Annotated in this window: 46 protein-coding genes and 1 tRNA gene (1 of these 47 running past the window's edge); 26 read left to right on the top strand and 21 right to left on the bottom strand. The window is 41.3% G+C overall.

Annotated elements, in window-relative coordinates; translation table 11 throughout:
• Together H6G18_RS16270 and rtcA are read left to right on the top strand one after the other, a co-directional pair.
• Nucleotides 1-545, top strand: partial view of an FAD-binding oxidoreductase gene (locus H6G18_RS16270; protein ID WP_190408142.1) — the 3' end only. The gene continues 802 nt to the left of window position 1, outside the view; only the last 545 of its 1,347 coding nucleotides appear in the window; its start codon lies beyond the left edge, outside the window; it ends in the stop codon at nt 543-545.
• 127 nt (nt 546-672) lie between these two features.
• Nucleotides 673-1,713: an RNA 3'-terminal phosphate cyclase gene (gene rtcA, locus H6G18_RS16265; protein ID WP_190408141.1), complete on the top strand. Its 1,041-nt coding sequence runs from the start codon at nt 673-675 to the stop codon at nt 1,711-1,713.
• Nucleotides 1,714-1,852: 139 nt separating this feature from the next.
• Here the strand turns inward: rtcA and H6G18_RS16260 are convergent, their stop codons facing one another.
• The 3 genes from H6G18_RS16260 to dnaK all read right to left on the bottom strand — a co-directional run bounded on the left by H6G18_RS16260 (nt 1,853) and on the right by dnaK (nt 6,196).
• On the bottom strand, nt 1,853-2,695 hold the full coding sequence (locus tag H6G18_RS16260) for a tetratricopeptide repeat protein (protein WP_190408140.1): 843 nt from the start codon (nt 2,693-2,695) through the stop codon (nt 1,853-1,855).
• Between the two features lie 390 nt (nt 2,696-3,085).
• The gene (locus tag H6G18_RS16255; protein WP_190408139.1) at nt 3,086-4,006 is read right to left on the bottom strand and encodes a ribonuclease D; all 921 of its coding nucleotides are present in this window, start codon (nt 4,004-4,006) and stop codon (nt 3,086-3,088) included.
• A gap of 288 nt (nt 4,007-4,294) precedes the next feature.
• Nucleotides 4,295-6,196 carry a molecular chaperone DnaK gene (dnaK, locus tag H6G18_RS16250; RefSeq protein WP_190408138.1) on the bottom strand — a complete coding sequence of 634 codons (1,902 nt, stop codon included), beginning with the start codon at nt 6,194-6,196 and terminating at the stop codon, nt 4,295-4,297.
• Nucleotides 6,197-6,712: 516 nt separating this feature from the next.
• On the opposite strand from dnaK, the gene H6G18_RS16245 reads away from it, so the two are divergent.
• The 3 genes from H6G18_RS16245 to H6G18_RS16235 all read left to right on the top strand — a co-directional run bounded on the left by H6G18_RS16245 (nt 6,713) and on the right by H6G18_RS16235 (nt 10,839).
• On the top strand, nt 6,713-9,337 hold the full coding sequence (locus tag H6G18_RS16245) for a U32 family peptidase (protein WP_190408137.1): 2,625 nt from the start codon (nt 6,713-6,715) through the stop codon (nt 9,335-9,337).
• A gap of 51 nt (nt 9,338-9,388) precedes the next feature.
• Nucleotides 9,389-10,168 carry a class I SAM-dependent methyltransferase gene (locus H6G18_RS16240; protein ID WP_190408136.1) on the top strand — a complete coding sequence of 260 codons (780 nt, stop codon included), beginning with the start codon at nt 9,389-9,391 and terminating at the stop codon, nt 10,166-10,168.
• A gap of 161 nt (nt 10,169-10,329) precedes the next feature.
• Entirely contained in the window at nt 10,330-10,839 is a 510-nt protein-coding gene (locus H6G18_RS16235; protein WP_190408135.1) for a hypothetical protein, read from the top strand.
• Between the two features lie 413 nt (nt 10,840-11,252).
• On the opposite strand, the gene gltX is transcribed toward H6G18_RS16235, so the two are convergent.
• The 6 genes from gltX to H6G18_RS16205 form a co-directional block, all read right to left on the bottom strand.
• On the bottom strand, nt 11,253-12,686 hold the full coding sequence (gltX, locus tag H6G18_RS16230; protein ID WP_190408134.1) for a glutamate--tRNA ligase: 1,434 nt from the start codon (nt 12,684-12,686) through the stop codon (nt 11,253-11,255).
• Between the two features lie 156 nt (nt 12,687-12,842).
• Nucleotides 12,843-12,916, bottom strand: a tRNA-Asp gene (locus tag H6G18_RS16225).
• A gap of 81 nt (nt 12,917-12,997) precedes the next feature.
• Nucleotides 12,998-14,530, bottom strand: coding sequence for a serine/threonine protein kinase (locus tag H6G18_RS16220; protein ID WP_190408133.1), 1,533 nt, complete (start codon nt 14,528-14,530; stop codon nt 12,998-13,000).
• 46 nt (nt 14,531-14,576) lie between these two features.
• Nucleotides 14,577-16,181, bottom strand: coding sequence for a serine/threonine protein kinase (locus H6G18_RS16215; RefSeq protein WP_190408132.1), 1,605 nt, complete (start codon nt 16,179-16,181; stop codon nt 14,577-14,579).
• A 473-nt stretch (nt 16,182-16,654) separates the two neighbouring features.
• Nucleotides 16,655-17,839, bottom strand: a complete 1,185-nt coding sequence (locus H6G18_RS16210; RefSeq protein ID WP_190408131.1) for an esterase-like activity of phytase family protein — start codon at nt 17,837-17,839, stop codon at nt 16,655-16,657.
• 93 nt (nt 17,840-17,932) lie between these two features.
• Nucleotides 17,933-19,417: a TM0106 family RecB-like putative nuclease gene (locus tag H6G18_RS16205; RefSeq protein ID WP_190408130.1), complete on the bottom strand. Its 1,485-nt coding sequence runs from the start codon at nt 19,415-19,417 to the stop codon at nt 17,933-17,935.
• A 181-nt stretch (nt 19,418-19,598) separates the two neighbouring features.
• Here H6G18_RS16205 and H6G18_RS16200 point away from each other — a divergent pair, with 181 nt between their 5' ends.
• The gene (locus H6G18_RS16200) at nt 19,599-20,777 is read left to right on the top strand and encodes an aminotransferase class V-fold PLP-dependent enzyme (protein ID WP_190408129.1); all 1,179 of its coding nucleotides are present in this window, start codon (nt 19,599-19,601) and stop codon (nt 20,775-20,777) included.
• Nucleotides 20,778-21,055: 278 nt separating this feature from the next.
• Here H6G18_RS16200 and H6G18_RS16195 read toward each other — a convergent pair whose 3' ends face one another.
• Nucleotides 21,056-21,640, bottom strand: coding sequence for a carboxymuconolactone decarboxylase family protein (locus H6G18_RS16195; RefSeq protein ID WP_190408128.1), 585 nt, complete (start codon nt 21,638-21,640; stop codon nt 21,056-21,058).
• A gap of 110 nt (nt 21,641-21,750) precedes the next feature.
• Here H6G18_RS16195 and H6G18_RS16190 point away from each other — a divergent pair, with 110 nt between their 5' ends.
• The 8 genes from H6G18_RS16190 to H6G18_RS16155 all read left to right on the top strand — a co-directional run bounded on the left by H6G18_RS16190 (nt 21,751) and on the right by H6G18_RS16155 (nt 27,125).
• Nucleotides 21,751-22,098 (top strand): winged helix-turn-helix transcriptional regulator, encoded by a 348-nt coding sequence (locus tag H6G18_RS16190; RefSeq protein WP_190408127.1) that lies wholly within the window; start codon nt 21,751-21,753, stop codon nt 22,096-22,098.
• 311 nt (nt 22,099-22,409) lie between these two features.
• On the top strand, nt 22,410-23,492 hold the full coding sequence (locus H6G18_RS16185; RefSeq protein WP_190408126.1) for a glycosyl transferase: 1,083 nt from the start codon (nt 22,410-22,412) through the stop codon (nt 23,490-23,492).
• 135 nt (nt 23,493-23,627) lie between these two features.
• Entirely contained in the window at nt 23,628-24,041 is a 414-nt protein-coding gene (locus H6G18_RS16180) for a secondary thiamine-phosphate synthase enzyme YjbQ (protein ID WP_190408125.1), read from the top strand.
• 176 nt (nt 24,042-24,217) lie between these two features.
• Nucleotides 24,218-24,967, top strand: coding sequence for a hypothetical protein (locus H6G18_RS16175; protein WP_190408124.1), 750 nt, complete (start codon nt 24,218-24,220; stop codon nt 24,965-24,967).
• Nucleotides 24,967-25,758, top strand: coding sequence for a Nif3-like dinuclear metal center hexameric protein (locus H6G18_RS16170; RefSeq protein ID WP_190408123.1), 792 nt, complete (start codon nt 24,967-24,969; stop codon nt 25,756-25,758). The genes H6G18_RS16175 and H6G18_RS16170 overlap by 1 nt, the downstream gene beginning before the upstream one ends.
• A gap of 303 nt (nt 25,759-26,061) precedes the next feature.
• Entirely contained in the window at nt 26,062-26,277 is a 216-nt protein-coding gene (locus H6G18_RS16165; RefSeq protein WP_190408122.1) for a hypothetical protein, read from the top strand.
• A 165-nt stretch (nt 26,278-26,442) separates the two neighbouring features.
• Nucleotides 26,443-26,601, top strand: a complete 159-nt coding sequence (locus tag H6G18_RS16160) for a hypothetical protein (RefSeq protein ID WP_190408121.1) — start codon at nt 26,443-26,445, stop codon at nt 26,599-26,601.
• Between the two features lie 212 nt (nt 26,602-26,813).
• Entirely contained in the window at nt 26,814-27,125 is a 312-nt protein-coding gene (locus tag H6G18_RS16155; protein WP_190408120.1) for a DUF6679 family protein, read from the top strand.
• Nucleotides 27,126-27,311: 186 nt separating this feature from the next.
• Here the strand turns inward: H6G18_RS16155 and H6G18_RS16150 are convergent, their stop codons facing one another.
• A complete protein-coding gene (locus H6G18_RS16150) occupies nt 27,312-28,979 on the bottom strand; it encodes an MBL fold metallo-hydrolase (RefSeq protein WP_190408119.1) in 1,668 nt (555 codons plus the stop codon).
• An 865-nt stretch (nt 28,980-29,844) separates the two neighbouring features.
• On the opposite strand from H6G18_RS16150, the gene H6G18_RS16145 reads away from it, so the two are divergent.
• Nucleotides 29,845-33,312, top strand: coding sequence for a PAS domain S-box protein (locus H6G18_RS16145; protein ID WP_190408118.1), 3,468 nt, complete (start codon nt 29,845-29,847; stop codon nt 33,310-33,312).
• On the opposite strand, the gene rsmG is transcribed toward H6G18_RS16145, so the two are convergent.
• Complete coding sequence (gene rsmG / locus H6G18_RS16140; protein WP_190408117.1) at nt 33,297-34,025, bottom strand: 16S rRNA (guanine(527)-N(7))-methyltransferase RsmG; 729 nt, start codon at nt 34,023-34,025, stop codon at nt 33,297-33,299. The genes H6G18_RS16145 and rsmG overlap by 16 nt on opposite strands.
• A 74-nt stretch (nt 34,026-34,099) precedes the next feature.
• On the bottom strand, nt 34,100-34,774 hold the full coding sequence (locus H6G18_RS16135) for an ABC transporter ATP-binding protein (RefSeq protein ID WP_190408116.1): 675 nt from the start codon (nt 34,772-34,774) through the stop codon (nt 34,100-34,102).
• Nucleotides 34,775-35,065: 291 nt separating this feature from the next.
• Here H6G18_RS16135 and H6G18_RS16130 point away from each other — a divergent pair, with 291 nt between their 5' ends.
• Nucleotides 35,066-36,004, top strand: coding sequence for a Sll0314/Alr1548 family TPR repeat-containing protein (locus H6G18_RS16130; RefSeq protein ID WP_190408115.1), 939 nt, complete (start codon nt 35,066-35,068; stop codon nt 36,002-36,004).
• 271 nt (nt 36,005-36,275) lie between these two features.
• Here the strand turns inward: H6G18_RS16130 and ald are convergent, their stop codons facing one another.
• Nucleotides 36,276-37,367: an alanine dehydrogenase gene (ald, locus tag H6G18_RS16125; protein ID WP_190408114.1), complete on the bottom strand. Its 1,092-nt coding sequence runs from the start codon at nt 37,365-37,367 to the stop codon at nt 36,276-36,278.
• Between the two features lie 310 nt (nt 37,368-37,677).
• Here ald and H6G18_RS16120 point away from each other — a divergent pair, with 310 nt between their 5' ends.
• The 3 genes from H6G18_RS16120 to H6G18_RS16110 all read left to right on the top strand — a co-directional run bounded on the left by H6G18_RS16120 (nt 37,678) and on the right by H6G18_RS16110 (nt 39,737).
• Nucleotides 37,678-37,848, top strand: a complete 171-nt coding sequence (locus tag H6G18_RS16120) for a chlorophyll a/b-binding protein (RefSeq protein WP_190408113.1) — start codon at nt 37,678-37,680, stop codon at nt 37,846-37,848.
• Nucleotides 37,849-38,258: 410 nt separating this feature from the next.
• Entirely contained in the window at nt 38,259-38,555 is a 297-nt protein-coding gene (locus H6G18_RS16115) for a hypothetical protein (RefSeq protein WP_190408150.1), read from the top strand.
• A 117-nt stretch (nt 38,556-38,672) separates the two neighbouring features.
• On the top strand, nt 38,673-39,737 hold the full coding sequence (locus tag H6G18_RS16110; protein ID WP_190408112.1) for a WD40 repeat domain-containing protein: 1,065 nt from the start codon (nt 38,673-38,675) through the stop codon (nt 39,735-39,737).
• A 19-nt stretch (nt 39,738-39,756) separates the two neighbouring features.
• Here H6G18_RS16110 and radC read toward each other — a convergent pair whose 3' ends face one another.
• Nucleotides 39,757-40,488, bottom strand: a complete 732-nt coding sequence (gene radC / locus H6G18_RS16105) for a RadC family protein (RefSeq protein WP_190408111.1) — start codon at nt 40,486-40,488, stop codon at nt 39,757-39,759.
• A gap of 105 nt (nt 40,489-40,593) precedes the next feature.
• Nucleotides 40,594-41,532 (bottom strand): phosphoribulokinase, encoded by a 939-nt coding sequence (locus H6G18_RS16100; protein WP_190408110.1) that lies wholly within the window; start codon nt 41,530-41,532, stop codon nt 40,594-40,596.
• Between the two features lie 649 nt (nt 41,533-42,181).
• Here H6G18_RS16100 and H6G18_RS16095 point away from each other — a divergent pair.
• The gene (locus H6G18_RS16095) at nt 42,182-43,783 is read left to right on the top strand and encodes a peptide ligase PGM1-related protein (RefSeq protein ID WP_190408109.1); all 1,602 of its coding nucleotides are present in this window, start codon (nt 42,182-42,184) and stop codon (nt 43,781-43,783) included.
• Nucleotides 43,784-43,833: 50 nt separating this feature from the next.
• Here the strand turns inward: H6G18_RS16095 and H6G18_RS16090 are convergent, their stop codons facing one another.
• Complete coding sequence (locus tag H6G18_RS16090; protein ID WP_190408108.1) at nt 43,834-44,706, bottom strand: Rpn family recombination-promoting nuclease/putative transposase; 873 nt, start codon at nt 44,704-44,706, stop codon at nt 43,834-43,836.
• Nucleotides 44,707-44,827: 121 nt separating this feature from the next.
• Here H6G18_RS16090 and menB point away from each other — a divergent pair, with 121 nt between their 5' ends.
• Entirely contained in the window at nt 44,828-45,661 is an 834-nt protein-coding gene (menB, locus tag H6G18_RS16085) for a 1,4-dihydroxy-2-naphthoyl-CoA synthase (RefSeq protein ID WP_190408107.1), read from the top strand.
• Between the two features lie 143 nt (nt 45,662-45,804).
• Here the strand turns inward: menB and H6G18_RS16080 are convergent, their stop codons facing one another.
• Together H6G18_RS16080 and H6G18_RS16075 are read right to left on the bottom strand one after the other, a co-directional pair.
• The gene (locus H6G18_RS16080; RefSeq protein WP_190408106.1) at nt 45,805-46,119 is read right to left on the bottom strand and encodes a hypothetical protein; all 315 of its coding nucleotides are present in this window, start codon (nt 46,117-46,119) and stop codon (nt 45,805-45,807) included.
• A gap of 371 nt (nt 46,120-46,490) precedes the next feature.
• On the bottom strand, nt 46,491-47,048 hold the full coding sequence (locus tag H6G18_RS16075) for a DUF721 domain-containing protein (RefSeq protein ID WP_190408105.1): 558 nt from the start codon (nt 47,046-47,048) through the stop codon (nt 46,491-46,493).
• A 123-nt stretch (nt 47,049-47,171) separates the two neighbouring features.
• Here H6G18_RS16075 and H6G18_RS16070 point away from each other — a divergent pair, with 123 nt between their 5' ends.
• The 5 genes from H6G18_RS16070 (at nt 47,172) to H6G18_RS16050 (ending at nt 52,106) form a co-directional block, all read left to right on the top strand.
• Nucleotides 47,172-48,494 (top strand): hypothetical protein, encoded by a 1,323-nt coding sequence (locus H6G18_RS16070; protein WP_190408104.1) that lies wholly within the window; start codon nt 47,172-47,174, stop codon nt 48,492-48,494.
• A gap of 134 nt (nt 48,495-48,628) precedes the next feature.
• Complete coding sequence (locus H6G18_RS16065) at nt 48,629-49,333, top strand: PspA/IM30 family protein (protein ID WP_190408103.1); 705 nt, start codon at nt 48,629-48,631, stop codon at nt 49,331-49,333.
• A gap of 163 nt (nt 49,334-49,496) precedes the next feature.
• Nucleotides 49,497-50,279, top strand: coding sequence for a PspA/IM30 family protein (locus tag H6G18_RS16060; protein ID WP_190408102.1), 783 nt, complete (start codon nt 49,497-49,499; stop codon nt 50,277-50,279).
• Nucleotides 50,280-50,488: 209 nt separating this feature from the next.
• The gene (locus tag H6G18_RS16055) at nt 50,489-50,824 is read left to right on the top strand and encodes a thioredoxin family protein (RefSeq protein WP_190408101.1); all 336 of its coding nucleotides are present in this window, start codon (nt 50,489-50,491) and stop codon (nt 50,822-50,824) included.
• An 82-nt stretch (nt 50,825-50,906) separates the two neighbouring features.
• Nucleotides 50,907-52,106, top strand: coding sequence for an LL-diaminopimelate aminotransferase (locus H6G18_RS16050; RefSeq protein WP_190408100.1), 1,200 nt, complete (start codon nt 50,907-50,909; stop codon nt 52,104-52,106).
• Nucleotides 52,107-52,630: 524 nt separating this feature from the next.
• On the opposite strand, the gene hetR is transcribed toward H6G18_RS16050, so the two are convergent.
• On the bottom strand, nt 52,631-53,530 hold the full coding sequence (gene hetR, locus H6G18_RS16045) for a heterocyst differentiation master regulator HetR (RefSeq protein WP_190408099.1): 900 nt from the start codon (nt 53,528-53,530) through the stop codon (nt 52,631-52,633).
• Between the two features lie 926 nt (nt 53,531-54,456).
• Nucleotides 54,457-56,814 (bottom strand): EamA family transporter, encoded by a 2,358-nt coding sequence (locus H6G18_RS16040; RefSeq protein WP_190408098.1) that lies wholly within the window; start codon nt 56,812-56,814, stop codon nt 54,457-54,459.
• Nucleotides 56,815-57,671: the final 857 nt, after the last annotated feature.

Raw genomic sequence — 57,671 nt, 5'->3', positions numbered from 1 at the left:
GAACTCACCCAGCATTTCTGATACTTGCTGAAACTAGTTTAGAGTCATTACCTGGGTTAGTACAGCAATATGGCGGAAAAATTACTTACCAAAAACCAGCCGAGGAAGTAGGTAAAGGCTTGAATCTGGCTGAATTTACTTGGAACCACACCACCTTACACGCCCGGAATGTAGATAATTCCATCACATACTTGCAAAGCATAATTCCTGCTAATCAAGACTTGCAGTTAGTAGCAGATTTATATCATTACTTTGGTGATGAAGTAATGATCCATTTAGAATTCATTCGAGTTAATGGTGCAGTAGTACCTGCGGCTTTGCAACTTGTGCGCTACTCCACGGAAGAACGCCTCAATGAAATTATCCGCTACCACGAGGCTAAAGGTGTACTCATTGCCAATCCGCATACTTACATTATCGAAGACGGTGGTAGGAAAGTTATTGACCCTGAACAGTTAAAATTTAAGGAAATGGTTGACCCTTATGGGTTAATGAATCCTGGCAAAAGTAAAGTGTTAGAATTTAAGGCTCAAAAAAGGAGCTAGAGGTTAGAGGAAACAAAAGATTTAATGATAAGAATTTTATACTAATTATAAGTAGAGGTTTATTTTTGATTAAAAATTGCTGCAACATTAGCAATTACGAATTACGAATTACGAATTACCAATTAGCATGATTGACATTGACGGTTCCTACGGCGAGGGAGGCGGACAAGTCCTCCGCACATCCCTAAGTTTAGCCGCTATCACTGGTGAACCCATACGCATTACAGGAATTCGCGCCGGACGACGAAAGCCTGGTTTAGCAGCACAACACTTAACAGCAGTGCGGGCGGCGGCGAGAATTTGTCATGGGCAATTGCAAGGTGATGCTTTGGGTTCTACGATGCTGGAATTTATCCCAGGTGGTGCGGTGCAAGCTGGAACCTATAGTTTTGATGTCAGTGAAGTACAGCAAGGTGGTTCTGCTGGGGCAATTACTCTGGTTTTACAAACAATTCTCTTACCTCTAGCCCTAGCAGAAGGTGATTCTCAAATAATCCTCCGGGGTGGAACTCATGTTATCTTTAGCCCGACAATGACCTACATTGAGCAAGTCTATCTGCCGATGTTACGCCGTATGGGAATCAAGGCACAAGTCAAATTAGGTGCTTGGGGATGGTATCCCAGGGGAGGGGGAGAGGTAAATTTACAGGTGAGAGGAGGTTGTCAACTATACGGAATCAACTTACTGGAAAGGGGAGAATTAAAGCGGGTACAGGGATTAGCAGTGGCGACAGAACTACCAGCACATATTCCCCAACGGATGGCAAATCGTGCCGAGAATTTGTTACGCACAGCAGGGTTAAGGGTATCTGTGCAAGCATTGCGCGAAAAGGGTGTTGCACCAGGTGCAGGGATTTTTTTAACGGCTGAGTATCGGAATAGTTTGACGGGGTTTGGTGGTTTTGGTCGTTTGCGGTTATCGTCTGAGAAAGTAGCAGAAATTGCTTGTGAACAACTATTGCAGTTTCATCAAACTGGCGCACCAGTGGATGAACACCTAGCAGATCAATTATTATTACCTGCGGCTTTAGCTTCAGGGGTAAGTCAGTATCAAGTAGCTGAGGTGAGTACACACCTGACAACTAATGCCGCAGTCATTGAAAGGTTTGGGCTAGGAAAGATTACTGTCAATGAAGCGAAAAAAGTTGTAGCGATCGCCTCTAAATGAGTAATGAGTAATGAGTAATGAGAGTTAGTAGGGTGCGTCAGTATGAATAATTTCTCGGTATAGCTAAGTTTTCTCCCACTGACGCACCCTTGTATATTTTTTTATTTGCGAATTGCGAATTGCGAATTGCGAATTGATATTACTGTCCTAGTTCTTTAATGTTGTTCATTGCTTGCTGGTATAAATCATTATTGTTTTGTCTTTGGAAAATCTCGGCTGCTCGTTGCAAGTCTTCTAGCGCTCCTTGTCTGTCACCTTGGGCTGCACGGGCATTGCCTCGGTTGTTGTAGGCGGGGCCGAAGTTTGAATTGAGGCGGATGGCTTGATTGTAGTCAGATATGGCTCCTTGTCTGTCACCTTGGGCTGCACGGGCATTACCACGGTTGTTGTAGGCGATCGCATATCTGGGGTTGAGGCGAATTGCTCGGTCAAAGTCTTGGATGGAGCCGCTTTTGTCTCCTTGTACAGAACGAGCGTTACCCCGATTATTGTAGGCTTCCGCGTAGTTGGGGGAAAGGCGAATCGCTTCGTTGTAATCGGTAATGGCTCCGGCGTTATCACCCAGAGAAGCGCGGGCATTTCCCCGGCTGTTAAAAGCTTCGGCATCGTTGGGGGAAAGGCGAATTGCTTCGTTGTAGTCGGCGATCGCTTTTTGCTTGTCTCCCAAATCAAAGTAAGCTAATCCTCGCCCCCTGTAGGCAGCACTATAGTCAGGATCTATATTAATAGCTTGATCATAGGAGGCGATCGCTGCTTGCGAGTCGCCCTGAGCGTGCTGTCTTTGCCCTTGAACGTACAATTGCCCAGCCTGGGAATTGTTGGTTGTACGACGACTAGGAGGAGTTACCCCGATTTCTGTCACCAACACATCTTTGTTATTACTACAGGAAACGCTGGTAATTGCGCTCAGTGCGGTAAGCACACCTATAGTTAATACTCTTTTTAACTTCACCCACCCTTGCTCCAATAACCACCGTTTCATAAGTTGCCCTAAACCGCCATGATAACTGGATGAAATTAGTACCAAATTTAGTTAATTATCCAACTAAATATTGATTGTTACTGTATACAGATATCCCCAGTCAATCGATTTTGGATTTTAGATTGCCGATTTTAGATTGAAAACATCTGTTAATCTAAAATCTTAAATCTTAAATTTGCACTGTCACTTGACGTGCTTATCTCTCTTACCCACGGTTTAATTAACAGTTAATTACTGTATCAATCGGGAAATTTAGCAAATAAATTATTTCAGTATAAAATTTACTACCTTATGGGTGTCAGTTGTTTTTGATGTGGTTTAATTCCCTGTTCCCCTTGGGTAAGCATACTGTAAGATTTCTCCGCAAAATTAGCTGTAAAATATTACGAATTACGAATTATCCGGATTACTTTCCTGATTTTTCAGAGTTAGCCGCAAATAAGTATTTTCATCGATATCTACAGATAATTGTTCGAGATTTTCCCCTAAATCTTTTTGCAGTTTCTGGGTTAATGTCACCGGAAAATCTAAACTAATACCTTGAGTTTGTACTAGGTTTGACAGTTCGTTAAATGGCACTTTTACAACTTTGCGTGCGTAACTCGTCAACTTATAAGCAGAAGTCTCTGAAATATTCTGAGCCTGCATAGCTTTTTTCAATCGCTCTTGCAGATGCTCATATTCAGAATTTAACAGCTTCCACTGTTCTTCAATTTGAGTGAACCGCGCGTTGAGAACTGTTAAATCTTCTGTTGCTGGTTCAGGGTTACTTTCTGCTTGTAATTCTAACAAACGCTGATGGATTTGAGCAAGGTAAATACAATCTAAATAAGCATATTCTATTTGTTCTTCAGTCAGGGGTCGCTGTCCCCAATTGCTACCTTGTTCTTGTTTATCAATATTATTAAAATTACGTAATACTGTAGCTAAAGTTTGCAGTTGATAATTGGGTATAGGTAAAAGATAATAGGGGATTTTTTTGGCGATTTCTAAAGTACAAGTAATATTTTTAGCTTGTTTATTACCGAGTAATTTCACATCAAAACTAGCGTTGTGAAAAACTTTTTCAATATGAGGATTGACCATGATTCGCTCAACAAAATCAGCAATGATATCCGGCTGATCTAGTACATCTAGAAGGTAAACGCGATCGCCACTCATATCTTCAGGATCATCTAATACCTGAATCAGCGATAATCTAGGATTACGGCTCTTATAATCAGCGACTTCGGTATCAATCCATAAAGTGGTAGCTTGAGTATATTCAGTGACTATGGCAAAAATTTCCCGAGCATCAGTTAAGTATGGCATTGATTGATATTTCCTGATATTTATAGTAAAAATCTCTCAAATTAACAACATAAAACCCAGATAGACCAAGCTGTTTTCCATCTAGAATCCAAAATGGTATAGCAGTAGCCAAATAGATGAGAACGCCCTCTAAGCATTAAAGACAGATACCAAGAAACTTTCAAGACTATCACCTCTAACCGATGTAAACCAAATGATGATTTTGCAAAAAAATTCCCACCCAAGCATTCGCCTGGGTGGGCAATATTGAGTAGGTACAAATTAATGTACCTTAAATTATTACTAAGATTACTTGGTTTCAGTGAAATCAGCATCAATCACATCATCACCGCCATCAGGAGAGGTAGAACCGCCATCTTGAGGAGCAGCACCAGGAGCAGCACCACCACCAGCTTGTTGATAGATGTTGCTACCAACGGCGAACAGTGCTTGTTGCAATTCTGGAGTTAGCTTTTTGATTTGCTCGTCGTCTTCTTTAGCAACGGCTTCCCGCAGTTCTTTCACCAAACCTTCAACTTTGGTTTTATCAGCTTCTGGGACTTTATCACCCAATTCTTGTAGCTGCTTCTCGGCTTGGTATGCCAAAGAGTCGGCTTGGTTTTTACGCTCAATTTTTTCCCGACGTTCTTTGTCAGATGAGGCGTTTTGTTCCGCTTCTCTCACCATGCGGTCAACGTCTGTTTTATCCAGAGTGGAAGCACCAGTAATACTGATGGACTGTTCCTTACCAGTACCTTTGTCCTTAGCGGTGACATTCAAGATACCGTTAGCATCAATGTCGAACACAACTTCGATTTGAGGAACACCTCGTGGTGCTGGGGGGATACCATCAAGACGGAAGGTTCCCAAGCTCTTGTTATCATTAGCAAATTCCCGTTCACCTTGGAGGACGTGGATTTCCACGTTGGTTTGACCATCCACGGCGGTAGAGAAGACTTCTGATTTCTTGGTGGGAATTGTGGTGTTACGAGGAATAATCTTTGTCATCACACCACCCAAGGTTTCCACACCCAAGGAAAGTGGTGTTACATCTAACAGCAAGATACCTGTAACATCACCAGCCAACACACCAGCTTGAATGGCTGCACCGACTGCTACAACTTCATCAGGGTTAACAGTTTGGTTGGGGTCTTTACCCAACAGATTTTTAACCAGTTGTTGTACGGCGGGGATACGGGTAGAACCACCAACTAAGACAACTTCATCAATATCATTCTTGGTTAACTTAGCATCACGTAGTGCCTGTTCCACAGGTACACGAGAACGGTCAATCAAGTCTGAGCAGAGTTCTTCAAACTTCGCACGAGTTAGGGTTGTATCCAGGTGCTTGGGGCCGTCCTGGGTAGCGGTAATAAATGGTAGGTTAATTTCCGCTTGAGTAACGCTGGAAAGCTCAATCTTGGCTTTTTCTGCCGCTTCTGTCAGACGTTGTAGTGCTTGTCTATCTTTGCGGAGGTCAATACCTTCGGCTTTTCTAAATTGTTCAGCTAAGTAATCAACGATTTTTTTATCGAAGTCGTCACCACCAAGGTGGGTATCACCAGAAGTAGCCAATACTTCAAATACGCCGTCGCCCACTTCTAGGACGGACACGTCGAATGTACCACCACCAAGGTCAAATACGAGGATGGTTTCATTACTTTTCTTATCAAAACCGTAAGCCAAAGAAGCGGCTGTAGGTTCGTTGATAATCCGCAATACTTCAATCCCGGCAATTTTACCAGCGTCTTTGGTAGCTTGACGTTGGGAGTCATTGAAGTATGCAGGAACAGTAATTACCGCTTGGGTGACAGTTTCACCAAGATATTTACTAGCATCTTCAACTAGTTTGCGGAGAACCTTAGCGGAAATTTCTTCGGGAGCAAATTGTTTACCGGCTCCGGGAGAGTCTACTTTAACGTTACCGCCACTGCTGAGAACTTTGTAAGAAACTTCTGTAGCTTCGTTTGTTACTTCGTCAAAACGGCGACCAATGAACCGCTTAACAGAGTAGAAAGTGTTTTCGGGGTTCATCACCGCTTGACGCTTGGCGATTTGTCCTACTAGGGTATCGCCATTTTTGGCAAATGCTACTACCGATGGGGTGGTACGAAAACCTTCTGCGTTAGCAATAACTGTGGGTTTACCACCTTCCATTACTGCGACGCAGGAATTAGTTGTACCTAAGTCAATTCCAACTACTTTTGCCATTTTAGGTGCTGGCTCCGTATAACTACAAATGAATGGGAATATAAGGGACTAAATTTTTGAACCAACTAGTTAAAAAAGTAGTCAGTTCAGTATCCATAACTTTTGTTTTGGTTTTCCTGGGTGGGAAAATCCAAGTTATGCTGATATATATACTGAAACTTAGCGATCGCCAGTCCATGAAGGGTGGTTTCCCGAACCTTTAATGGGACGGTTAATTTTAAAGGTTGTTTTTAGTTGGTTCATGGATTAAATTGCTTTCACTCTGTCTAATCTATGAGAATTAATACTTTGAGTAATTAGGGTCAACCGTAATGCTAATGTGGTGTTTGCCGTCTTTAGGGGTAAATAACCTTAGTTTGCCTGAAATTAGCTTGGCAATAAATGCAGCGATCGCTTGATGAATACCGTTAATTTACTGATGTAGTAGTCCACCCTCAAAAATTCTGATCTTCTACTCCCCAGTTTTTCTTAGATAAAATTAATTACTATGGTGATACACAACCGTCCCCAAAGTTGATGAAAAGCGCTGACTTCCAAAATTCCCCATCCTCCTTTCAACGTCCTGACATCCTCGCGCCGGCTGGTAACTGGGAATGTGCTAAAGCTGCTGTAGAAAATGGGGCAGATGCCATTTACTTTGGTTTGGATAGGTTTAACGCCAGAATGCGGGCGCAAAATTTTACTGAAGCAGATTTACCCGCATTGATGGCATTCCTGCATCTACGGGGTGTGAAAGGTTATGTCACTGTCAATACACTCATCTTTACTCAAGAATTAACTGAAGCGCAGCAGTATCTCCGCACAATTATCGCTGCTGGTGTGGATGCTGTGATTGTTCAGGATGTGGGCATTTGTCGCCTGATTCGTCATTTGTCGCCGGATTTTCCCATTCACGCCTCCACTCAAATGACCATAACTAGCGCGGCTGGTGTGGAATTTGCCAAGTCTGTTGGTTGTGAATTGGTAGTACTTGCTCGTGAATGTTCTCTTCAGGAAATTAATAAAATTCAGCAGCAAATTTCCCAACAGGCTGCTTCTCTACCACTAGAAGTTTTTGTTCACGGGGCTTTGTGTGTAGCCTATTCTGGTCAGTGTTTGACTAGTGAAGCCTTGGGGGGACGTTCTGCCAATCGTGGCGAATGCGCCCAGGCTTGCCGAATGCCCTATGAATTAATCGTTGATGGGGAAATTATAGATTTAGGTGAACGTAAATATTTACTCAGCCCCCAAGATTTAGCAGGATTAGAAATATTGCCTGATTTGGTCAAGTCAGGCGTAACTAGTCTCAAAATTGAAGGGCGTTTGAAAGCCCCAGAATATGTAGCTAATGTTACTCGTGTTTATCGGCAAGCCTTGGATCGGGTAATGGGGAAATTGGAAAAAACTAACCCCATAACCCCATTCCCTATTAGGGAAGGAGGAAAAAATGTTTCTCTCTCGGCTTCGGAAAGGGGCTGGGGGAGAGGTGAAGAAAGCTACAACTTGGAGATGGCATTTTCACGGGGGCTTTACACTGGTTGGTTTAACGGGATTAACAACCAAGAACTGGTTCATGCCCGATTTGGGAAGAAGCGGGGAGTTTACTTAGGTGAAGTCAGCCGCATCCGCAACGAAGAGGTGATTATTAAATTAGAAGCCCCTGTGAAGCCTGGAGATGGTGTGGTTTTTGATTGTGGTCATCCAGAGGGAAAGGAAGAAGGTGGTCGAGTTTACGGAGTTGTACAGAAGGGTAAAGAAGCTGTATTAACCTTTGGCCGAGATAATTTGAACTTCCGCCGCATTCATGTAGGTGATAAGCTGTGGAAAACCAGTGACCCAGAACTTGATAAACAACTCAGGCAAAGCTTTGCTGGAGAGAACCCACAATTCCAGCGTCCGATTGACTGGGAAATCTATGGTGAACTTGGTCAGATGTTAGTGGCGATCGCCCGCGATGAATTTGGTAATATTGCACAAGTAGAATCAGCAATATCACTAGTTGCAGCCCACACCAAACCTTTAGACACAGACCGTTTACAAGAACAATTCGGTCGTCTTGGTAACACTCCCTTCCGTCTAGGAACCCTCACCAATCACCTCAATGGTGCTGTCATGATTCCGGTAAGCGAGTTAAACCGGATGCGTCGGGAAATTGTCACTCAGTTAGAGGCGTTACGCAGTCAAGCCAAACGCTGGCAATTACGTACTGATGTCTCCTTCCAAGACCTACTCCCTCCCCCATGTCCCTCATCCCCCATCTCCCCCTCCCTCATCGTCCTAGTCCGTAACCTCAAGCAACTCCAAGCCGCCCTAAAAACTGGTGCGGAAACCCTATACTGCGAATTTGAAGACCCCCGTGCTTATAAACAAGCGGTAAAGTTAGTACGCGAAGCTAGACAAGAGGCAGGGGGGCAGGGGGCAGGGAGCAGAGGCGAAAAACGGCTTCCAGAGTCTCCCCAAATCTTCGTCGCCCCTCCCCGAATTACTAAACCTGGAGAAAACTGGATTTTACAACAAGTCCGCGCCGCTAACGCAGACGGGTATCTAATACGCAACTATGACCATCTAGAATTTTTTGCCACCGATAGTTGCATAGGTGATTTTTCTCTGAATGTTGCCAACCCTTTAACCGCAGACTACTTTAAGCAAAACTTCGGCTTGGAGAGGCTGACAGCATCTTATGATTTAAATATCAATCAATTAGAAAACTTACTTACCAATTGTCCTGCCCAATGGTTTGAGGTGACAATCCATCAACATATCCCCATGTTTCACATGGAGCATTGCGTATTTTGTGCCTTTCTCTCCGCCGGAACAGACTATACTAATTGTGGTAGACCGTGTGAAAAACACGAAGTAAAATTGCGCGATCGAGTAGGTAGTGAACACGTCCTCCAAGCAGATGCAGGTTGTCGCAACACAGTATTTAACGGTACAGCCCAAACTGGAGCCGAATACGTACAGCGCCTGATAGATTTAGGCTTACGTCATTTCCGCATTGAGTTTGTGAATGAGACACCAGAGCAAGTGACTAAAACGATACAACGTTATCAACAGTTACTACAAGCTGAGATTACAGGTTCTCAATTGTGGCGAGAGTTGAAGTTACAAAATCAGCTTGGTGTCACTCGTGGCCCCTTGGGTGTGTCAACACTTCGATGAAACAGAGATTTCGTGCTACAAAGCAGAATCAAGCCTACAGTTTTATGACTTATGAATAATCTTATAACAGCTAAAAATTCTTGGGATGCAGCTTCATATCAAGATAAACACAGTTTCGTATGGCAATATGGCGAAGACCTGCTGCAATTACTCAATCCCCAACCAGGAGAATTTATTTTAGATTTGGGTTGTGGTACGGGACAACTGACAGAAAAAATTGCTCAATTTGGTGCTGAGGTTCGGGGAACTGATAATTCAGCGACAATGATTGAGAAGGCTAGGAAAAACTATCCTCATTTGAATTTTGATGTGGCTGATGCTAGAAACTTTCAAGTAGATAAACCACTAGATGCGGTATTTTCCAATGCTGTACTACATTGGGTGAAAGAACCAGAAGCAGCGATCGCCTGCATACATCAAGCCCTAAAATCAGGAGGGCGATTTGTGGCTGAGTTTGGGGGGAAAGGTAACATACAACAAATTCTCACAGCTTTATATAACGCTTTAGAAAACCTTGGTATCTCCAACCCACAAACATTAAACCCTTGGTACTTTCCCAGTATCGGTGAATACGTTACCATCCTAGAAGCCCAAGGCTTTGATGTTATCTATGCAGCTTTATTTAACCGTCCTACACCTTTGACAGAGGATAAAGCAGGCATGGCAAACTGGATATGGATGTTTGCCGACGCTTTTCTCGTAGGGTTAACGTCTGAAGAACAAACACAAGTGATTTGTGAGGTAGAAAATTTTCTGCAAGGAAAACTTTATCATCAAGGAACTTGGACAGCAGATTATCGACGAATCCGTATAGTTGCGAACAAAGTTTAACAAAACGTAGGGGTTTAAATCCCTGACTTCTATCAAGCCGCAAGTGTTGTGGCTCTTTCTAAATCCCCTTTACAACGAACGTAGAGAAGCCGCAGGCTATTGCGAATTGGTTTTATTGCCTCATCTCCTAACCCCAAGTGTCTCACCTTTTAATTTAAGTTATGCTTAGACAAAAACTGTTCTTATTACTAACCATAACTCTCAGTAGTGTTTCCCTATTTCAAGTATCATCGTCCATAGCACAAACATCATCAGTTCTCTTACCTTCACAAGCCCCTTTGGAACTAGATTTACTCACTAAACCAAAGGAATCAATAATTACAGCTAATACTATTAACTTATCAGGATTAACGACTCCCAGCTTATGGTGGGCAAAAGAAAATTCTGAAAATAAGCTGTTAGATAATTGGATTGCATATCCAGCTAGTGAAAATGAAGCTGCAAGGGTGGATTTGATTGTCAATCAGCAAATTTGGAGCTTATTAGACTATTTAGAACGTTATGACTTTGTAAATCGTTTGGGTAATACTGTGAGAAGGGATGCTTATAACGTCCGGGTGTTTAATTATCAAAAAGACTTGCTGGGAACTTATACTTGTAGCTTTACTTCTAGTCCCGTCAATTGCAATATTCAGTTGAATACCCAATACAAGTTACGTCGCTATCAATAGCAAATAACTAGGCAAAGAAAACCTGATCTACAGTGAACCTTGGAATTTTGGATTGGGATATAAGGGCTTGTCATACCAATTCAAAATTCAAAATTAGGAAATCAATATTTTGCCAGGGTTTCTGGATTTGGATCTGTTTCATGATTTTAGTGAATTGGTATCAGTTGGTAGGGTGCGTCAGTATGAATAATTTCTTGGTAAAGCTAGGTTTTCTTGCACTGACGCACCCTAAATTTTGGATATTTCTTTATCTGGAAGTCCCTAACTAGCTGTTGCTATTGCATGATTTAGAGCTGATTCGTAAAGAAAATCTTAAGGAGATTCAAATCATTACTAGGTCTAAGTTTCAGCGAATAAGTGCTGTATTAACCCGAATTCCTGAAACCCTTACATGGTAAGTATTTTACTTTAGTTTACAAATTAGCTCTTAAACGCGGCTTGTCTAAACCAATTTGATTCAGGAGTAACCAAGATTGAATTAAGTCGGGGCCATGTACATCTCCAGTCAGGGCGACTCTGAGCGATCGCATGACTAAACCTTTCTTCACGTTTTGGGACTTCACCACTTGTTTAATTATGTCTTGGGCTGCTGTTTCTGTGAGTTGGGGTTGAGTTTCCAAGGTGCTAATAATTGACTCAAGTACAGCTTTAGAACCTTCTTGCTGTAATTGTTTGTTACCTTCTTCGCTCAATTCCACTGTCTCAGTGAAAAACAGTTTGCTCATATCTACCGCATCTGTTAAACGCGTCAAGCTGGCACTAAGTAAACTCACCAACTGCTCTAGCCAAGCACGGTCACGCCCCCCAGTAAATGAATATCCAGCTTCTTCCCAATAAGGAATGAGTAAATTAGTTAACTTATCGACTGGAGTATTGTGGATGTATTGACTGTTCAACCAATCTAGTTTCGCCCAGTCAAATTTTGCCCCGGCTTTATTCACGCGCTCAAAACTAAATTCTTTGGCGGCTGCTTCTAAGGTAAATATTTCTTGGGTAGAATCTGGCGGCGACCAACCAAGCAAGGTCATGTAGTTGACTAAGCCTTCAGATGTAAAGCCCATTTGCTTAAAGTCAGAAATGGATGTCACCCCATCTCGCTTGGAAAGCTTACGCCCTTCCATATTTAAAATTAGGGGAGTGTGGGCAAATTCTGGCATTTTTGCCCCAAAAGCTTCATACAGCAGAATTTGCTTGGCGGTATTGGCGATGTGGTCTTCTCCCCGGATGACATGACTGATTTGCATATCAATATCATCAATCACAACAACAAAGTTGTACAAAGGTTGACCCGTATTGTCTTCTGAAGCACGAGCAATGACCATATCACCACCTAAATCACTGCCTCGCCATACCATTCTGCCCCGTACTAAATCGTTCCAGACAATTTCCCGGTCATCGTCAATTTTAAAGCGGATAACAAAACTGCGCCCTTGGGCTTGGAACTCGGCTTCTTGTTCTGGGGTGAGGTTGCGGTGACGGTTATCGTAGCGGGGGGCTTCACCTTTGGCTTTTTGTGCTTCTCTGAGGGCTTCTAGTTCTTCCGATGTAGTGTAACAACGATAGGCTAAACCTTGATCTAAAAGTTGTTTGACCGCTTTTTGATAAAGGTCGAGGCGTTGAGATTGGAAAAATGGGCCTTCATCCCATTTCAATCCTAGCCAACGCAATCCCGTCATAATATTTTCTGTGTATTCGGGACGCGATCGCTCTAGGTCTGTGTCTTCAATTCGCAAGATAAATTTGCCGCCGTGGTGACGGGCAAACAGCCAGTTAAATACGGCTGTTCTTGCTGTACCAATGTGTAAATTTCCAGTTGGGCTAGGGGCAATTCTGACTCTAACGGTCACAGTATTTCTCTCTTTCGCAAAGCATTAATAAATTTAGCTTAATATCTAAGCTTCCGAGTCCTCAGATAATTCTAAAAGTTAAGGAATTTACAATATTACTAACTATCTGAGTTCTCTACCTAATGATACTCAGAACTTATTAATCGTAAATTAGAACGGGACTGACGGGGCTCGAACCCGCAACTTCCGCCGTGACAGGGCGGTGCTCTAACCAATTGAACTACAGTCCCTTAATTGGCAACTTCCCTATTATGACGAACATTCAAACATTTGTCAACCTTGTTGATGAAATTTTTTCTTTGCCTCAGACTTTAACTGATTCTTTTGGCTAGTTTTTCCATCTGGCGCGTAGATGACAAATGCTGGAGCATTTGGGATTGGGTTTGTTTATACTGCTGCTTGAGCAAGTTTTTACTTAAATGAGGTTGAGAAGTCGGGAGAAGTTTTTGACTTTGTTCTACCCAGATTTTCAATTTTTGCCTTTGACTGGGTTCAATGTCGCTGCTGAGAACCTGAATACAGATATGGGGTGATTCTAGGGTGAAGCAAATGAGAGGGTAGCTTTCATTGTCAGCTAAGGATAAAACCAAGCGGCGGTTATGGGGATTTTGCATATCTAAGTAGCAAGGTAGCCACTTAGGAGCTAATTCTTGGTTGTAAAGTAGTGTCACCCATAAAAGCATGGGGTGGGGTGACGTGACAAAGATAAAGCGGTTGTAAATTTGAGAATTTGCACGCTGCTGAATTTTTTTGGTTGGTAACATCAGCCAGAGTGTGGCTAAAGTTTTTTGATGTGTGTTTATTTGTTGGGGAAAAACAATTTCTTGTATGGGTTTATCTGGAGGCCAAGTAAGTTGGCTAGATTGGTTTTGTAAGGAGTATATTAGCTCTGAGCCTAAGGGTAATTTAGGAGTTGATGAAGAGTGTAAATTTGTCGGAAAACTAGCACAGTGGGACTGTTCTAGACTATCAATGATTTGCAATATTTCTCCAACATTTTGTGGGCGATCGCTGGCTTTTTTTTCTAAACAAGCCATGATTAATTTGTTGAGTTGTGTCGGGAGTTTTAGTTGGGGTTGAACATCGGCGATCGCTCGTGGCTTTTCAAAATTGTGTGCTTTATACCAAGCCCCAAAAAAATCTGTTTCTGGTTGCCAAGGTTTAGCTTTTGTGAGCATTTCAAACATCATTACACCCAGACTATATATATCCGAGCGACTATCTAAAGTTTCTCCTTCTAATTGCTCAGGTGAACAGTAAGGTAGAGTACCATTAAAACCTTTATTTGTACTAAATGTAACTGTATGATTTAAAAATTTAGCGATACCAAAGTCGAGAATTTTAACTAACTGTCCTAATATTGGATCAGGAATAACGAATATATTTGCTGGTTTGATATCTCGATGTACTAAAGGGTAAACTTTACCATCGATTTGAATACCTTGATGGGCGCACTGTAAACCCAAACAAATCTGGCGGGTGAGATGCACAAACTTAGGCAATGGTAAGGGAAGTAAATCCTTTAAACTTTTGCCGTTGAGGTATTCCATAACATAAAAAGGTTTCCCTGTGTCACTAACACCATAATCATAAGCTCGTACAATATGTAAACTTTTTTGACTTAGGGCTGCACTCATGAGTGCTTCACGGGCAAAGTCTTTTTGAATTTTAGGATCGCATACAGTCTGAGTCAAAAATTTGATGGCAACTGGTGTTCCTCCTAATAAAATATCAATTGCTAAAAAAACTTCACCCATACCACCTATACCAATCAATTTTTGCAGTTGATAACGATTGGCAATTAATCCTGTACTGTGTGGAGATGCAAATGCACTTTGATTCACTTTTACAACCTCTCCTATGGCAGCTTTTGACACAATAAAATGTCAATTATTGATAATGCTTGAAAATCTGTAAAACTTTATCAATTATTTTAGAAAACCAATTTTTTATTTCTATTTGTTCTTGCGGTTTATTGACTGCTAAATTATGTAAAATCTCTAGTTTTATTTTTTCATACTCAGTTTTTAGTATATTTTTAGCTTGTTCAGCAGCCACTAATTCCGTTGATTGGATATCTTCTTTGGTGGTTAGCCAGTCTGTAAGTTGTTGACGTTGTTTAGCGGAGAGAGTTAAAGTGACAACCTGAGGACAGTTCGTCGGTTCTTCTATAGCAAATAATAGTAGATGATAATATCCTGTTTCTGCTAAAACTTTGACTATTTTTTGCCCTCTAGTTTCTTGTAAATCTATAAAATAAGATAACCATCTGATGAGAGATATCTGAATATCGTATAGTACGGTTACCCACAATATCATTGGATAGACGTTAATTTTATTAATAAATTCAATGCTGTGATTTTTAGATAAAAACTGGGCTATTTCCTGTTTAGGTAACATTGCCCAAAAAGTGGGAATAAGCCCTTGACTAGTATATAAAAGATGAGGAAATCCAATTAGATCCACTGGCTTGTTTTTTGGCCAGATTTTCTGTAAACATTCTTTTTCAGTAATAGAAGTTATAGGTACTAATTGAACTGTAGGTAGAGTTTCCCAAATATCATTACTACTAGAATTAGGCTGCTCAATTTGCTGTTTAATTTGTTCTAATACTGCTATTATTTCTTTAATATTCTGTGGGCGATCGCTCACTTCTTTCGCCAAGCAATTTGTTACTAAATCCTGCAATTCTTGAGGTATTTTTAATTGTCTATCTACTTCGACAAATGTAGGTGGTACTTGAAAACGATGGGCTTGATACCAATTACCAAAAGAATTACTTTGTGTTTGAAATGGATGTTTTGCTGTTAGCATTTCAAACATTAGTACTCCTAAACTATAAATATCAGATCGCACATCAAGTAGCTTACGTCCTTCCATGTGTTCTGGTGAACAATAAGGTAAACTACCGATAAATGAATCTGTGAGTGTCATTCCACTGCGTTCTGTTAAAAATTTGGCAATCCCAAAATCCAAAATTTTAACATTTTCCTTTTGTTTACTATTTTCAGTAATAAATATATTTTCTGGTTTGATATCTCTATGCACAACTGGATATATCTCACCTTTAAGGCTAATGCCTTGGTGAGCGCACTGTAAACCTAAACAAATTTGATAGCAAATATCTAAAAATTGCTCTATCGCTAATGGCTTAACTTTTAATATCTGTTTTAAGTTTTTTCCTTGGAGATACTCCATCACATAAAAAGGAGTTCTCTCATCAGTCATTCCATAACTCAATACGCGGACAATATTTTTACTTTTACGCCCTAATTGAGCGCCAATAAAAATCTCTCTGCCAAACCGTTGAGATATATGTTGATTTACTAAATTTAACATGAGAATTTTCAAGGCTACTTGTTTACCACCTTTAGCAGCATCTTCTGCTAGGTAAACTCTCCCCATTCCTCCTTTGCCAATCAAATCTATTATTAAATAGCGATTGTTTAAGAATTTTCCAATATAAACATCTGGTTCTGTTTTTGGATTTACCATACCTGGTAATGTGACGCTATCGAATAAATGGTTGATCGAATTAACACTTAATTTGAATTTAGATAAATTTTCAACTTTTATAGACTTGCTTGTTCGTTCTAAAAATTAGTTTTTTGTTTATCGAAAATTCTGCAAAAGTTTATGCAAAATCTCTTAAATATTATGTAACATAACAACTCAGCAAAAGATATGAGGAAATTCACTTAATCCCTGATTTGAATGAATAAATTTAGCGAAAATCAACAGTAAATATACCGACAAATCCCAACTATATAATCGGAATTTGCAGTCAGAAGTTTTGATAGCTTAGTAGTAAGCACTTCAGTGCTGAGAATGTAAAGAATAAATTTATCTCTATAAATAAAATGCTGCGTGACTAATACAAACAAATTTTATTCTCAAAATTCATGACATAAACTACTAGGGTATACTTCTTGTACTTAACAAATGTTATATGTATTTTTTTAGAAATATTAGCGGTTTAAATTTGGTACTATTCGTCGTAAGAACCTGATTAGGGGTGATTCTATTTTGAGTTGAAATCCCAGAATTTGGCTGCGTTGTATGGAATTAAAATTATTGTCACTAATCAGGATTAAGGCTTTTTGTCCATTAGGTAGCTGAGGACCAAGGGTTAAACCTTCTATGTTATCTAGCGCTACATCTAAGGTTCTTAAATCTAAGAGTAGTTTTTTCCGCACTGGTTTGATATTTTTAGCGTCGATTGCTAACAAGCTATCTATATTTTGGATATTATCAGCGCCTTCTAGGGAAACCTGAAATAAAGAAACACCAAATCCTAAACCTGCAAAAGACCGTTCTATACTCAGGAAGTGACCTTGATTATCTAGAGCAAGTAAATCTGGTAATCCACTAGCAAATCTACCTGTTAAATTAAAAAATGAGGATACAGGTTCTGTTTGGTAGAGAAACTCTTTCTCTGGTTGATTGTTTTGTAAGTTATATTGCAAAATTCTGCAAGGACTGCCAATATCAGGTTGAGCTGCTGGCCCGTCTTGAATTAAAGCATTTTCTGTAGCTGTAAATAAATATTGATTATCGGGTGTAATGCTCAGGCTTTCAAAACTTAAATTATTACGAATACCTTGCTTACCATTTTTATCAGGTAAAAACTTATTTGGTATAGGTAATGTTTTAATTGCTTTACCTGAGGATAAGGAAAACTTTTTAATAAAGGGAGAAATTAATCTATTTACATCACCTTCAGAAGAAATGAAGACTGTTTCTGCTTGCGTAACAGCAATTCCTTCTGTGTCGCTTTCCCCAGGAGGAAAAGTTTGACTATTTTCTTTTAATAAAGTGGTTACACCGACAGGAGTAACGCTACCATTTTGTAAAGAGCCTTTACTTAAATCAATTTTGAGGGTGTAAAAACGCGTAGGTGCTTTTTGTCCCCTATCATCAGAAATAGCATAGTAAAGGTCATTACTGGCATCGTAGGTAATTCCTGATAATCCACCTACTTCAGTTTTTTGAAAAGATAATTTTTTTGGTAAAGTTGCTTGTCCAATAAATTCTATACTACTAATTTCTACTGCACCTGTAGCTACATTAGTGACGAAGAAACTAGTCATTAAAATTCCAATAGTAAAGAAAATAAATGATTGCCAATTTAATATTTTTCTAGTTATTTTCATGTTTTCCGCTTCTGTGTTGCTATCTTAGTGGTTTATTATTTTTCACTACTAAGACATAAGGTTTTTTAGGACTAAAGTCCTGACTACAAACTTTTAACCAACACGTCGTAAATGATACTTGTCTTGCAGGAAATTGGCTAACCAGTCTTTGACGCTGCGAGTGGCGCGACAGTCATCTTCGTTATAGCGGATAATGATGTCTAGTAAGGCGCGATCGCCTGTTTCTAACCATTGATCATACCAGTATATACACTTAGCACCACTGGCTTCTTTATCACGCCACTCGAACCCCAGCCATCGAGCAATGGCTTTCAAGGCATAACTTTCTATCGGTAAAACCACACTTTGGGTTAAGTGTTCATAAATATCAACAAATCTATTTAATACTGGATGTACTGAGGTGTAAGGTGTGCGATACAGTTTTGCTAAACGTTTGACTGTATCTAGTTCGTATACACAAAAGTGGTAAATTGGCGCTTCAGGATATTGCCACACTAAATCTAGAAATTGTCGCCAAATCAGTTCTTCTTGTGATGGTTTTTCAGCGACAAAAGAATAAAATTCTTCAGTGTTGGTTTGCTTGTTAACGACTAAAACCCCTAAAAGATAATCTAGATTTAAGTCTGGTTGAGCTTCAATATCAAAGTAAAGTTCTACAGGGGCGTTGATATTAATATTTATCTTGGGCTGTGGGAACGGTAAAATCAGAGGTTGTCTTTCTATGACTGATTGGGCTTGCACTACGAGTTTGGCTGCAACTTCCGTATCAAAACCGACAAGATTTTCTAAAATAGTAGGACTTGTATTGGCGAGAGATTCGACGCTGGTGATGGCGAGGTTTTGGAGTTGGGTGTAACGGATGGGTGTCACTCCGGGTAACAGGGAGAGGTGTTGCTGAGATTGAGCGATCGCATAACATTGACTGTGCCAAAGACAAAGATTACACTTCTGACGGGCAATAAATACTTCTGGTGCATTCTCTGACTCTAAAGCTTGAATAAATTCTTGTAAAATTCCCTGCATTTGAGGAATCCACTTAAATAAATCCACTGCATAAGGTGTGTCTTTACCCCGCAACATTAACCAAGCCGTCTGTGGTTGAACTCCCTGTACCTTTGCTAATACTTGGGTGTGGAAGGCTGTGACTACTTGATATTCCTGCTTGGGACGCTTACCCAGTTCTATATCCACTGGTTCATACATCCAATCACCAAATATAGACTGTCCGGGCTGTTTTATCAGCAAATCAGGACGGCTAAGACAGGTATATTTTGTATCATCTATCTCTATTAATTCGTTGTAATTAGCTAACAACACTCCTTGATAAATATACTCAACCCCACGCTGCATCAATTCTATAGTGGCGGCTTGCCCTGCTTCCCAATTCGGTTTTGGATAATCTGGTTGATGATAGGCAAATTGAGCCAAAATACTGTGTTGATGAGCATATTTGTCTTGTTGCAGTTTGAGCAACAATTCACTAGGCGCATCTCGCTGGCTTCTATCATTGTAAATATCTAAAACAGGACGGCGCTTACAGCGTTGGTATTGCAGCAGGTGTTCAGCATTAATTAGCATTCATTTGAGGATTAGGGACTGAGGAATTTTAGATTTTAGATTTTGGATTGAACAATTTAAAATACTCGCTGCGCTGCGTCCGCTAGGAAGACAGCAAATCCAAAATTGAATAGTGACGGTTGACTATGGACGGTTGACTATGGACTAATGACTAATAACTATTTTGCATTCTAAATTGTCTATGACTACTATTTCTACTTTACAAACTAGGTTGCATTGCCATCGGGAACAGTTCCCAGCTTTGGCTAATAAGACTTATTTTAACTATGGTGGACAGGGGCCGATGCCTCAAGGGGCAATGGATACTATCACCCAATCTTTAGCTTATATCCAACAAATCGGCCCTTTTGGGAATGAGGCTGGTAGCTGGATAACCACACAAACTCAAGCTGTGAGAGAAGCGATCGCCTGGGAATTAAACACCTCCTCTGATACAATCACATTTACAGATAATGTCACCGTTGGCTGTAATATCGCTCTTTGGGGCATCCCTTGGCAACCAGGAGACCACCTTTTACTATCAGACTGCGAACATCCAGGGGTAATTGCTGCTACCCAGGAAATAAGCCGCCGCTTTGGGGTAGAAGTGACTATTTGTCCCCTCAAAGCTACTTTAAATACAGGCGATCCGGTAGCGATTCTGGCTCAAAACCTACGTCCAAATACTCGCTTGGTAGTATTGAGTCATGTATTCTGGAATACTGGGCAAGTCCTACCTTTAGATAAAATTGTCGAGGTATGCAGAAATAATAACTCTTTCTTACTGGTTGATGCTGCCCAGTCTGTAGGAGCTTTACCCCTGAATTTAACCGAATTGGGGGTAGATTTTTACGCTTTCACCGGTCATAAATGGTTATGCGGCCCTGAGGGTGTAGGCGGTTTGTATGTACGACCAGAGGTTAGGGAAAACCTCAACCCTACATTTATCGGCTTGTATGGAATTATTGTTGACAATCAAGCCCAACCTCAAGGCTGGAAACCAGACGGACGCAGGTATGAAGTATCTACCCTAGCTTATCCATTGTACCTGGGGTTAAAAGAAGCGATCGCCACTCATCAACAATGGGGAACACCACAAGAACGTTACGCCCAAATTTGCCACAATAGCGAATACCTCTGGCGCAGTTTGACGGCGTTACCTGATGTCAAATGTTTGCGAAATTCACCACCGGAAAGTGGTATTGTCTCCTTCCAACTCAACCAAAACCCACCCTTGAAGTTGGTGCAATTTCTCGACTCACAAAATATATTAACCCGGACAATCGCCGACCCTAGCTGTATTCGTGCTACCGTTCATTATTTAACACTAGAATCAGAAATCGACCAACTGGTTGAAGCTGTAGCTAGGTTTTCAGTCTAGTCATTAGTTATTGGTCAAGAAGGTGGACAGTAAGAAACACAGTGGAATGGTTTCTTACTATCTGGAGAGAAAACTTCAATTTTTCAAGGTTTACGACAAGTGCGACTGCGCATCTCTATTGCGCGGTTGTGGCTAGATAAATAAAAAAGTATGAGTTATCTATCTCACATCCGCACAAATAAGAAAAGCGCATAACGGTCATGTTCGGCGGCAGTGAGTAATTTTGGCATCACCACTGCCAGGTCTTGATTCCGTTCACTGCAACACTTCGACCGCGCCTACACCGTATCCATGTTTGCTTGCATTGAGATAATTGGCTTTTTCCATCTCAACTTCTCGACTGCTTTATCTAAAGGTGTGCCTGCAATGGAGTTTGTATAATTGCTCATTGTCTTAACTGCAATTCCTAAGATCACTTCAAGTGCCTGTTGAGCAGAATAGCCCACAGAGAAAAATGCCTTTAATTCGGCTTCTGCTACCTTTCCTCGATTTAAGATCAAAGACTTAGTAAATCGCCGCAAGACTTCAAGCTTCGGGTCTGCCAATTCTGTCCCCTGTCTAAGTGCCTCAATATCGTTCTCCGCCATACCCGCGAGTTGCGAAAGTCTGGTATGCCAGGGAACACAATATTCACATTGATTCTCAAAGTTAGCTGTTTGATAAACAACCTGACGTTCGATGGGAGATAATGACGTAGTATCAAATAGCTTCCAAAGGTGAACATATCCTTCAAGCAAGGCAGATGACTCAGCCATGACTCTTTCCAAATTCGGAATCATGCCGAAATTCTTGTGGACTTGCTCAAGTAATGGCTGAGAAGCCTCTGGTGCAGTTTTTTCATCGTGAATTTGGAATATTGCCATTGTTCAACACTTCTCCTTATTGCTTGCACTTCATCAGCCAAAATAAAAAACTTCTAGCTAAACTTCAAGCGGATACTTTTTAGTACGGTAGGTACTTTTTAGTTACAAATATGAAATCATCAGCTAAAGAAGACTCAAAAATTTCTTCCAACTCCCCATTTGGCTTGAGCGCGATGTTTGAGGATTGTCTTGGATGTAAATGGACAATTCATCTTCTCGCACAAATTCGTTGCGGAATAAATCGTCCTAGTGCGTTGATAAAAACCAAGAAGGGGTTGACAACAAAAGTACTAAATGAATGTTTGACGAGACTAGTTCAATTCGGAATTGTAGAGAAATTAACTTATTCAGAAATTCCTCCCCGCGTTGAGTATCACTTAACTGCATTTGGTCAGGAGTTTACTGAGATCCTTGCTCGGATTGAAGCCTTACAAAACAAATTTAAAAATGGACAATAATTGCTCTATGGATAACCTTGAAACGATTTGGAGAAAATATACTCTCAGTAACCAGATTGAGCCACAACCGAGCAAGGAAGTTACGACAAATTGGCTTATATAATCCTTATAAGTCAAGCTTTCTAGCAGAGTAATAAAATTTTTCTTAACTCTGTTTCTTACTTATGCCAAACTTTATAAGTAATTGTCTAATTTTTAGTTGTACTGTATAAATTTAATTCTATTTAAGCCTTGAGCATTGGTCAGATCAACACCTGGTAAGCCGGAAGCAAACCATTTTTTCTATATGCAATGCTACCAACTATAATTTTATGAAACGCCCCATTCTATACATCGCCATTACAAACCACGGCTTCGGTCATGCTACACGTACAGCCTCAGTGGCGGCGACAATTCAAAAGTTGTGTCCAGAAATTCTCTTAATTATGGTGACTACCGCACCCCGGTGGTTGCTGGAGTGCTACGTAGAAGGTGATTTTATCCATCGTCAGCGCGCTTTTGACTTGGGTGTGGTGCAGTCAGATAGCTTGAATATGGATAAAGATGCGACTTTAGGGAAGTTGTTGGAGATTAAGAAACAGCAAAATTCTTTGATTGCTTCGGAAGTCAATTTCATCCGCCAAAATCGAGTGCATCTTATATTGGCTGATATTCCTTTTCTTGCGCCTTTATTTGCGAAAGCCGCAGGTATTCCTTGCTGGATGATGAGTAATTTCGGCTGGGATTTTATCTACCGTAGTTGGGGAGGGGAATTTGTAGCTATTGCTGATTGGATTAGTGAGTGTTATTCTCAGTGCGATCGCCTGTTTCGTTTACCCTTCCACGAACCTTTACAAGCTTTCCCTAATATTACTGATGTGGGTTTAACTGGTGGCTCTCCTCGTTACTCTGCTGAGGAAATCCGTTCTACTTGGGGTATCACTGCACCTAAAGATAAAACTATTTTATTAACCTTCGGTGGTCTAGGTTTACAACAAATTCCTTACGACAACCTTAAGAATTTTCCCGATTGGCAATTTATCGTTTTTGATAATTCTGCCCCTGATTTATCTAATTTAATCAAAATTAGCGATCGCAAATATCGTCCTGTGGATTTTATGCCTATCTGTGGACGAATTGTTTCTAAGCCTGGTTTTAGCACATTTGCAGAAGCGACTCTACTAGATGCACCCCTAGTAACTATTCCCCGCGATGATTTTGCAGAAGCTGCTTTGTTATTAGAAGGTATAACTAATTACAATTCCCATCAAATTTTGACACCAAAGCAATTCTTCCAAGGAAATTGGGATTTTCTCCATCAAGTACCACAACCACCAAAACAAACTCAACCAATTGCTAAGGATGGAAATGTGGCGATCGCACAAGCTATTATCAATTATTTACAGTCTCAATAAATGAGCCGCCAAAATATCAGTTGAATATGGCATTTTTAGAAATAGACACGAAAACTTTAGCATTAGCTATCGAAGATATACGTAAAGAATTAGAAAGACAAATAAAATTTATTCATATCAAAAATAACCCACAGTATGGCACACTACCAAAAATTACTCAGAGTTTCTACTAACGGTAAATCATTTCACAATATTACCGCTAAAATTGAATCCATAGTCGCAGAATCAGGTGTAGAAACTGGTCTTTGTACTTTATTTTTACGCCACACTTCTGCTAGTTTAGTAATTCAAGAAAATGCTGACCCTGATGTACTTGTAGATTTAGCTAACTATATGGCAAAACTTGTGCCAGAATCAGGGCAATATATTCATGATGCTGAAGGTGCTGATGATATGCCAGCACATATTCGCACAGCTTTAACTCACACTTCTGAAAATATCCCGATAAATCGCGGTCATTTGGTGTTGGGGACTTGGCAGGGAATATATGTTTGGGAACATCGTCAACGCAGTCATGTCAGAGAATTAGTTGTGCATATTTCACAATAGTAACCATGATTTATGGGCAAGATAAAATACCCGGTTTCTCAAAGGAGTCGGGTATCTTGTGAATTATATTAAATTGTCAATAGAAAAATTAAATTTATTTAATATTTTTTAAAAAAACATATAATTGCGGATATAAAATTATATTTATTTATAGTCACTTAGGCTAATTTAATAGGATGAAGCAACACATAGCACCGATTAATAATTTCCAACTACTTGATGAAATACTAACCCATAATTCAGTGAAGTTATTAACTCTCAATCCCCAAAAAACAATCATGACTAGCTTTGTGGAATTAGGGCATCTAATTACGAAAGAAACTACAGATATTGAATTAATTACTGCCATAATTGATACATTGAAACTTATCATCTGCGCTCAGTTGCAAAACTTCCCAGAAAATATTTTCTGGGATTTTGATTTTATGGTTAGCAGTATGTTGAAACAGGCTTTACAAAGAAAAGATGGTGCTATTGCTTTTTTAGAAAATTTTGGACACAGAATGGTGTTTTTAACAGATTTATTTGGCGGTCAAAGCGAAATAAAATTTCGCTATGTCCATGATTTTATTTATGGGTTTGAGTGGGCAAGGTGGGTACAAAAAGACCCAAGCAATCGTGTAAAAATAGAGCCTTTTAGTCTAATTTTTCTTGATTATTTGTTAGATAAAAGTGAAGAATTGCGGCAACGTATTCATCAAGGTAGTTCCCAATCTTATAAGTTGTGTGCAACAGGCTTTCGCAATCCTTTTACTTTCTCCCGTGAACCAGAAGATGAATACTTATTATTCACTCATCTTGCCCAAGAAAAACTGATTCCAGTACCAGCATGGAGTTGGAATGCTACTCCTATATGGAATCAACCTTTTCAGGAAATGCGCCAGCAATTAGCATTAAAATTAAATATTCAACCACAGAGACACTGATGAAGATTGCTGATTTAATTACTTGGTTTGAATCTTGGGCGAATCCTGCTTGGTGCGAAAGTTGGGATAATTGCGGTTGGCAAATTGAACCGGGGGTGTTGCACGACGAGGCTAAAGTTCTGATCTGTCTAACACCAACTTTAGCGGTAATGGAAGAGGCGATCGCTCTCCAAGCCAATCTAATTTTCGCCCATCATCCCCTGATTTTCAGCCCTCCCAAGTCTCTACGTCGTGGTGAAGCGATCGCAGAAATGGCACGGTTAGCATTTACCCACAATATCGGTGTCTACAGCGCTCACACCAACTTCGACCAAGTAGAGGATGGAACAGCTGACGTTTTGGCGCAAATTTTAGGACTCAAAGATGTTGCTCCCATAGTCCATACTCAAGACGGAATAGGTTATGGGCGTGTCGGTTTACTAGAGCCATTTTTAACTTTACAAGACCTACTGACAGTAATTAAAACCAGTCTGGCTCCTCCCGATTTAATTTTTTCCCCCACTGCTGATTTACAACAGATAATTTCACGGGTGGCTGTGTTGGGTGGTTCGGGGGCAAGTTTTATTTCGGCGGTAGCCAAAACTGGTGCTGAAGCTTATCTGACTTCTGACTGCAAGTTCCATCAGTTTCAAGAAAGCCGCGATCACGGTTTGATTTTAATCGACGCTGGACATTATGCAACTGAACGCCCTGCTTGCGATCGCTTAGTACAAAAATTTCGGTCTTTAAATCTAGATTGGGTGCAATTGAGCAACAAGGATGAAGATTTCCGCCAGTTTTTTGGGAGATAAGGAATCAGAGGGAAGTCATAAAATATTAAATGTTATGTAGTATCTTATTTTTCTTTAAAACTTGCGTAAAAATACATGAATAAAATTTTATTTTGGTAACATTAAATTGCTGTTACCCAATCTATATAATTATTAGGAGTTTAGCCATGATTGTTACATAAACTGTGTTTTTATCATTAGTGTGATCTATATCACTTAAAATACCAGCCAGTATCACTAGTATTGGCTGTTTTATATCAATTAGGTAAAGTGTAAATTATTCCAAACTGGAGATGACAAACTGCTTACTCTACCTAAAACAAGATGATTCGCGCACTTGTTGAATCTGCTTTTCAAACTGGTTATCTTAGTGTTGAATCTGAAGGTCTACTCCATCAAGTGCTGGTTACTAGGTGCTATCAGCAGGAAGATTTGCCATCTCTAGCATCTTTATATGATGCCGTTAGTACAGGAAAAATTAAACGAGAAGCGTCTTCGCAACTCCTGATAGAATCTCTTTCAAAGTTTAAATCTTGCTAAGACTACCAAATTCTTGCGCGCAGAGGATATTACGGCATCAAGCAAAAATCTTCAACTCATAACTTTGTGCCATTGTTGTTGAAAAACATGAAGGTCAGCCTGAGAATGAGTTAAGATCAAACACGTAGGGGTAAACGTCAAGCCGAATCCCCAGGCTTCTCAGCAATGCCAATGATTACAAGTAGGCAAATTAAACAACCGCAATCATCGCTTGTTTTGGAGTATTTATTATTACATAATGGTAAGCAGGACTTATCAGAAACTATTCGCTTGGTGAAAACAACACCGGAATTGTTTGACTTCTATGAAGCAAACATTCGCTGAATCACCCTGAAAGAGGTAAAATTTTGATCAGTAACTACCAGTTTATGACCAAAAATTCCCCTAAGACTGACAATAAGTTAGTTCTTGGGTATGGTCAAAAGACACACTGATTCTGAACCAAGTTCCTCACATCTTTAGGGTGTTGTTTAATTGGGATAAAACCCAGATTTTTCAAGGTTTAACTACGTTGTTTAAAAAGGCAGAAGCAGTACATGCTACACCGCAAGATTTATCAATTGTGTTGCGATGGGCGCGAGGTATGTGTATTCTTGCGGGACCAGCAACGCTGGATAGAACGCGCCCGCATCATTGATATAGAGGGAGACTTAGTGACCCTACGCTATGAAACAGACGAAGAAGACGAAGTTTGCTCTTGGGAAGAGATGGTTCGTCTCGAAAGTATCGGCGCTGTCACTCAAAAACTAGCCTCAGTCTCACGCAGTAATATAGAACCCCTGATGACTGAAGATTGTCCAGAAGCCGAGCGTATTCGTAACCATTACCCAGATTCCAATCCTGAATAATTAAGGCAGGGAGCAGGGGAGCAAGGGGGAGAAATTTACAACAATATTTCCCTTTTGCTTTCCTACACCAGCCTAATCGCAACTCCCCACTCCCTGCTAACCACATCCTGAATCCTGAGTAATACATCCTGCTCAGGATTCGTTATTTTATAGATACTCTATATCTCCTGTTCTCTGCCCCTCCCTCTATTCACCATTCGATAGGCGCTCAAAAGCAGGACAGTGGCCTTCTAACGTGACTCTAAAGTTATATAGCGGCGAAGCAGGATTCCAGCAGCGCTGTCCGCGTTGATGGCGACAAGTACCGCAGCAATTAAGGTCGGGAGGTATGTTGCGATCGCTATTTTGATTTAGCAGTTCTCTTTGGGTTAATCCCCTCAATACCAGTTCTTCTCCCTGCCAACGAGCTTCAATTAAACCAGTGTCAGCAAATTCTCTCCACCGAGAATCACCAGTGATAGCTTCGGGGATAGTAATTGTGACAACCGTCCCTAACTCTGTTAGTTCGCCTTCATAATTTGTTTCTGGGGGCGCTGGTTGTAAAAAAGTCTCGCCTATTAGCAGTTCTACTAAAGTTTCAGCCGCCGGTGAATGGATGTGATAACGGTTTTGCAACTCTTCTAAGCAGGTTAAATCTGCTAGGTATGCAGGGGAACCGTGAACAAAAACGACGTGCTGGGGGCGTAAATTATGAATTAACTGGGTAGTTCCAGGCCCATCGCTGTGTTGAGCCAGCAGATAACTTTCTACTGTGGTGGGGGCTGAGTATTTTTTATTAACTTTTATATCAATTTTTTCTGGCAATAAGATCAGCCAAGGCCCGGTTTCTGATTGACAGTACTGCTCTAAATCAGCTGTGGAATCGGTGAGGACAATACAGGGAGATTTACCCACACTACTACGATTTTCTGGCTGCAAGCGCCGCACACGGGGACGGACGCGCTCATCCCAAAATAAAGGTTGATGGCGGGCGAAGTTTTGTACTGATGCGGGGAGGTGCGGTAAAAGTTCCAAGTAAGCATCACAGCCAACAGCAACAGCGCCATCAACCCAAATATCCAAATCCCTACCTGTGAAATGGTGATGAGAACGCAACAGCATCAGCAATTCTTGTCCTAAGCCTAAAGCCGGAGTAGGGAGAAGGACAGAACAGCGATCGCTTATTGCACGATTAATTCTCTCGGCTAGTTGGTTTTCTTGGTTGCGGCGGTGGGGGTGTCGGGATGTGCCATAAGTCCCTTCTATAATCAACACATTTAAATCTGTACCGCGCAATTCTTCTAATCGCAAACCTTCTACTAACCGTGAGTTAGATAGGAAAAAATCCCCTGTGTAGAGTAACTTGTAAGAACGCTGCTCTGTAGTGTAAGTCAGCAGAATTGCCACTGCTCCTGGTAAGTGTCCGGCGGGAAATATTTCTGCAACCAACCCATCTTGTAGTTCTACAGGCGATCGCAATGGTAAGGCGTGGCAAAACTGGGGAATTTCTTCAGGGTTGCGGTCTAACCAATTTAAAGGCAGCAACTTACTGGTTACTTCACTGCCATAGATAGGTAAATTAGGAAAAGCTTGATGTAGTGCCAGTAACCCTCTTGCATGATCGGGATGAGCATGAGTAACTAAGACTAAATCGGCTGGTAAAGGTGAAGTGCTGGGCTTTGGTAATTGAGTTAAACCCTTCTGCAAGGATGAAATATCTTCTAAACCACAATCCAACAGGATGCGGTGCGGCCCCATCCTTACTAGTAAACACACACCTTCATCATGGTGCTGGACACTGTAGGGAAAACATTCTAGTTCAGTGGCTGCTTCCCCCGTATCAATACTGGAATATGCTGACAAATTATCCCTCATGCTTTGCTCCCCTCCAACCGCATCATAGACTTATCCGAAAAACCAAGATTCACAAGGATTTTGGTTTTGTCGTCAGGGGGTAATTTTGGTAGTGCGCCCCTAAACCTGAAGAATATAGATTTTTGATTGGGGAGGACACCTCTTACGAACCCGCACCGGTTCGTAAAAGTTGGGTGACAACAATCCATTAAACTGGGGACTAAGAGAATTTGCCTCTTGCATTTGTGGTAGACCGAAGCTCTGACTGCCTACTGCTAGCAACCAGACCTCTTTCAATGGGCAGAGCCATTGCCATGATAGTTATCCGTATCATAAAACCCATTTTTCGTCCCAAAAAATAGGCACGAAATAGTAAATATTACAGTTAAACCAACTAAAATCAGTTTTACGTCCATTGGTCGTCACTCTCTAACTAAGACTTACTTATATTAATAGCGTGATTTTCCAACCTAGCAAAATTGCTAGAAAATCTTTACTATGCTTGGGTTGATTGAGCAATAGGTAAATTTACCACAATCAATCAGATTGTAGAGCTTTTTGGTATCCCCTGTCTATTTATGCAATATGGCGTTACAAAGTGAGGATCGTAATTGTTGTTCTTCTGGTAAAGCTCGGATTTGGTCGTATAAAGCCCCATCTGTATCTTGGACTGAGGATTGCTTTAATTTTGAGGAAATCTTTGACCAAAATCCCTCTTGAGGGCATAAATTTTTGCATCATTTGGTAGATGACAGCTAGAATCTACAACATGATATGCTCCACTGGCGATAGATATTAACGATAACTTTTTGCCTGCAAAAGAATAGTCCAAGCTGGCAACGCCACCATAGTAAATAGGCGATCGCGGACTAAGTTAAAAAATATAATGCCTTCCTGGTTAAATTGCTCATTCCTATCCAGCCTTCGCACTCGTTTATTACTTCTCGTCCTCTTAGCGGTCATTCCCGCATTAGGACTAATTCTCTATTCTGCTTCCGAACAAAGACGTGCCGCCATCACTGAAGCGCAAGAAAACACGCTACGGCTAGTAAGATTAGCTGCTAACAACCAAAGGCAAATGGTCGAGGGAACTCGTCAACTGCTCACGGTATTGGCACAGATGCCAATTATTCGTCAGGGTAACTCACCAGATTGTCATCAATTACTAGCTGATCTCCTCCAACAGTATCCTACTTATGGCAACCTTGCAGTGATTGATACTCAAGGAAATATTATTTGCAGTGGTATAACTTATTCCGGCAGAGTGAATGTTACAGACCGTAGCTATTTTAAAAGTGCTTTGCAAACCCACAAGTTTGTAGTAGGAGACTATCAAATCGGTCGCATCACCAAAAAACCAACTGTTAGCTTCGCTTTCCCTGTCCTCAACAAAGTTGATCAAGTGCAATCTGTAGTCATGGCTGCCCTTGATTTAGACCAGTGGAATCAGTTAGCAGCTCAGGTACAATTGCCAGAAGACGCGGTATTAAGTGTTGTTAACCAAAAGGGAATACTCTTAGTCCGTTATCCTGAAGCAGAAAAGTGGTTGGGTAAGTCTTTACCACAGGATGCTTTTGTTCAAATGAAAACGACTGGTGGTGAAGGTGTATGTGAAATCACTGGTCTGGATGGTGTCCGCAGGATATTTGCATTTGTACCGTTAGGTGACGACCCTTTTAATCCTGATGCTTATATCAGCGTCGGTGTTCCTGTGGCGGTTGTGCTTGACCATGCTAACTGGCTATTAGTTAGTAATTTGCTTGGGTTAGGTACTGTAACAATCTTGGCATTAGTTGCTGCTTGGGTGGGTGGAAATGTTTTCCTGATCCGCCAAGTGCAATCTTTGGTGCGAACAGCGCAAACTTTGGGTAGTGGTCAACTGAATGCACGTAGCGAAATTGCTCATACATCAGGAGAGCTTGGGAAATTGGCTCGTGCGATTGATGAGATGGCAATAGCACTTGCAGCGAGAGAGATGGCGATCGCATCTCTCAACCAAGATATGAAAACTTTGTTTGAGTTAATTCCAATTGGCATTCTCATCACCCAAGACCCGGAATTTAAACAAGTTAGAGCCAACCCAGCTTTTGCTCAAATTTTGGGTCTTGAACCAAGAACGAATATTTCTGACACCCTACTTGATACGTTTTGTTCGTCATACAAGTTATTACGAGAAGGTCAAGAACTCCCTCCCGAAGAATTTCCTTTGCGATATGCTGCTATTCATAAAACGGAAGTCAAAGGAACTGAAGTTGATCTTGTTAGAGATGACGGCAGAATATTTAATTTGTTTGGTTATGCTGCTCCCCTAGTAGATAATTTAGACAAATCTAGAGGTGCAGTGGCTGCATTTTTGGATATCACAGAGCGTAAACAGGTAGAGGAAAAGACGCGTCACTTACTCACCCAAATTCAACACCAGGCAAATGTATTACAGGCCATTCTTTCCGCCTCGGTTGATCACATCTATATATTTGATTTACTTGGTCGTTATCAATATGTGAGTGGGGGTGGCGCAGCTATTCTGGGATTAACCCCTGAAGAAATGGTGGGTAAGACTTGGCGAGAACTGAATTTACCCGCAAACAGCTTAGAAATGCTGAATCTGCTGGACATTGAAAGAGAAGCAGTAATCCAAACAGGACAACCGATTAAAGCCGAAAATAGCTACCAGACTCCAGAAGGACTCCATTACTACGAATATATTCTCACACCCCTGCATAATCCAGAGCAGCTGATTGAAGGTGTCGTTGCTGTCTCCCGCGATATTAGCGGACATAAGCAAACAGAGCAAGCACTGCGAGAGAGTGAGCAAAGACTAAGACTAGCGCAACGAGTAGCCAAAATTGGTACTTGGGATTGGAATGTGCAAACGAATCAGGTATCTTGGTCGGAAGGTATCTGGGATTTGTTGGGGTTAGAACGAGGTACTAATAAACCAGGTTTTCGCTCTTGGCTAGATTTTATCCATCCTGACGATCGCGATCGCACAATGCAGGCTGTAGAAGCTGTGTTTACCCAAGGTGAGGAATACTATGATGAATACCGCATTCTGCGTCAGGATGGCACTATACTTTGGTTAGCATCGAAAGGGCGAGTCATTCGCAATTACCAGGGGGAAGTTGAGCGTTTTGTAGGAATTATCCTGGATATCAGTGAACGCAAGCAAGTAGAAGTAGAACGGGAAGAATTACTACAACGGGAACAAGCAGCACGGGAAGCAGCAGAAGTCACCAGTCGAATTAAAGATGAATTTCTGGCCGTTTTATCCCATGAGTTGCGGACTCCCCTCAATCCTATTATTGGTTGGACAAACTTGTTGCGGGCTGGCAAGCTCAAGCCAGAGAAAGCGGCGATCGCCTTAGAAACAATTGAGCGCAATGCCAAATTACAAACCCAACTAGTCGAAGATTTATTAGATATTTCTCGGATCTTGCAAGGTAAATTTACACTTAATCTTTCTCATGTATATTTTCCTACAATTATTGAAGCAGCCAAGGAAACATTCAGGTTAGCGGCTGAAGCTAAATCAATTCAAATTTTTACCGAATTTACTCCTGGGGTCAGTCCTTTTCTCGGTGATGCAGGCCGTCTGCAACAAGTAGTCTGGAATTTACTATCTAATGCAGTGAAGTTTACGCCAGAAGGCGGTCAAGTAACTATTAAACTAGAATCTACTGGTAATTATGCACAGCTTCAAGTCAGCGATACCGGTCAGGGAATTAGTCAAGAATTTTTGCCTTACGTATTCGAGATATTCCGACAAGCAGATAGTGCGACAACACGTAAGTTTGGTGGTTTAGGATTAGGTTTGGCGATCGCACGTCATATTGTGGAAATGCACGGTGGCAGAGTTTATGCCCAAAGTCTGGGAGAAAATCAGGGTGCAACATTTACCGTCAAATTACCACAGGTGAATCGCCAACCCAACTCTCAGCAAAATGAAATTCTCCCAGAAAATTTGTGCAATTTGCATGGTGTGCGCGTTCTGGTAGTTGATGATGAAGCAGATATACGAGATTTAGTAGTTTACTTAATTCAACAATCTGGTGCTGAGGTGATAGCAACAGCATCAGCTATCGAAGCATTACAAGTTTTGAAACAAAGCCCATTAGATATACTGGTGTGCGATATTGCTATGCCTGATATGGATGGGTATATGTTGATGCAGCAAGTAAGAGCTTGGTCATCAGAACAAGGTGGACAAATTCCGGCGATCGCTCTGAGTGCATATCCAGGAGAATTTAATCAACGAAAGGCTATAGCCGCAGGCTTTCAACGACATCTATCTAAACCAGTAGACCCCAAAGATTTGGTACAAGCAATTGCCAGTTTACTCTACAAGGGCTTTTGACTGGGTACGCCAACAGCACGCGGAAAATTTGCTGATGTGGTTCCTACCTTCCGCAAGTACAGGCAGTGACGGATGCTGTTAGTTAGAGGAGTCGTAAACTTTTCCACTAATTCAACTGCGCCACCCAACTGATTTACAGCATTTTCTAAAGCTGTTGTTTCTTCGTCTGTCCAAGTACCCCGATAAATTACTGCTAAACCACCTTGCTTTAATAAAGGTAAAGTATATTCTGCACAAGCTGAAGCCGTACCAACCGCGCGGATTAAAGCGACATCATACTTTTGTCGATGTTCTGGTTGTTGACCAATTTCTTCAGCTCTTGCAACCAGAGTTTTAGCATTAGTTAGAGCAAGTTCGCTCAAAATTTTCTCAATAAAAGTAATCTTTTTCCGCGTTGAATCTACAAGGGTAATTGTAGAATTAGGTGCAATGATTGCCACAGGAACGCCAGGAAACCCTGCACCTGTACCAATATCGATCACAGATGCACCCACTTGTAACGATGGGATAAATTGTTGCTGTGGCGCAATTCCTCGCAGCGAATCCCACAAATGTTTTTCCCAAAATTCTTGAGGTTCAGTGATGCGAGTTAAATTTAACTGACGATTACCTTCTAGAATCAATTCATAAAGCTGCTGAAATTGCGCCTGCTGTGAGTCAGTAGGTTGCCAATTGAGAGTTTGCTGCCAAATTTCTGGCAATGAGTTAGTCATTAGTCGATGTCAGTTGTCAGTTGCTAATAGTTTTTGCTCCACTGCCCCCTGCTCCCCTGCTCCCCTGCCTCTTCTCACGCCGCAGGTTGTGGTTCCTTGGCTTTGGCTTCTAGTGTCGCTGGATCCACAGATATGAGTTCGCCGTGCTTGAGTGTCCAACAACGGTCAGCGATCGCCAACAAATCACCAGCATCATGTGTTACTACTAATAGTGTCCAGTCTTGTTTGAGTTTCGCTAATAAATTTACTAATTGCTGACGCATTGACCAATCTAAGCCTGCTGTCGGTTCGTCTAGTAATAATATATTGGGTTGGCGAATTAATTGTACTGCTAAAGCTAACCGTCGTTGTTGACCGCCACTCAAGGCGTAAGGTGCAGCAGAGAGGGATAAATGTTCTAAGCCTACTTCACTTAATGCTTGCCTAACTCTCTCTATCCCTAATTCGGGATGCCCTATACGTAATTCTTCTAAAATAGTGCCACCGCAAAAGTGTCGTTCTGGAAACTGAAATACTAACCCAGCCAATTGTTGTAACTGTTCGGCTATGAGTTCTTGTTCTCGCCAGAGGGCTGCACCAGAAGTTGGTTCGGCTAGTCCAGATAAAATTTCTAATAAAGTACTTTTACCAGAACCGCTTGGGCCGATAATCAAACCCAGCTTTTGGGGAGGTAGTTCTAAGTTAATGGATTTGAGGATTGCTGTTGGGCAAGCGGTGGGATGGTAAGTCAGATTTCGGAGATAGAGCATTTGTTAAGATTACCAAAAGTTGGCAAAGAACTCACTAACTAAGATTAACTACAACTAGAGAAATGGGAAAATTCGCCAAAGATTTATCTAACAGCAAGAATTATCCTGACTGTTCCATTGTGACAGATTGCCCAAAAGCAGTAATTACAGTGATTTTGGGAACTTAGCATTTTTACTTAAGTCTAAGTTTAAGAGCTATTTTGTTGGCGACACACGCAAATTATAACTAAATTTTTTGTATTTTAAGTAACATACACAACTTTTTCAACCGCAATTATTCTGAGGCTGACAATGACTAGAAATTTTTCCTCTCCTCACTCAATAATATATTCTCAACTAACTAGACTTGCTCAAGGGAGTGTTGGAGTAGCGATCGCATTTACTCTGGCAATCAATCCCTCATGGGCTGGCGATCCTTTCCGCACAAGTGAACCGCGTAAAATTGGTGACAATACAGAAGCTGCGTTTAAGGCAGTTTTTCAACAGGGTGATTATCCAACCGCAGAGCGTCACCTCAATCAAGCAATATCCAGCGAATCAAATGAGCCTCTAGCTTATGCCATGAAGGCATCTTTAGCGTACATTAATAACGATTTGGCAGGGCTGGATAATTACGGCGGAAAAACTCTAGTAACTGGGCAAAAGTTACTGGCAACTGACCCATTACGGGGCAATATATACATAGCTGTAGGACATTTTTTAGAAGGAGCCGCAATTATCACCCGTGAAGGTACACTCAGAGGCGCACCCCAAGCCTTGAGTCGTCTTAGACAAGTTTATGAATATATGGATAGAGCAGAAGCTATTTCTCCAAGAGATCCAGAATTGAACTTGCTCAAGGGCTATATGGATTTGATGCTATCTGTCAGTTTACCCTTTGCCAACCCAGATGAGGCAATTAATCGCCTACAAAAAAATGCGGCTCCTCAGTATTTGACTAACAGAGGTATTGCACTTGCCTACCGTGATTTAAGACAGTACGCTCAAGCTTTAGATTACTCTAACCAGGCAATCAAAGCAGCTTCAGATAACCCAGAATTGTACTATCTTAAAGCCCAAATCCTCACAGCGCAGGGTAGACAAGAAAAAAGTCAGCAACTAATTCGAGAAGCGATCGCTAATTTTGACAAAGCCTTAACCAAAAAATCTCAACTCCCCAGACAATTGGTACAACAAATTGAACGTGAACGCAATAGTGCTGTCAATAACCTCAATAGTGCAGGTCGATAATTAGCAATGGAGAAGGGGAAGAAACTCCTCTCAGGGACGCTACACAAATGCGTAGCGTCTCACCAAGAACTATAACTTTAGGGACAACAAGGTCAGATCCAAAAACAACTGACAACTGGGGACTCCCAGATAAAAAAATACCAAAAATGGTAGGGTGCATCAGTGCGAAAAAACCTAGCTGTACCAAGAAATTATTCATACTGACGCACCCTACTAACGGTCAATTGGGAATAATTTATTATTTGGTGTTCCCCTGAAACGCATAATGTAATTAATTGACCAAATCAGGAAAAACCTCTTGTACCGCCGGATGTACTAAACGATGATTCTGCACATTTAAACCCTTGGCCAGTGGTAGATTAACTTCCAGTGCTTTTAGTCCTTGGTTTGCCAACTGCACAACGTAAGGTAGTGTACTGTTGTTGAGTGCTTGGGTTGCTGTCCAAGGTACTGCACCTGGCATATTCGGAACGCCATAATGCACTACACCTTCTTGAATGTATGTAGGGTTGGTGTGAGATGTAGGGTGTAAGGTTTCCACACAACCACCTTGATCAACCGCCACGTCAACGATGACTGAACCAGGGTGCATTTGTTTAACTAATTCATGGGATACTAAAATTGGCGCTTTGCGTCCTAATACCAAAACAGCGCCAACGAGTAAATCTGCTTCTTTGACTGCGGCTTCAATGTGAGCAGAACTACTGTAAAGTAATTCAACTCTAGAACCAAACAAAGTTTCTAAATAAGATAAACGCTCAACATTTACATCTAAAATCTGCACTGCTGCACCCATACCTACAGCAATCCGTGCAGCTTCCGTACCAACTACACCACCACCCAGAATTACTACTTTTCCTGGCTTCACTCCAGGGACACCACCAAGCAGCACACCTCTACCACCTTGTTGACGTTCCAAATAGCGCGCCCCAAATTGTACCGCTAACCGACCAGCAATAATGCTCATGGGGGTCAGTAGTGGGAGTCTGTTTGCCCCTGGTTGCTCTACGGTTTCGTAAGCGATCGCACAAATGCCAGAATCAATTAAATGCTCTGTTAATTGGCGATCTGCTGCTAAATGCAGATAAGTAAACAATATCTGCCCTTTCTGTAAAAAGTGGTACTCACTTTTCAGGGGTTCTTTAACTTTGACTACTAACTCTCGATTCCAAACAGCTTCTACTGTGGGGACAATTTCTGCCCCTGCACTGCGATAATCATCATCCGTAAACCCAGCACCACTACCAGCTTGGGTTTGAACATAGATGCTATGACCATTTTCCTGCAATACCCGCACGCTAGCAGGACTTAAACCTACGCGAAATTCTTGATCTTTAGTTTCTTTAGGAACACCGATTTCCATGTAACGCCTCTGATAAATTTTTTGTTTAATTTAGCCTGCCAGTCTCAGACTGACACTTCCGTATTGTGGATAGCTATCTACAACTTTATTTTGCCCAGTCCCTATACTTAAGCCTCAAACTCTTACCCTTGACTATTGCCCCACTGCCTCTACAATATATAAAGATTAATTACAATTTGTTAAACAGCCTTTGCATAGCTTCTGAAAATAGTAAGGTACTAGCTTTTTCTAGCTACCTTTTAATTTCAGTATCGCAATTAGCTCAAAACTCATTATTAAGTCCCGTTTGCCGAAAAGAGGTCTTCCAAAAATGTCCCAAACACAGCCAACAGTCACACCCAAACTAGAAGAGCCAAAATTTGGCTTTAATGAATATGCAGAACGCTTGAATGGTCGAGCTGCCATGATTGGTTTTCTTTTGATGGTAGTCATTGAGTATGCCACCAATCAAGGTGTTTTAGCTTGGCTTGGCCTTAAATAATATTGAGGGGGTGGGGAGTGCTGAGTTGAAATTCTCATCTACTCCCTCATCTCCCTATACTTCCTCAACTAACTCATCTCCCCCCTACAAGACTGAAACCAATATTAAAGTTGTAAGCTAGTAATTAGCAGAGTTAGATCAGCTAGATGTTCTAGCTAGTATCGCTCGTATAAATTTATAGTGAACTATCTCACACAAATTGCTTTACAAATATGAAGCATATTTAAGAAAGTGTTAGTTATATCTTAAACTTGCAAAGACTTCATGTAATAGAGTGAGTGACTACACTTAAACCCCACTGAAGAAATTATAATCTTTTTGTAAGATGTCTTTTATTCAGAAGGGCAGTTCTTAAGTGAGGTACTCTTGGTGAATTTACGCAAAAGGTTATCTGGACAAACCACGCTGTGATGAATTTTGTTTTACCTCGTTTTTTAAAGTCAGCCTACAGGAAAGAGCCAGTAATTAGTGTGTTAATCACGATGGGCGTGGTGGATGCGCTGATTGGTGGATTAGATGATAGCTGGTCATTATTTGCTGTTGGTTTAGGAACAGCAGGTATCAGTCTTGCTTGGAAGTTTTGGCGTAGTAGTCAACAGCGTCGCCCAGTACCAGAGGAGCCGGTGGTACAACATTACTTACCGCCTCGCTCATCTAGTCCGACTCTACCAATGCTGAGTGTTCAAAAGAAAAAACCACCGTACTAAGGAGTGGTGAGTGCTGAGTCATGAGTGTTGAGTATTCACTCGACTATTAGTTGATTGGTGTATTTAATCTGGTGAGGAAAAACAGTGAGGAGTAAGGTAACAAGACGGGGGTATGTTATGGTACGCCCATATTTTATATTCCTATTCATGGCTGCAATGGGCTACATCCCTTTGCAGGTCATCGCTGTGTCCCTAAATCTTGGACAAGGGGTAAAGGCAAATGCAGCTGATACAGTTCAAATCATACCCAATCAACAGCCAACAGGAGGATTTAGCAACCCCAGTCTCCTCCATAGCCTCACAGCCCATTCAGGTAGGGTAAAATCTTTAACTTTCAGTCCTGATGGTCAGACTCTTGTTAGTGGTGGCGCTTACAACGATGGTGTAATTCGTCTTTGGAACCCAGCAACCGGCAAAAGAGTAGGAACTATCAACAAAGCCCAGAAAACTGCTGTGGAGTCTTTGGTAATTTCCCCAGATGGACAAACCCTAGTTAGTTCTGGCGCTGACAATATTATTAATATATGGAATCTCAAGAATAATCAATTTACACGCTCTTTCGTGGGACATACTGCTAGTGTCATGTCCTTAGCTGTATCTTCTGATAGTAAAGTCCTTGTCAGTGGTGCTTTAGATGGGATTCGGGTATGGGATTTACTCCAACAACGTCCATTGACTACTCTAGTACGCTTTGATAACAGAATTTATACCCTGGCAATGAGTTCAGATGGTCAAACTCTGGCTAGTGGTGATACCAGAGGTGTAATTAAATTATGGAATTTAAGTACAGGTGAATTAATCCGGGGATTTACAGCCCATTCTGGTACAGTTACAGATGTTGCCTTCACACCCGACGGACAAAACTTAATCAGTTCCAGTAGCGATCGCACTATTAAAGTTTGGAATCTCCCCTCGGAACAACTAACCCGCACCTTGACAGGACACAACAATTGGGTAAATGCGATCGCTCTCAACCGCGATGGTAAAACTTTAGCTAGTGCTGGTAGAGATGGAATTAAGTTGTGGGATTTATATACAGGCGAGTTGTTAAATACACTGGTTGGACACAGTGATTGGGTAAGTGCGATCGCCTTTAGTCCAGATGGACAAGTTCTAGCCAGTGGCGGATTTGACGGTAAAGTTAACGTTTGGGCTAATCCATCAGTCACAGTCCGTAAGTGATTGTAGAGTATGTATTATTTTAATCACCTTGCGGATACTCATTCCACAAGGTTGTAATTTCACGCAAACTTTGATGATTACCATTACCCAAAATCAAATGATCTAACAATGGAATCCCTAAAAGTTGCGCTCCCGCTAATAATTGACGTGTAAGTTCTATATCCTCTGGGCTTGGTTCTACGTTACCAGAAGGGTGATTATGGGCAACAATTGTCCTTGTTGCACCTTGACGAATTATTTCTCGAAAAATCTCACGAGGAGAAGCTAAAGTCTCTGTAGCCGTACCGATAGTAATTACCTGTGTCCCCAGTAGACAATTTTTGACATCTAATAACAATACTGCAAAACGCTCTTTAGTCTGCCACATCAAATCATGACTCAGCGCCGCCGCCGCCGTCACGGGACTATCAATTGGTGTTTTGTCTAAAGGACGAGATTGAAAGGCACGTTTACCCAATTCAATCGCCGCTAATATAGTTGTGGCTTTTGCCGGGCCAATTCCGGGTATTTGCATTAACTCAGCAGGGGTAACTTCTCGCAAAACTGCCAATGGGTCACGCTGATGTTTACCAAGTTCCTGCAATATATATTGTCCTAAACCCACTGCTGAGAGTTTCCCAGGCCCTTGACCAGTACCTAAAAGAATTGCTATTAACTCAGCTGTAGCTAAAACTTTCGACCCGTGTGTCATTAAACGTTCACGGGGACGCTCATTTGTGGGTATATCGGCAATTCTCAGGCAATAGGTCATAGGATAACTCGAAAAATAGTCACTATAGATGCAACTATCTTTAGTTATCCCTTGTTTGCGTGCAGAATCAACCTAATTTGAGCAAATCTTTAATTTTTACCAGTTTTACTGATAGATTTGCGTCGCCTTGAGCATATGGTAGGTGATGATTAACTGAGTGAGAGCAAGAGGGTAACTTTGTAGTGTTTCGCCTGTTGTTCCGGCAATTTTGCCCAATTCTGGGTTACTTTCGCGATCGCACACGTTACTCAAATAAGGCATATCAGAACAAAGGATATGCTCTAATTTATTCACTTGTTCTAAAGTGGCATGACCATCAACTTCCAATACATCAACGGGTTTACTCATATCCCGGTCTAATCCTAAGCGAATTGCTGACCCAGAATTGCCATTAGTTAAATTAATAATTGGTGTAAAATCTGGGTGGGGAATAGTGGGACGCAAAACTAGACGCACGTTCAGGTGTCCATTGCTTTCATCTCCATCTTCATGAGTTGGATAGAAACTGACAACTATATCCGACCATTGTCTTTGGGGACGAATATACTGATCTGAATCTGGTTCGCGTTTTTCTAATTCTGCCAATACCTGTTCGGGAGTGTAGCCGCGTTTTTGAGTGTCGCGTTTAACTTTCCATTTGGCGCGGAGGTTTTCTGGAGGTGCAAGGTAAACTTTCACATCGTAACAATCACGGGCTGCACGAGTGGAATAACCGAGTAATCCCTCGATAATCACAAACTTATTCGGTTTGATATACTGGGGCGGCTCAAAGGTTCCAGTTTTGTGGCTATAAACTGGTTTGAGGATTGGTTGTCCTGTGCGTAGCAGCGATAGATGCTGCTGCATGATATCCAAATGGTTACAATCGGGGTGGAGAGCCGTGATTCCTATTTCTGCCCGTTGCTGGCGATCATACTTATGATAATCATCTGTACAGATAAGTGTGACATTCTCAGGACCGAGTACCTGAGCAATTCCCCTAGTTAGTGTGGTTTTACCAGCAGCACTATCACCAACAATACCAAGAATTATTGGACGGCTCATTATATCCCCCCGATACAAACAACTATAGTAATAAATTTTGCAGAGAATGTTTTTTATTTTAAAAGGAATTGTATCAATTGATTTAATTGAAACCTTTTTGTGCAACATCTCTATACATTAGATATACAGCAATAATTATTGTTGGCAAAATTGCCTGTGTATGCCAGTAGAAGTTAGAGACTTTATATATATGTAAAGTCAAAATGAATAAAACTTTGATATTTCTATTTCATATTTTGGATCAAACAAGAGTTGCGGTGAATCCTTAACTTTTTTTGTTTATTCTGGACTATTACTTCTAAATACTGATTTTTCCTATAATAATCCGATTTGATTGTTGTTGGCGTAGCCTGCACTTACGCTTAAAAATCTCAGTATCTGTAGGGTAGGCATTGCTCACCAAAACCATGATGCAGTGGAAATTGCCCACCCTACGTATATTTCAGAATTCCAGTATGAATTCTATATATAAATAATCCCTCAGTAAAACTATTTTCCTACTTTTGAGGCATAGCCAATCAATACCAAAAATACCTACTATGGCAGAAGTAGATACAGTCAAGAACTATTGCATAACAGCAATATATGGCTTTCTTTGGGATATACAAGAATAATAAGTCAGTATTGGGGAGCCAATGGGGTAGGGATTATGGTAACGCTGAATCATACAGAATTAGAATCGGTTGTTCAGTTTCGCAGCTTGCAATCTACTTTGCGCGATCGCTGGAAAACTATTGAGCAATTTGATACTGGTGAAGCGGATATTATTGTCATTCCTTCCTTAAGTATTGACCAACGCGAAATTCAAAAAGTTGAAGGATTTGAACATTATGAAGAAAGATTACTTTTTGCTTTGATGCGTTTACGAAATCCCCGGACTAGATTGATTTATGTAACATCAATACCACTGCATCCCAGTATCATTGATTATTATCTACAACTACTGCCCGGTATCCCATTTTCTCATGCACGTAATCGCTTGCTACTACTTTCAACTTATGATTCTTCTCCTAAACCATTAAGTCAAAAAATTTTAGAACGTCCCCGCTTAATAGAAAGAATTCAACAAGCTTTAAGGTTAGAAAAATCTTTTATAGTTTGCTATAACTCAACAGATTTAGAAGCAGAATTATCGCTCAAATTAAATGTACCATTATATGCTGCTGCACCAGATTTGCAGATTTGGGGGACAAAAAGCGGTAGTCGGCAAATTTTTGCCGAAAGTGGTGTACCCCATCCTGATGGGAGTGAATTAGTTTGGCATAAAAAAGATTTAGCAGTAGCAGCTAGTGATTTATGGGAACGCCAACCGACATTACAACGGATGGTAGTGAAATTAAATGAAGGGATTTCGGGAGAAGGGAACGCATTATTAGATTTGCAACCAATTATGGATGTTGCACCAGGAAAAGCTTCTTCAGCAGAAAGGGTAGCAGCAATTAGCGATCGCTTTTCTTGTCTGCGATTTCAAGCCAAGCAAGAAAATTGGCAGAACTTTTCTACAAGAATTACCGAATTAGGTGCGATTGTGGAAGCATTTGTGGAAGGAGAAATCAAGCGATCGCCTAGTGTGCAAGGACGCATTACACCCACAGGTGAAGTAGAAATTCTTTCCACTCACGACCAAATTCTTGGCGGTCCAGACGGACAAATTTATTTAGGTTGTCAATTTCCGGCTGATGAACGCTATCGTTTGCAGTTACAGCAATTAGGTTTAAAAATCGGCAGAAAGTTGGCAGAAAAAGGAGCTTTAGAAAGATTTGGTGTAGATTTTATTACCGTTGACCAAGGTAATGGTAAATGGGACATTCAAGCAATTGAAATTAACCTCCGTAAAGGTGGTACAACCCATCCTTTCATGACCTTAAAATTATTAACCAACGGTCGTTATGAAATGTCTACCGGGTTGTTTTATAGTCAACAAGGTCGCCCTAAATATTACATTGCCACAGACAACTTACAAAAAGACCGCTATCGCGGATTGCTACCCAATGATTTAATGGATATCATTGCTCATCACAGATTACACTTCGATAGCTGCACGGAGACGGGTACAGTGTTTCATCTCATGGGTTGTCTTTCCCAGTTTGGTAAATTGGGATTAACTAGCATTGGTGATTCACCCCAACAAGCAGAAGATATCTATAACAAAGTTGTCAAAGTTCTGGATGATGAAACCCGCATCAATAGTAAAAATTTCTCCCTGTTCTCTGATTACACTTTCCCCAACACTTTGGATGGATATAGTTAATCCATAATTCATAACTGCGATGGGCTACCTTCCACGGTAGGTCATCGCACTCAACTTGTAGCTGGATTTTGTAACCACCCCGTCAAATCACTAACAGAAGAAAAATCTAACAACGCCTCAGCTAAAGCTTCTAACTGTTCTAGTGACAAAACATCAATCTGACGTTGTTGTTCACCAGGGATTACTCCTACTCGTCGGTTTAGCTGACGTAAAATGAGCGATCGCGCTTCTTCTTCTCGCCCTTCTTCTCGCCCTTCGCCACGTCCTTCTTGCTTCGCCTCTCTATAAACCCGTGTTTCTTCTAACTTTAGTCCTAACATTGCTTCAATCTCCTCTCGACTTAAGGTAGCAAACTTGTAGACCATAATAGTCGTCACTAAATCCATTATCGCTCGTGACGAAAGGCTGGCTACTTCCTGTTGCTGTGCTTGCTCTAACAAAAATTTTGCTGATTCCACGGCTTCTGTTTCTGGAATCGTTGTTAGCAACATCAAAGCCAATCCCAATGGTTGTTGTCGTAAATCACCCAATTCATCAAGATATACCCGCCGCACTTGACCACTTTCTAATAATGCTCGATGAATCGTTGATTTGGACGGTTCCAGGCTGCGGGACGCAAAAATGACTACTCCAAACCAATCATCGTAACGAATAGGGTGGCGATAGAGAAACAAAAATAATTCGCTAAAGAAGCGGTGATATAGGTCGTCATCTCTCTGAAACTGGACTTCAGCAAAGAATACCACCTTAGAGGCTGCATTGGCAGGGGGTAGAAACACGCCATCAATCCGAAATGCTGTTTCTTTGACCTCCACCGATTCAAACTGATATTCAGCAGCTTGTGGGGGTGGTTGGTCTACTAATTCAAACAGCAAACCAGGAAATTGCTTAAATAGTTTGTAAAAAATAGAGTCACGTCGCATAACCTTAATTGTATAAGCTTGAGGTACTAAATATTAGCGATCGCCGACGGCGGGGCGTAGCCCATCGCAACTCTCCACCTCTGCGATAAAATTCTCATGCACAACAGCGCAGTTAATTCTCATGCAAATCGACTGGAAACCTGGCAAAACCTACGAAGACATCACATATCACAAGTCCGATGGCATTGCGAAAATCACCATCAACCGTCCTCACAAACGCAATGCTTTTCGTCCCAAAACCGTTTTTGAACTGTATGAGGCCTTCTGTGATGCCCGTGAAGATACTACTATTGGCGTAGTTCTCTTTACTGGCTCTGGCCCTCATACCGATGGCAAATATGCGTTTTGCTCAGGGGGCGACCAAAGTGTGCGGGGACAAGCTGGTTATGTAGATGATGCAGGTATTCCCCGCTTAAATGTACTGGATTTACAACGCCTGATTCGTTCCATGCCAAAAGTAGTAATTGCCTTAGTAGCTGGATATGCGATCGGTGGTGGACACGTCCTACACCTAATTTGTGACCTGACGATCGCAGCTGATAATGCTATTTTTGGGCAGACTGGGCCGAAAGTTGGCAGCTTTGACGGTGGCTTCGGCGCTAGTTATCTCGCCCGGATTGTGGGACAGAAAAAAGCGCGAGAAATTTGGTTCCTCTGTCGTCAATATGATGCCCAACAAGCGTTAGAAATGGGCTTGGTAAATTGTGTTGTCCCGGTGGATGAACTAGAAGCAGAAGGAATTAAATGGGCTGGAGAAATTTTAGAAAAAAGTCCTATTGCTATTCGTTGTCTCAAATCAGCATTTAATGCTGATTGTGATGGACAAGCTGGTTTACAAGAACTAGCAGGTAATGCCACCTTACTCTATTACATGACAGAAGAAGGTGCTGAAGGTAAACAAGCCTTTTTGGAAAAACGTCCCCCAAATTTTCGAGACTTTCCTTGGCTACCTTGATTAGAGAGTGGGCAATTCAATTTTGGATTTTGGATGGGAATTTAATCCAAAATCCAAAATTCCTGGTTCCCAGGTATAAATGTTAAAAGGCAAATCTAAAATTCTACGCAGACTGCCAACTCAGTCAGGTAATATATGAATGGTTAAATAAGTACTGTCTCAGCTTTTGCTTGTTCAGAAGTAGAGGCAGTTTTCTCCTGAATTACGGCAAAAACAGCATTTTCTACATCAGACACCAGAGGTTCAGATTCTACTAAAACTGGTGTAGCATCAGGTAAACTCCACGCATCTTCCAACGTTTCCCAAGAAGGCGCAAAAGGTGGTAACGCTAAAGAGCAAGCTTTCCAACAGGCTTGCACAGGCGCTCCCAGCTGTTGGCACATCCCGCCTCGGCGACCCTCTGGCTTGTAATGGCGACAATATCGACAGGCAGATGTCAAAGAATTAATGGGTTTCATTTGGGTTCATCTTTAATGCCGTTTATGGCTGATTTCGTCTCTATATTTTCCTTCTAGATAGAAATACGTATTAAACCCATAACCCGTGATTATATCTAGGTTATACCCCTTTTAAGGGGAAAATAAACTTTATTATGTTTTTAGATTTATGTTATATTTTTCAATGTTATTTATAGTGGTTACATATAAATTATTGCCTATAACTTATTGGGGATCAACGGTAAATATCAAAGTTTAAATGTATGGGAACTTTTAAATTAAGCTGCAATACCTTGTGTGAAACGGAGACTAGTAAGGATTTTATAGTAAAAAAATCAACTTTAATAATTAAATGAAATTAGAGTAAAAAAGTGTATTTATAAAAAAAGCAGCTAAATATTTTTGGGCAACAGCTTAACACTACAGAACCCACAAACCCCCCAACGCTGGAGTTCACCGGGTGGTGTGGGACATTGGCACTGAGGACAAAGGGGTAAAGGTTGCGATCGCCTCTGTCTTGTCTTTGCCCAATTAGCAAATACCTGATTCACGTCTTGATTAACGGCTGTCACTTGAAGCTGGCGTTCATTTACATCACCCAAGTAACTGGGATGCTCGCTAGATAACACCGTGGGTTGTGGTTTTTCCTTTTGTGGATGACGTTGCCAACCAGCAGTGGAAAAACGCAGATCCACCAAAGGGGTAGATATTTTTTGATTTAACTTTAACAATAGCGTCTGACGGCTAAAGGTCAAATTTTGCGCCCAAGCAGCACTAGAAGTTGCCACTCGTAAAATATCACGCTGTACGGATAAAGGCTGAGTTTGGGCAGCAATGACGCTACCGACAACTTCCACCCAAAACTGGCATACTTGCTGAAATGGTTGTTGTTGCCATTTCGCTTGCTTTTCCAGAACACCTAAAATATCATTAACCGATTTCAAAGACATCTTGCCAAATCACAGCCAAAATTGAGCTTGGTTCTCGGATCTATACTTATAGACAATTTTCCATAGGATTGGTACACAACTGTTTTGAATTGTTAATTCCCTAATTACAAGAGAGATATGCCAATGACTCAAAAACCCTTGATAAATTCTGATACTGGGTTGAATCCCGCATTAGCGGCTGCATTAGCCAGTTTAGAAGTGCAGTTAGAACAAGAGTTAACCCGTTACCGACGCACGCGCATAGGAATGAGGGCAAACAGTCAATCTCGTGTGAATAGTTACTCTAATAATTATCCTCAAGAGTTGGCAGATCAAAATGCCACAATGGCAAATACTCAGCTATCGACAGTAGAAATTAAACCCCAGACAAAATCTTTACCTCTACCCGCGACTTCGCAGGAGAAATCAGCCCCAGTAATTATCAAGTCATCTACTAACAACAAAAGTTTACAACCAGGAAGCGAAAATCTCTCTTATACCCCTACACCTGTTGTCAAGACAGAGATACAAGATAAATCTCAACCACAGACTACACCTGAAAGCAATACACAAATCCCTTTACCTCCAGCCAACTCCACCGACAGCAGCAGTATCATCCCGGCGATCGCTCAAGGTAATCAAAGTGAAAAACTCTTAGCTGATGATACTCCCGCCCAGCCAGATGATTATTTAGAATCTAGTGAAGCACTGCTGCGGAGTTTAACGGATGAACAGCCAGAAAGTAGCCAAACAAACAATTCTAGTGATAGTCTCCTATCGCCTTTGGGCATAGGTTCCATGCTGCTTTTATTAGTAGCAAGTCTGACTTTAGGATACGTGGTTTTTAACCCTAAAAGCTTACCTCAGTTGAATTTAAGTAGATTGTTCAACGGTAATTCATCTTCCAGTGCCGAAAATCCCCAGGAAGTTGGCGATAATTCCCAAACCCAATTACAACCAGAACTCACTCCCATACCCAAATATCCCAATTTAGCGGCTAAAGAGTTTCCAGAGGTGAGAAGTCCGATTGATGTAGTGGGTTTACAACCTAAAGTGCAACCAACCCCCATAGCACCAGCCAATCCTATTGCTATCCCAGCACCAGTTATTCCTCCAGCTATCAACCCCTTACCAGAGGCGCAACCTTTACCAACCTTAGATGCGTCCATAGCTCCCAGCTTACAACCCTTACCCCAAGTAACTGCAACTCCACCTCTGGCGATGAGCGATGCTCCACCTCCGGTGATCGCCGAAATCAAACCGTCAGCAGATGGACGGTATCATATAGTGATAGATAATCAAAATTCTAATGCTTTGACTGCGGCACGCAAAGTAGTTCCAGATGCCTACCTATCACCTAACAGCACATTAATTTATCTGGCTACAGTCAAGACAAAAGAAGAAGCTCAACAAAAGTTAAAACAGCTACAAGCTAAAGGCGTTAAAGCACGGTTACAGCAGCCATAAGCTATAAAAATGTACGATAGGATGAGGGAACTGGAGTTTTGAATTTTGTAGCTTGCTTTGCTACGCAGGCGTAAGCCTACCCATCGGGTATTTTGAATTTTGAATTCCCCCAAGGGGGTGAATGGAGAGCCGAAATGGAATTGATTAAGCGTATCCAAAGGGTAATTAGCGCTAACTTCAATAGTGTGGTAGCCAGTCAAGAAGATCCAGAAAAAATTCTGGAGCAAGCTGTGATGGAAATGCAGGAAAATTTACTGCGACTGCGACAAGGGGTAGCACAAGCGATCGCCACCCAAAAACGTACTGAACGCCAAGCTGCATCCGCCCAGTCAACCGCAGAAGAATGGTATCGCCGCGCTCAATTGGCACTCCAACAAGGTAATGAATCTCTTGCCAGAGAAGCATTGATAAAACGCCAATCTTATGTTGATGTTGCCAAAACCCTCACCAACCAAATAGGAGAGCAAATTGAGATAGTAGATAGACTAAAAAAGGATATGCGATCGCTAGAGTTAAAAATTGCCGAAGCGAAGACTAAAAAAGATATGTACATTGCTCGCGCTCGTTCAGCAGAAGCATCGTACAAACTTCAAGAAATGTTAAGTGGAGGTTCAGCTACTAGTAGCTTGAATGCTTTTGAGCGCATGGAAGAAAAAGTCATACAAGCAGAAGCCAAATCAGAAGTCATTGCTCAACTCGGTAGCGACGACTTACAAAAACAATTTGACTCTCTAGAAGCTGCTAACAATGTTGATAACCAACTAACAGCGATGAAAACGCCAGCTTTGAATGATGGCGGAAATATCCCGCAGCAACTACCTAAAGGTGAAAACTATTAAAATTTAGTCAACTACCAACTATTAGGATATATCTTAACAATTAGTGGGTATGGGGACGTACTGAACCCAACCGGAAAGATTACATTGAAAGTGGAAGCTATTAAATAGTAAAAAAGCAAACTGTCCAAGCAAGCGCGTAAACTCCAAGAGGAAAAACAAAGTTATGGGATTATTTGATCGTATTAAGCGAGTAGTCAGTGCTAACCTGAACGATCTGGTGAATAAAGCCGAAGATCCTGAAAAAATGCTAGAGCAAGCCATCCTGGAAATGCAGGAGGACTTGGTGCAGTTACGTCAAGGTGTAGCCCAAGCCATTGCCGCCCAAAAACGTACAGAGAAACAATATACTGATGCCCAAAATGAAATTAATAAGTGGCAACGCAATGCCCAATTAGCATTGCAGAAAGGTGATGAGAACCTAGCCAGACAAGCCTTAGAGAGGAAAAAGACTTATAACGAAACTAGCACAGCCCTAAAAGCCAGCCTAGACCAGCAAAGCACTCAAGTTGAAACCCTCAAGCGTAACCTAATCCAGCTAGAAAGCAAGCTTTCTGAAGCCAAAACCAAGAAAGAAATGCTCAAAGCACGGATTACCACTGCCAAAGCCCAAGAGCAACTCGAAGGTATGGTACGGGGTATGAATACCAGCAGTGCAATGGCTGCTTTTGAGCGCATGGAAGAAAAAGTCTTGATGCAGGAAGCCCGCGCCCAATCGGCAGCAGAGTTAGCAGGAGCAGATTTAGAAACCCAATTTGCCCGCTTAGAATCTAGCAGCGATGTGGATGATGAATTGGCAGCCTTGAAAGCGTCTTTGGCTCCCGCACCCGAACAAAACTTGCTACCCCCGCAACAACAACCACAAGAACAGGAATCTACTGCTCCCAAATCTAAGGAAGTTGTTGATTCTGAATTGGATGCCCTACGCAAGCAATTAGATCAGTTGTAAGATTTGCAGCATAAAGATTCTAGCCAGTCCCACGCCTCTTGGTTGTGGGATTTTGTTATGTTAGTCAATAGTCAACAGTTATTATCCTCTTTTCCCTATTCCTCATTTCCTCTTAAATATATGGACTATTGACTATGGACTGTTGACTACTTTGAGATACAGTAATTTGTGTGCCAACTTTGTATCGATGCCAACTAATGGAGACTGCAATGAGTAAGGGTGTAATCACCATCACTGATGCTGAGTTTGAAACCGAAGTGTTGAAAGCCGAGCAGCCTGTATTAGTTTATTTCTGGGCTTCTTGGTGTGGGCCATGCCAGTTGATGTCGCCACTGATTAATTTAGCTGCTAGTAAATATAGCGATCGCCTGAAAGTCGTCAAACTAGAAGTTGATCCTAACCCCGTAACGGTCAAACAATACAAGGTAGAAGGCGTACCAGCCCTCAGACTAGTAAAAGGAGAGCAACTATTAGACTCTACCGAAGGAGTGATTAGCAAAGATAAGTTACTCAGTTTCCTAGATACGCATTTAAATAATAATTAGTCCATAGTCCATAGTCCATAGTCCATAGTAAAGACTATTGACTAATGACTATTGACTATTTGACTAATGACCATTGATTAATATGCAATTTTCAGCGCGTTTACAACCCCTGCAATCTAATGTATTTGCTGACATGGACAAGGCTAAAGCTGTGGCTTTAGCCGCAGGGAAAGAGTTAATTGATTTGTCCCTGGGGTCTTCTGATTTGCCAGCAGAGGCTCATGTGATTGAAGCGATCGCCAAATCTTTATACGATCCCAGTACTCACGGCTACTTACTATTTAACGGTACGCGGGGTTTTCGTCAAGCGGCTGCTAACTGGTACGAACAAAAATTTGGGATCAAAGTAGATCCTGAGACGGAAGTCCTACCTTTAATTGGTTCCCAGGAAGGTACGGCTCATTTACCTTTGGCATTGCTCAATCCTGGGGATTTTGCTTTACTACTCGATCCTGGCTACCCTTCCCATGCTGGGGGAGTCTACTTAGCTAGTGGGCAAATCTACCCAATGCCATTGAAGGCAGAAAACGATTTTTTACCAGTGTTTGCTGATATCCCGACTGATGTTTTGGCTCAGTCAAGGATGATGGTGTTAAGCTATCCTCACAATCCCACGGCAGCGATCGCACCTTTATCTTTCTTCAAGGAAGCTGTGGCTTTTTGTCAAGAACATAATATTGTTCTGGTACATGATTTCCCCTATGTAGATATGGTGTTTGCAGAAGATGGAGAGTGGGGTAAGAATTTTCCTCATACCCAATCCCTAGTGCCTTCCATTCTCCAAGCTGACCCAGATAAGAGTGTTGCCATTGAATTTTTCACTCTCTCGAAGTCTTATAATATGGGCGGTTTCCGTATCGGCTATGCCATCGGTAATGCCCAGTTGATTCAAGCTTTACGCCAAATTAAAGCAGCAGTGGATTTTAATCAGTATCGCGGAATTTTAAATGGAGCGATCGCAGCTCTCACCGGCCCACAAGCAGGGGTACAGGCTGCTGTCACCACCTTTCGCCAACGTCGTGATGCTTTTATTGATGCTCTACACCGTATCGGTTGGTATGTTCCCACTCCCAAAGCCACAATGTATATCTGGGCAAAATTACCATCGCCGTGGAGTAAAAATTCCATAGAATTTTGTACACAGCTCGTCAAACAAACAGGTGTAGCCGCTTCTCCTGGTGCTGGCTTTGGCAAATCTGGTGAAGGATACGTCCGTTTTGCTCTAGTACATGAGCCATCCATACTAGAAACTGCTGTTGAACGAATTAGCAATTTTCTATAGTTGATATGAATAGTGTGGTTGGTAATGGGTAATTGTGTTTTACCGATTACTAAACCCCACAAATATCATAAGTTTTTAAACGCTCAGATTGCGTAGCAACTTTACACCAATTTGAAAAAGGAATGCGACAGATACATACGGACAGACCCTTATTCTGTTTGGCTTTCCTAATTTTGAATTTTGAATTGGTATTACGAGGGAACAAATAATAAATGAAAAGAGACTCTTGAAACTAGAGATAGCTAGTAAGAGACTTCTGAGTAAAAATTTTTACACAAATATTCTGACAGAGAAGACATTTGCACGCGATAGGCTGCTTTTAACTTCCCCGAAACTACGCCTGTAGCGTTGGCTTAATTCTGACGACATCAGGTTTTGAACCCTCAATGTACGCAGTAAAAACTGCCCATCGCTGCTGTGTCAACGGTCATCTCAATATTTGCTTTTCATTAGCCGAGTAGTTTGTCATCCCTAGTGCAGTTTTCTTGACGAAAAACACTAGTAATTTTCTTTAGCCTGGCTGATTAGTCTTCTTTTCTACCAAACACCATTTGTAAAATCATGGGGATACCGCCTACTTGGTGATATTTATCAGCCCAAGTACGGATGATTTCATCCAGTTCTTGCATAGCTTCATCCCAACGTTCTGGAGGTACATCTAATTCTTCTAAGGCTCGCATGGCGTTTGGTCGCTTTTCTGCCCAATCTTTCATCATGCGGAAATACCGAGCGGTATCTTCCACCATGATATATGTACGCTCTTGGTCGTCTGCTGGGGCATAGAAGGGACGCGTCAGGGCATAGAAAGGCATTCCCCAAGGAGAATCTATTCGTGTCACCGTGCCAGAGTAAAGCAGACGACGCTTGATATGCTCTGCTAGGGCTTCGCTTAACTCCATGCGGTGTTCTGGTGGCAAATCCTCTTGCGATCGCTTATGGAGAAATTCGATCAACTCCAAAAACTCAAAGGAAGTAACTAACTGAGCATCGGGAAGATTAGTAGGTAGCTTATGCTCAATTTGTCTTTTTTCTTCGCTCGTTAGACTTGTACCAGGAATGCGCGATCGCCCCGGTATCCAAGGATATTGTTCCATCCAGACATAGGGGAACTGAATTAGATACCGTGGTTCTTGAGAACCCAGTGTCTTTAACAGTTTGCCCTCCATCAGGGCTTGTCTGACTTCTTCGACGATGATTTTGACCCGCTTCGGCTCTAGGTGGTGCAAATGCCCCGTCATGCGGAGGTTTTGTCCCTGTTCTAGATAGGTCATGTAAATTGCACACTTAGCCGCCGTTGCTGCTGCATCTAAGAATGCTCCATGCCTATGCCCACTTGTCCTCATGGCACTAAAAGCCAGATATAGCATGATCTGATCCATTGCACTGGGGCCAAGACGCTTGATCAGATCGATGTCGTTACTCATATTACAAATAGTTGAATAGCACGCTTATTAGTCTAAAAAAGTAGTTGGTATACACCCAAAGGGGGGTGATATTGTCACTCTAGAATGTCTATGATGTTTTAATTAAGAGTCGATTATTGGTCAAGATGCTCATTCCTCCGTAATTTATGGCATATTACTAGCAACAGTGTTGTTACTAGACGTGCTTGTATCTTACCGAAAAATCACAAAATAACTGCCAGAATTTCCTTATTTATAGTTTTGTAAATTACTGGCAAAATTTATGGTTCTAATAAGTAACCTACAAGGACTTTCTCCATTATCCGGATCTTCATCCGTTCTTTAATAGCACCAGTAGCAAAGCTACTTTCAGCGTTTTGTGGCTGCTGACCAGATTTGGGAGATAGCAACGCAACAATTGGTTATAGGAAACTATGATCGGAAAATCTCCCCTTGAGGTGACTATTCTATTTCTGGATAATTTCACCCAGATGCTGATAACTATTTCCAGAAATAGCAGGGAGTGATTTTTCAAAAAAGCCACCTGTCAACTACGCCAACCTGATTAACGCTCATCGAATAAATAGAGCGTTTTTAACTACCAAGCAACTTACAACTCCCTTTGCTCTTATGGCAGTGTAGGCAGTTAGTTGGAGGGAAAATCATAGACGCTCAATAAGGCAGATACTTCTAAATTTGCAATAATTTTTATTCGCTCACAACATAATATTCCATATTTATCCGTCATATTATTAAAATTGCATGAATTAATCTCTTCTTAACTTTTGTTTTGTTAAACATTTAAAGGCTTTATGAAAAGCCAATGGTTTTTCAATGCCAAAAATCAAGAATTCCTGACATTAGGCAATAAAAGAGATGGAAATTTTACTCATAGTCCGTCAGAATAAGCCATTTTGTTAGTACTAGCGCTTGAGTTTTGTGGGGGTTTAATTCTCTGCTTTGGCAGGTTTGTTAGGATTTTGTATTTTGCCAACGCTGAAAGCAGCCGCGCCAAAAGTTACGAATAAAACTCCAAATACTTGGACAATATTTAAAGTTTCCTGAAGCACTAAACCAGCAAAAATTACCGTCAAAATAGGTACACTTGCACCGATAATCGCTGATCGCATAGCACCTAGTTTACCGATCCCAATGTGGCTGAATACATAACTCAACAGAGTTAAAACACCCAGAATAAAAGCACTTAAAACAATTTCTAGTAACTTAGAAGGATCAACAACTAGACTCCAGTTTTCCGGTAAAGGTAACATCAAGAAGATAAAGCTTAAGCCCAACATGGTGACGAAGTTAATCAAAGACAAAGATACTGGATGCACTTTAGCAGCACATACTCGTGTCAGTATGAGGTAGCAAGCAAAAGCTGCACCAGCCAGAATCGCCGTAATAGTACCAAAGAGACTATTGCCAATATCAGTACTTGTTGCCCCAGTAAAAACTAGCAGCTCACCACAAAAAATAGAGCCGATGGCAATACCACGGAATACACTGGGGCGATCGCGGAACAGCAACCAAGACAATAGTCCGGTAATCAGTGGGTAGACAAAGAAAAGGGCGATCGCCACTCCTGTAGCGACTTGACCAAGGGACAGATAAATCAGAACCTGGGATAAAAACAAAAAGCAGCCACTCGCAAACATTAACTGGACAACTCTCTGTGGCTTAGGATGAGTTGCAGACTGATGATTACCTAATGATTGCTTGAGGTTTTGCAAATCCTCCCACACTTGCGGATACATCATGGGAGCCAAAAGTACCATCAGTGGTACGACTACCATCAACCGCAAAGTGAGGATTAACATAATATTTCCCAAGGTCGGCGAAATTAAACCCGCCACTTCTAGCACTGCGGAGATTTGAGAAGTTTTATAGAACATCCCTTTAATGGCTACGTTGTATAACGATGACATCACCGTAGACAACACAACCAACAAAAAACCTACCTGGATTGGGGATAAATTTGATGATCTACTTGATCTTGATGAGGAAGTTGTTGATCCCCGTTTAACTACTGATGCAGGTGGAGGAGATGGAGTTTTACTTTCAGATACATCTCGACTGATTACAGAGACTGGCTCAGGAGCTTTTTCTGGGGAGGAGGAAGATTTAGTTTTATTTGTAGAAACTGACTCAGGAGCTTTTTTTAGGGAAAAAGAAGATTTAGTTTTATTTGTAGAAACTGGCTCAGGAGCTTTTTCTGTAGTTGGTGGAATTTGAGTCTTACTTGTAGAACCTGATTCAGGAGCTTTTTCTATAGTTGGTGGAGTTTGAGCCTTACTTGTAGAACCTGACTCAGGAGCTTTTTCTGTAGTTAGTGAAGTTTGAGTCGCACCAGCAGATAGCTCTTTGTTAATTACAGAAATTGGTTCAGTAGCCTTTTCCTGGGCTGATTGTAATTTCGTCTCACTGTCTGGGAAGACTTTGGGGATCACGGACTTTGGCTCTGGGGTAGTTTCCTGGGGTGGTGAAACTAATGGTGCCGGTGTAGATTTTTCAGGAGTAATACTAATCGATTGCTTAATAGTGCTAGTCTCCTCCACAGGCGTAGAGGTTTGTAAAGGAGTTGGCAATTTTTCAGGTACTTGCAGAACCGTAGGTGGTGATAAATTAACCACCCCCGCAGAACTTGGGGGTTGTAGTTCTGGAGGCTGCAATATTGTGGGTGGAGATAATTTGACTGCTGATTGTGATGTTTCTTGAATAGCTTTTGTCAGTTCCCCACGCAGACGATCAATTAACTCTTCTACAATCGTCTCTCCTTGCTGCTGTTGACTATACATCCGAGACAACTGTTGAGAGAGATTACCTTGGTAGTTTTTGAGTTCTTGTTGGAGGGAATTAAAGGCGATCGTCAGGTTATCATCTAGACTGCCAAGCATTTTTTCGACCTGCTCAGTGTTCTCAGTTGCAGGTGTGATGCTTTGGGCTGACTTGAGAGCAGCTATTTGACTCTCTGTTTGGTTAGCTATTTTTGCTAGTGATGATTGCAGTTGGGAACAGATGTGTTTGGCTAAAGCTTCTGATAATTGACGGATTAATACTTGCTGTTCAGTAATCCGTCTTACCTCTTGTAAATGTTCTTTTTCTTCAATTAGCTGTTGAACTTCATCTGTTAAACGGTCTTTTTCTGTCTGTAATTTTTTGATTTCTTCTTGAAATGATCTGAGGACATTCTGCTGTAGACTTTCTAAATCTTCCACAACAGCCCATAGAGCTGTTTCTGCTGCCCTGGATAACTCACCTCGGACTCGCGGGTCGTTGTCTGGTCGCTTCTCAAATCGCCCCATTAGCTTCTAACCTCTATACACCTTGACGATACAGCTACTGCCTGTAAATTTGCGTGGCGCTCATTCTAATTTCCTGTATTTTGTCAGATAAACTAAAAAATCTTCACAGGACTTACGGATATCAACGTCATTTTGTCACGACCAACCCAAGGTTGGCAAAGCATACAATTTGACCCACAACTTAGTAAAATGCGTTTCCTTCAATCTCATAAGCTGCATTCCATCAGCCTGATTTCAGTCTTTGATACCCAAGTGAGATTGTTTCCTAAACAAACAACTCACTAAATATAAATACTTGTTATTTTTGTGGCAACAGTAATTAATAAAGTTCTGCAATTGGATACTAGGCAACAAAAAAGTGGCTGGAGGTATAATATTTATCTATGAATTTATGCAGAATGTAGCTTTAATAACAGTTTAAATCTTTGATATGGGGGTTATGGTGAGCGCTTCGCTGAAATTAAAGTTACCCCTGCAAAACATTTTAATGAATTAACTGCCATTTTGCCAAAATCCTTCCAGTAGATATCAGCGACTAGAGGCTAGGAGTCAAGTTGGATAAAAATTCTAGTTCAAAAATTCCTCTTTAACCTCTTAAACTATGTGTTCTGTGTCTGTGGGAAAAAATCATTTATCTAACCACAGAGCCACAGAGAGAAAAGTAACAATTTTGTGCTGTACACACTAAAATCTAAAATGGTATTACCTTGACAGAGTGAGTCTCTAGTCCCAGTTCTTAGTTCCCAATTCACGCCTAATGTGAATTAAGAAAAAAGGCGGGAGAAGTAAGAAGATGAAAGTTACCAGCTTCTCAAATCAAACTTCCCCCATGACTAGCATAAACTTTGGAACGCTAT

It is taken from the genome of Anabaena subtropica FACHB-260 (genome assembly GCF_014697105.1).
Lineage (GTDB): Bacteria > Cyanobacteriota > Cyanobacteriia > Cyanobacteriales > Nostocaceae > Trichormus > Trichormus subtropicus.
The sequence above is the reverse complement of the archived record's forward strand: the minus strand, read 5'-3'. Positions and strand labels throughout refer to the sequence as shown.

Bases quoted from the DNA above. Each gene is read 5' to 3' on its own strand.
- H6G18_RS16170 (WP_190408123.1), top strand. From the start codon at position 24,967: ATGAAGATTGCTGATTTAATTACTTGGTTTGAATCTTGGGCGAATCCT.
- H6G18_RS16235 (WP_190408135.1), top strand. From the start codon at position 10,330: ATGCTTAGACAAAAACTGTTCTTATTACTAACCATAACTCTCAGTAGT.
- dnaK (WP_190408138.1), bottom strand. From the start codon at position 6,196: ATGGCAAAAGTAGTTGGAATTGACTTAGGTACAACTAATTCCTGCGTC.
- H6G18_RS16075 (WP_190408105.1), bottom strand. From the start codon at position 47,048: ATGTCTTTGAAATCGGTTAATGATATTTTAGGTGTTCTGGAAAAGCAA.
- H6G18_RS16090 (WP_190408108.1), bottom strand. From the start codon at position 44,706: ATGCGACGTGACTCTATTTTTTACAAACTATTTAAGCAATTTCCTGGT.
- H6G18_RS16185 (WP_190408126.1), top strand. From the start codon at position 22,410: ATGAAACGCCCCATTCTATACATCGCCATTACAAACCACGGCTTCGGT.
- H6G18_RS16160 (WP_190408121.1), top strand. From the start codon at position 26,443: ATGCCAATGATTACAAGTAGGCAAATTAAACAACCGCAATCATCGCTT.
- H6G18_RS16065 (WP_190408103.1), top strand. From the start codon at position 48,629: ATGGAATTGATTAAGCGTATCCAAAGGGTAATTAGCGCTAACTTCAAT.
- H6G18_RS16190 (WP_190408127.1), top strand. From the start codon at position 21,751: ATGAAATCATCAGCTAAAGAAGACTCAAAAATTTCTTCCAACTCCCCA.
- H6G18_RS16060 (WP_190408102.1), top strand. From the start codon at position 49,497: ATGGGATTATTTGATCGTATTAAGCGAGTAGTCAGTGCTAACCTGAAC.
- H6G18_RS16120 (WP_190408113.1), top strand. From the start codon at position 37,678: ATGTCCCAAACACAGCCAACAGTCACACCCAAACTAGAAGAGCCAAAA.
- rsmG (WP_190408117.1), bottom strand. From the start codon at position 34,025: ATGACTAACTCATTGCCAGAAATTTGGCAGCAAACTCTCAATTGGCAA.
- H6G18_RS16200 (WP_190408129.1), top strand. From the start codon at position 19,599: ATGACTACTATTTCTACTTTACAAACTAGGTTGCATTGCCATCGGGAA.
- H6G18_RS16150 (WP_190408119.1), bottom strand. From the start codon at position 28,979: ATGAGGGATAATTTGTCAGCATATTCCAGTATTGATACGGGGGAAGCA.
- H6G18_RS16135 (WP_190408116.1), bottom strand. From the start codon at position 34,774: ATGCTCTATCTCCGAAATCTGACTTACCATCCCACCGCTTGCCCAACA.
- H6G18_RS16260 (WP_190408140.1), bottom strand. From the start codon at position 2,695: ATGAAACGGTGGTTATTGGAGCAAGGGTGGGTGAAGTTAAAAAGAGTA.
- H6G18_RS16110 (WP_190408112.1), top strand. From the start codon at position 38,673: ATGGTACGCCCATATTTTATATTCCTATTCATGGCTGCAATGGGCTAC.
- H6G18_RS16195 (WP_190408128.1), bottom strand. From the start codon at position 21,640: ATGGCAATATTCCAAATTCACGATGAAAAAACTGCACCAGAGGCTTCT.
- H6G18_RS16205 (WP_190408130.1), bottom strand. From the start codon at position 19,417: ATGCTAATTAATGCTGAACACCTGCTGCAATACCAACGCTGTAAGCGC.
- H6G18_RS16050 (WP_190408100.1), top strand. From the start codon at position 50,907: ATGCAATTTTCAGCGCGTTTACAACCCCTGCAATCTAATGTATTTGCT.
- hetR (WP_190408099.1), bottom strand. From the start codon at position 53,530: ATGAGTAACGACATCGATCTGATCAAGCGTCTTGGCCCCAGTGCAATG.
- H6G18_RS16180 (WP_190408125.1), top strand. From the start codon at position 23,628: ATGGCACACTACCAAAAATTACTCAGAGTTTCTACTAACGGTAAATCA.
- H6G18_RS16145 (WP_190408118.1), top strand. From the start codon at position 29,845: ATGCCTTCCTGGTTAAATTGCTCATTCCTATCCAGCCTTCGCACTCGT.
- ald (WP_190408114.1), bottom strand. From the start codon at position 37,367: ATGGAAATCGGTGTTCCTAAAGAAACTAAAGATCAAGAATTTCGCGTA.
- H6G18_RS16245 (WP_190408137.1), top strand. From the start codon at position 6,713: ATGAAAAGCGCTGACTTCCAAAATTCCCCATCCTCCTTTCAACGTCCT.
- H6G18_RS16080 (WP_190408106.1), bottom strand. From the start codon at position 46,119: ATGAAACCCATTAATTCTTTGACATCTGCCTGTCGATATTGTCGCCAT.
- H6G18_RS16095 (WP_190408109.1), top strand. From the start codon at position 42,182: ATGGTAACGCTGAATCATACAGAATTAGAATCGGTTGTTCAGTTTCGC.
- H6G18_RS16175 (WP_190408124.1), top strand. From the start codon at position 24,218: ATGAAGCAACACATAGCACCGATTAATAATTTCCAACTACTTGATGAA.
- H6G18_RS16240 (WP_190408136.1), top strand. From the start codon at position 9,389: ATGAATAATCTTATAACAGCTAAAAATTCTTGGGATGCAGCTTCATAT.
- H6G18_RS16070 (WP_190408104.1), top strand. From the start codon at position 47,172: ATGACTCAAAAACCCTTGATAAATTCTGATACTGGGTTGAATCCCGCA.
- H6G18_RS16100 (WP_190408110.1), bottom strand. From the start codon at position 41,532: ATGAGCCGTCCAATAATTCTTGGTATTGTTGGTGATAGTGCTGCTGGT.
- rtcA (WP_190408141.1), top strand. From the start codon at position 673: ATGATTGACATTGACGGTTCCTACGGCGAGGGAGGCGGACAAGTCCTC.
- H6G18_RS16130 (WP_190408115.1), top strand. From the start codon at position 35,066: ATGACTAGAAATTTTTCCTCTCCTCACTCAATAATATATTCTCAACTA.
- H6G18_RS16040 (WP_190408098.1), bottom strand. From the start codon at position 56,814: ATGGGGCGATTTGAGAAGCGACCAGACAACGACCCGCGAGTCCGAGGT.
- menB (WP_190408107.1), top strand. From the start codon at position 44,828: ATGCAAATCGACTGGAAACCTGGCAAAACCTACGAAGACATCACATAT.
- H6G18_RS16115 (WP_190408150.1), top strand. From the start codon at position 38,259: ATGAATTTTGTTTTACCTCGTTTTTTAAAGTCAGCCTACAGGAAAGAG.
- H6G18_RS16255 (WP_190408139.1), bottom strand. From the start codon at position 4,006: ATGCCATACTTAACTGATGCTCGGGAAATTTTTGCCATAGTCACTGAA.
- radC (WP_190408111.1), bottom strand. From the start codon at position 40,488: ATGACCTATTGCCTGAGAATTGCCGATATACCCACAAATGAGCGTCCC.
- H6G18_RS16165 (WP_190408122.1), top strand. From the start codon at position 26,062: ATGATTCGCGCACTTGTTGAATCTGCTTTTCAAACTGGTTATCTTAGT.
- H6G18_RS16210 (WP_190408131.1), bottom strand. From the start codon at position 17,839: ATGAAAATAACTAGAAAAATATTAAATTGGCAATCATTTATTTTCTTT.
- H6G18_RS16155 (WP_190408120.1), top strand. From the start codon at position 26,814: ATGCTACACCGCAAGATTTATCAATTGTGTTGCGATGGGCGCGAGGTA.
- H6G18_RS16055 (WP_190408101.1), top strand. From the start codon at position 50,489: ATGAGTAAGGGTGTAATCACCATCACTGATGCTGAGTTTGAAACCGAA.
- H6G18_RS16215 (WP_190408132.1), bottom strand. From the start codon at position 16,181: ATGGTAAATCCAAAAACAGAACCAGATGTTTATATTGGAAAATTCTTA.